The sequence below is a fragment of the Pseudoalteromonas sp. C2R02 genome, from assembly GCF_018860845.1.
Classification (GTDB): Bacteria; Pseudomonadota; Gammaproteobacteria; order Enterobacterales; family Alteromonadaceae; genus Pseudoalteromonas.
Genome location: NZ_JAHKQC010000013.1, coordinates 346,028 through 396,532, shown reverse-complemented (window position 1 = coordinate 396,532; position 50,505 = coordinate 346,028). Strand labels below are relative to the sequence as shown.

Here is a 50,505-nt window from a genome sequence, read left to right as displayed (position 1 = left end):
TCGCCAGGCTCCTAATTAGTAGAAAGCCGATACAGAAATGTATCGGCTTTTTTACTTTTCTGAGTTTAATATTATTAAGATTAACTTGCGATAACAGCAGTCTCCACTCCCATAATCAGAAGAAGAGCCCGATACAGAAAAGTATCTTTTTTATTTTAAGAATTGTCATTTTAATCATCATATACTCTGAGCTTTCCTAAAGCTTTTAGCGTTTGCTGTCCCTTCAAAGCATTGCCTTTAAAAATACTTTTGATTTGTTTGATTGATTGCTTTAGGATCTAGTTGCCTTTGAATTAAAACTTTGATTTCTGTGTATAAAACTCTACTAATTATATTCCTATTATTTTTTGCTGCTTTTTCTAAAGGGGTAGAAGTAAAAGATCTGTATCAATATAAAATCTTAGTTAATGACAAAACAAGAACATCTCGTTTAGCTGCAAGTAAAGATGCTTTAGGCAAGGTACTTTTAAAGGTCAGTGGTCAAAATATTGATATGACAAGCAATTCAATTAGAAAAGCAAAGCGAAATATACCATCCTATATGCTTAAGTATGAGTATTTTGACGGAAATAATGATCAACAATTTTTGGTTGTGCAATTTGAAGCGAGCAAGGTAGATAGACTGCTAGAATCTGAAGAGTTACCAATCTGGGGTAATCGAAGACCTTTAGTTGCATTGTGGCTCGCTACAGAAGACGAATATCGACGTGAATTAGTTACGCAGGATAGCTATCCGCAATTAGAACAACTACTTACTGATAAAGCGTCCAGAAGGGGACTTCCTATTGTCATACCATTACTTGATTTGGAAGACAGACAACTGGTCTCAGTAACAGATGTTTGGGCAAACTTCTCCGCTCCTATTATTAAAGCATCAGAAAAATATAATTCAGAAAGAATTGTAACAGCAAGACTATATCAAGATGTTAATAATAATTTATGGAAACTCGACTGGCGTTTTAGTGATGAGTCCCAGTTTTCCTTAAATGAACTTGTAGGTGACAAACAACAAATCGTTGGTCAAATGATTGATGATGTTTCAGACAAACTCGCAATTCAATATGCAGTAGAAGCTTTAAAATTTAATGAAAACGGTCTTTTTGATATAACACTTACAGGGCTAAAGAATTTTACAAATGTTGAATTAGCTAAGAGACAACTATTAAGCTTTTCTGTGGTTGACTCGGTATTACTTAAAGTTGTAAAAAATAACAAGTTCCACTTGCAACTCAGACTCTCTGGTAGCCCACTTGATTTAGCAAAAGCACTTGAACTAGATAGCTCATTTGTTAAATTATTTGACCCTTTGGCTTCTGTTAAAGAGAACCCAAAAAATTCCTATCGCTGGGTTGGTTTAAATTAATGACTATTGAACCAATGCAAATGGCTTTACCCGTTACTTTACCCGATGATGAAACTTTCTCGAGTTACTTTGGGGGTGAAAACTCACAGGTAGTCATGCATTTAGAATCTGTTCTTGAAAAATCAAAGCAAGATAATAAATTTGAATTTACTTATTTATGCGGCTTAGCTGAATCAGGTAAATCCCATTTATTGTATGCGAGTTGTGTTAAAGCGCAGGAACTTGGTTTATCAACTATTTTACTGACAATGAGTGATATAATCGATCTATCGCCAGACCTGCTTTTTGGTCTAGAATCTATGGATGTCTTATGTATCGATGACTTACAGCTTGTTGCACAAAACCCAAAATGGGAAAAAGCACTTTTTAATTTTTATAATCGTTTTAATGAAAGTGGCAAAGTTTTAATCTTTGCTGCAGACTTACTGCCAGATATGCTAAATATTGCATTGCCTGATTTAGAGTCTCGTCTAAAATGGGGCACCACATTTCAAATTCGATCTATGAGTGATGATGATAAAGCTGAAGCCCTTGTTAAAAGAGCCAAAATGCGTGGACTTGAATTATCGTTAGAATGTGCGCGATTTTTATTAACAAGGTTAAGTAGGGATATGCGTGCTTTGGTAGACGTTTTAAATAAATTAGATCACGCGTCAATCGTTCAACAACGCAAAATTACCATTCCTTTCATAAAAACAACACTTAACTTATAGTTTTTACGCTCTAAACTAGCATCTTCTTGCTAATATCAGTTATCATATTGCCCTGAAAAAATATCTGCCTCTTTAAAGAGATCAAAGTCTAATGAATTTAGAAAATATCTTATCTCAAGCGCTGAGTGCGGTTGAGAATGCAAGTGAAATCGCCCATTTAGAAGATGCGCGCGTAAATTACCTAGGTAAAAAAGGTGAAATCACCAGTTTACTTAAAAGTTTAGGTAAAATGGACCCTGCTGAACGTAAAAATGCTGGTCAAGTTATTAACCAAGCAAAACAAGAAGTTCAGGCAAAAATTAATGAAAAACGTGAGCAATTAGTTTCAGCTGCTTTAGAAGCTAAACTAGCTGCTGAAACGATTGATGTGACGCTACCTGGTAGATCTATGCCTACAGCAGGTCTGCATCCAGTAACACGTACAATACAGCGTATTGAAAGCTTTTTTGGTGAGCTTGGTTTTGAAGTGAAATCAGGCCCTGAAATTGAAGATGATTTTCATAACTTTGATGCTTTGAATATTCCAGAACACCATCCAGCGCGTGCTGATCATGATACTTTTTACTTTAATCCTAAATTAGTATTACGTACTCAAACAAGTGGTGTTCAGATCCGTACTATGGAAAATGAAAAACCGCCTTTACGTATTATTTCACCAGGTAAAGTTTATCGAAATGATTACGATCAAACACATACTCCTATGTTCCATCAAGTTGAAGGTTTGATGGTTGATACTGATGTGAGTTTTACTGAATTAAAAGGTATTTTACATGACTTCTTAAGAAACTTTTTCGAAGAAGACATGGAAATTCGTTTTAGACCGTCTTACTTCCCATTTACTGAACCATCAGCTGAAGTTGATGTGATGGGAAAAAATGGTAAATGGCTAGAAGTATTGGGTTGTGGCATGGTTCACCCTAATGTTCTACGTTCAGTTGGTATCGATCCAGAAAAATACACAGGTTTTGCTTTTGGCATGGGTGTTGAGCGTTTAACTATGCTGCGTTATGGCGTAAATGATTTACGTGCATTCTTTGAAAACGATTTAAAATTCTTAAATCAATTCCGTTAGAATTTCTTAACCAAACAGAGAGAAAATAGATGAAATTTAGTGAAAAGTGGTTAAGAGAATGGGTTAATCCAAATATGGATACCAATGCTCTATCGGAACAACTATCAATGGCTGGACTAGAAGTTGATGGTATTGATCCTGTTGCGGGTGATTTCACAGGTGTTGTTATCGGTGAAGTGATTTCTGCTGAGCAACATCCAGATGCTGATAAGTTACAAGTTACAAAAGTAAATGTTGGTGAAGCCGAGCCACTAGATATCGTATGTGGTGCAGCAAACTGTCGTGTTGGTCTTAAAGTAGCAGTTGCCAAAGTAGGTGCAATCCTTCCAGGTAACTTTAAAATCAAAAAAGCGAAACTACGCGGTCAGCCTTCAATGGGCATGTTATGTGCTTTTGAAGAATTAGGTATGAGCGAAAGTTCTGACGGTATTCTGGAATTACCACAAAATGTAACTATTGGCCAAGATATCCGTGAATACTTCGACCTTGAAGATAAAATCATTGATGTTGACTTAACGGCTAACAGAAGTGATTGTCTAGGGCTTAAAGGTATTGCCCGTGAAGTAGGCGTATTAAATAGCCTTGACGTTCAAGAATTAGTTATCGAAGCGGTTGTACCAACAATAGACGATAAAATTGATATTGAACTTGTAAACTCTGATGCTTGTCCACGTTATTTAGGTCGTGTGATTAAGAATGTTAATCTAGATGCGCAAACACCATTATGGATGGTTGAAAAATTACGTAGAAGTGGCATTCGTTCAATTGATGCAATCGTAGATGTAACAAATTACGTATTGCTAGAACTTGGTCATCCTATGCACGCGTTTGACTTAGCATCAATTAAAGGCGGTATCAAAGTTCGCAGTGCTGAGCAAAACGAAGAACTATTATTACTGGATGGTAATACCGTTAAGTTAGATGCATCTACTTTAGTAATCGCTGATCACGAAAAATCATTAGCTATGGCTGGCATTTTTGGTGGCGAAAAATCTGGTGTAACAACAGAAACTAAAGATATCTTATTAGAAAGTGCTTTTTTCAGCCCGCTTGCAATAGCTGGTCAAGCACGTAAGTACGGTTTGCACACTGATGCATCACATCGCTACGAACGTGGTGTTGATCATCAATTGCAGCATGACGCTATGGAACGCGCTACTGCGCTTTTATTAACTGTTGTTGGTGGTGCGGCAGGGCCAGTTGTTGAAGCTGTTGCAAATGAAAAACTACCAAAGTCAAAAACAGTAACTTTACGTCAATCACGTTTAAATAAAGTAATTGGTCATGTTATTTCTCAAGAGCAAGTAACTGATATCCTAACTCGCTTAGGTTTAACTGTGTCATTTGATAATGAACAGTGGCAAGCGGATATTCCGAGTTACAGATTCGATATAAGCATAGAAGAAGACTTAATAGAAGAAGTTGCACGTGTTTACGGATATAATAATATCCCAAATGTTGCACCAAAAGCAGCATTAAAAATGACACGTCATAATGAAGCTGATTTAAGTACGAATAAAGTAAGAAATACTTTAGTAACATTAGGCTATCAAGAAGCAATCACATATAGCTTTGTAGATCCTAAGGTACAAAGTATCCTACACCCAAGTGCAAATCCGCTTGTATTACCACATCCAATTTCAATCGAAATGTCAGTGATGCGTGTCAGTATGCTTCCAGGCTTACTATCATCTCAAGTTTATAACCAAAATCGTCAACAAGCGCGTATCCGTTTGTTTGAACATGGCTTAAAATTTATAAAAGATGAAAGTGCCGAAAATGGCGTATTACAAACGCCAGTGATCAGCGGTGCCATCTCAGGTTCAACAGTTGGTGAACATTGGGATGTTGCTACACGTTCAGTTGACTTTTTTGACCTTAAAGGTGATGTTGAATCACTATTAGCATTAACAGCGGATAAATCATCGTTTGAGATCAAAGCTGAGCAAGTTGAAGGCCTACATCCAGGTCAATCTGCAGCGATTTACAGAAATAATAAAAAAATTGGATTTTTAGGTGCTCTGCATCCACAAATTCAAACTAAACTAGATATCAATAACCAAACTTTTGTTTTTGAAATCGAAATGTTAGGGTTAGAAACACGTAAATTACCATTGGCTCAAGACATCTCAAAGTTCCCTGCGAACCGCCGAGATATCGCAATTGTAGTCAAAGAAGAGGTAAATTCAGGTGATATTCTAACAATGATAGAAAATGTTGGCGGAAATCAACTGGTTGAGCTAAACTTGTTCGATGTGTACAAGGGGAAAGGAATTGACTCTGGTTATAAGAGTCTTGCAATTGCCCTAACACTACAAAATGTTGAGCGGACTCTTGAAGAGAAAGATATCAACTTAGTGGTTGACCAAGTGGTGGCCTCATTGGCCGAAAAATTTAATGCTTCCTTGAGGGACTAAATATGGCGCTTACAAAAGCCGACATAGCAGAACACCTTTTTGTAAAATTGGGGATCAATAAAAAAGATGCCAAAGAAATAGTTGAAACTTTTTTTGAGAAAATTCGCTCTGCTCTAGAGAATGGTGAACAAATTAAGCTTTCAGGTTTCGGCAACTTTGATCTTCGTGATAAAAGTGAACGACCGGGTAGAAACCCTAAAACGGGTGAAGATATTCCTATCGCGGCTCGTCGTGTTGTAACCTTCCGCCCTGGGCAAAAGCTCAAAACAAGGGTAGAAGTTGGAACTAGCAATAAATAATTGTGTGTTTCAAAAGTAAAAAAGGTAGCTATCAGCTACCTTTTTTATTGCTTTGAACTCTAAAAGTTAAAAATCCCTTGGGGAGAAAAAAGTACCATTTTCAATTTGTTCTTGTGTCTTATTGGCTAGTTCCTCTAAATTATTTAAAGATTTACCTTGGGTCTCCAACATATGTTCTAACGGTGTGATTTCAATATTTTCAATACCAGATTCTTTTGCAATTAAGGCCCAAATATAAGCATGTTTATACTTCTTTTGTTTATAAAAGATATTTACTAAGGTTTTATATATTTCATTGTTCGGTGTGCCATCTTCGGGATTTAGTTCTAAAGCACGATATAATAAATTTACGGTTTTTTCTAAATCAAATTTAATATAATACGTCGCCAATAAAAATTGCATTTGGGTATTTTTCATTGACTCAGCGTTTTCTAAACTCAAAAACTTATTTAAAGCGGCTTCATCATTTGTATGAGACCATTGGTAGTAAAGTATGCCCGGATGGGAGGTATCTTTTGTTTCAGCAATAAGGCGCTTTATTTCTCTTAAGCTGGTCATATAGCCTTTTATACGTGAGTTTTTCTTTTCTTTGAGCTTTATGTGCTCTATTTGAGATGCTAGATGTATACAGCTGGAGTACTCTTCAAAATCTAGTAACAAATTATATTTGTTTTCATCTGATGGGTCTTGTTTTTCTAAATGGCGTTTAACAATGACTTCAGAGCGAATTGCATTACAGTGTCCATCAGTATTTAAGTCACTACAAAAGCTTTCGTTTAAATCACATACTTCACGCACTGATATTTGCCTTTCGCAACCAATTAGAAATAACGGTGCAAAAATTAATGCGTATTTGATCTTCATCCTAATTATAATTCCCTTATTCGTTTTATGTATTTAGTTTAGCGTAATCAAATCAATGATGACAGGGCTAGAGAAAAAATGAATTTTCAATTATAATATGCGCGCCCATAGGGGCTATCCGTTCAAAATTTGTTTATATTAGGCAGAAAAAATGACTTCATCTCACGAACAAGATTATCAGAATAGTTGGCAGGAACGCCAAGATTACGCTGAAAGCATGCAGCCAATCATAGGTAAACTTTACCGTAAATCAGGCATAGAAATTGCCGTATATGGTCGTCCACTAGTTAGCGCTAGTACAATTGACGTGATTAAAGCACATAAAACAGTTGCTCAGTTTGAAGAAAATAAGCTTCGTTTACGTGAAAGCTTTCCATTCCTAGAAGCTATCAGCAAAATGGATTTAGCATCAGCTAGAATCGATATCGGTAAATTAGCTTACGCATACATTTATAAAAATGTAGCGGCAGGTCGCTCTATTGAGCAATACCTAACTGACGAATTAACTGAAATCAATGAAACTTCTCACAACGAAAAACCACGTGACGTTGTACTTTATGGTTTTGGCCGTATTGGTCGCTTATTAGCGCGTTTATTAATTGAGCAAGGTGGTCCACACGCTAACTTAAACTTACGTGCAATTGTTGTACGTGGTGGCCGTAAAGGTGATTTAGAAAAACGTGCAAGTTTATTGCGTCGTGATTCAATCCACGGTCCTTTTAATGGTTCAATAACTGTTGATGAAGAATTAAAAGTAATCAAAGCTAACGGCGCTTACATTCAGGTAATTTATGCAAATTCACCTGATGAAGTGGATTACACTGCATACGGTATTGAAAACGCATTAGTTGTTGATAATACAGGTATCTGGAAAGATGAAGATGGCCTAGGTCTACACCTTAAATCTAAAGGTACTTCAAAAGTATTATTAACAGCTCCTGCTAAAGGCGCTATTAAAAATGTTGTTTACGGCGTAAATAACAAAGATATCTTAAATGAAGATAAAATAGTATCAGCAGCAAGCTGTACAACAAATGCTATCACTCCAACTTTAAAAGCATTAAATGACAAGTTTGGTATTGAAAACGGTCATGTTGAAACGGTTCACTCTTACACAAATGATCAAAACCTAATTGATAACTATCATTCAGCTGAGCGTCGCGGACGTGCCGCTGCATTAAATATGGTAATTACATCTACGGGTGCTGCAAAAGCAGTATCAAAAGCTTTACCTGAATTAGAAGGTAAATTAACGGGTAATGCTATTCGTGTACCTACACCTAATGTTTCAATGGCTATTTTAAACATCAACCTTAAAAATGAAACAACGGTTGAAGAGCTAAATGAATATTTACGTGAAACAGCACTTTACTCTGACTTACGTGATCAGATTGATTACACTGCATCAACTGAAATCGTTTCTACAGATTTAGTTGGCAGCCGTTACGCAGGAGTTGTAGATTCACAAGCAACAATTGTTGATGGTAAACGTGTAGTACTTTACGTTTGGTATGATAATGAGTTTGGTTATAGCTGTCAGGTAGTACGTGTAATGCGTGATATGGCTGAAGTTACTCACCCAAGCTTACCAAGATAGATAGTAAATAAGATATAAATGCTGTTCAATTAATTGAACAGCATTTTTTTTATCCAAATTTTAATTCATCTCATTTATCAGAGATGTCACCTCGTTTATTGATCACACCTTACTGGGTGTGATACTTTACCCGCAATTAACATAATTATAATAAAAACGGAGTATACAAGTGCAAGAAATAGTCACTTTTTTAAATAGTATTATCTGGAGCCCGGTTTTAATTTATCTATGCCTAGGCACTGGTTTATTTTTCTCTGTTATGACACGTTTTGTGCAATTGAGATTATTCAAAGAAATGTTCCGTTTGTTATTGTCTGGTAAAAGTTCAGAAAAGGGGATCTCTTCCTTTCAAGCTTTAGCGGTCTCATTATCTGGCCGTGTTGGAACGGGTAACATTGCAGGTGTTGCAGCAGCAATTGGTTTTGGTGGCCCGGGTGCCGTATTTTGGATGTGGGTGGTTGCTTTTTTAGGTTCTGCTACTGCATACATCGAATCAACACTTGCCCAAATTTATAAAGAAGAAACAGACGGTCAATACCGTGGTGGTCCAGCTTATTATATTGAAAAAGCAATGGGGCAAAAATGGTATGCTTGGTTCTTTGCAATCGCAACTATTATAGCAACTGGATTGCTTTTGCCTATGGTACAGTCTAATGGTATTGGTGAAGCTGTTGTTCAAGTCTTTGGTCAAGGTAGCACAATAGACACAGCGCTAGGTACAGTGAGCATGGTAAAAGTATATGTCGCTACTGGTATTGTAATGTTACTTGGTTTTATCATTTTTGGTGGTGTTAAACGTATTGCAAACTTTACACAAGTAGTTGTGCCATTTATGGCTTTGGCTTACATCATTATTTCAGTTGTAATTATTGTATTAAATATAGACCGAGTTCCAGAAATCTTTATGTTAATAATTGGAGATGCATTTACGCCTATGGCTGGTGTTGGTGCTGCGATTGGTTGGGGTGTAAAACGCGGTGTTTACTCTAATGAAGCAGGTCAGGGGACAGGCCCTCACGCAGCTGCTGCCGCAGAAGTAGAGCACCCAGCACAACAAGGTTTAGTTCAAGCTTTCTCTGTATATATAGATACAATTTTTGTCTGTTCAGCGACTGCATTTATGATCCTTATCACAGGTATGTATAATGTGCATGTGCCAGGCGCTGAAGAAACATTTATTATTCAAAATGTAGCAGCGGATGTTGCTGCAAATAGCCCCGCTTATACACAAATAGCCGTTGAAAGTGTCTTTACAGGTGTGGGTAAGCCATTTATCGCACTAGCGCTTTTCTTCTTTGCTTTCACTACAATACTGGCTTATTACTTTATTGCAGAAAACAATGTTTATTATATTAAACGCACTTTAAAACTTCCGGGCTTAACATTTGCTCTAAAAGTTTTAATTATGCTTGCTACTTTCTATGGTACGGTTAAAGCAGCTGATTTAGCTTGGGCACTAGGCGATATCGGCGTAGGTATGATGGCATGGTTAAATATAATCGGTATTCTAATTATCTTCTTTATGGCAAAGCCTGCAATTAAAGCGCTTAAAGATTATGAATCACAAAGAAAAGCAGGTGTAGAAACTTATACATTCGATCCTAAAGCTTTAGGAATAGAAAAAGCAGATTTCTGGGAAGAACGAATTAAAAATAAACAGAACGAGCAATAACTCTTTTAAAAGCCATCGTAAGATGGCTTTTTTATTTCCTATTTATGCTAAGATCGATTTTCACACATTATAAAAGAACAGTTAAAGGTTATTTAAAATGAAAATATCAAGTCAATTTGATAGTGGTAACATTGTTGTTAAAGCGGCCCAGAATCCGTTAGATATTCAATTAGAGATACAAAAAGACCATGAGTCAGATTTTTTTCAATGGTTTCATTTTCGTTTAGAGACACAACAAGACCAACTTCATAAAATAAATATCAGTAACCTAGAAAACTCCGCTTACCCAGAGGGTTGGGATAACTACCAAGCAGTTGCGTCATACGATCGTCAAACCTGGTTTAGATTACCGACTTCATATGAAAACGGCACATTAACAATTGAATGTGAGCCAGAATGTTCTCATTTATATATTGCTTATTTTGCACCTTACAGCTACGAGCGCCATTTAGATCTTGTTTATTGGGCACAAGGGCATGAGATTTGTGAGATAGAAACACTGGGTCAAACATTAGATAATCGCGATATGACAGTTTTACGTATTGGTGAGCCAGCTGAAGATAAAAAGAACATTTGGATCACTGCACGTCAACATCCAGGTGAGACGATGGCTGAATGGTTCGCAGAAGGGTTATTACATAAATTATTAGATGATGAAGATAGCCACGCTGCTGCACTGTTATCTAAAGCTGTGTTTTATATAGTACCAAATATGAACCCTGATGGCAGTGTTCGTGGTCATTTACGTACTAATGCCAAAGGTGTTAACTTAAACCGTGAATGGCAAACACCTACGATGGAAAACAGCCCAGAAGTATTTTTAGTACGTGAAAAAATGTTTTCTACGGGCGTGGATATGTTCTTAGATATTCATGGTGATGAAGCATTACCATATAATTTCGTAGCTGGCTCTGAAGGGATCCCAAGTTATGATGATAAAATGAAGTCATTAGAAGAGTCATTTAAGTCTGCATTGCTTACAATTACCCCAGAATTTCAGGATGAGTTTGGTTACGATAAAGACGAGCCTGGTAAAGCAAATTTAACTGTGGGTTCTTGTTGGGTTGCAGAAGAATTTAAATGTTTATCTTACACAATTGAGATGCCTTTTAAAGATAATATCAATTTACCAGATGCAGATTACGGTTGGTCTGATAGACGCTCATATTCGTTTGGTCAAGATACATTAGCTGCAATCGTAAATGTTGTTGATGAGCTAAGATAAAGACCTTGCATTTAAATGCACTAGTTTAAAAGACAAAGGCGACTAAGCCTGATAGAATAAACAGCGCTCAATAGAGCGCTTTTTTATTCTTTTTATTTTATTCAAGTGCTGATATGCATATAAAGGAGCTTTATAGATGGCAATTATCGCCTGCCCAAGTTGTGCTAAGCAAATTTCAGATAAACATCAGCAGTGCCCACATTGTGAAATTAATATAAATAACTTAGATAACGAAGAGAAAAAAAGAATTGCTTCAGAAGTTAAACTTAAGAAAAAACAGCAAATTATGAATCATTCTTTTCTTGCTTTGATTATCTTTTTATCAGGTTTTTTAGTTTTATATACGCGTGCCCCAGAGCAAGATTCAGTAGAGTTATTGATCAGTCAATCAGCCATCGCAATTGGTTTTATTTGGTATTTGATTAATCGCATTCGCCTTTTATTTGTAAAGAAGACTAAATAAATGAATTTAGAACACCTGATTAGTAATATCACCCCAGAATTATTCGAGCGTTTAAAATATGGTGCTGCAACAGGGCGTTGGCCTGATGGTGTTGCTTTATCCGATGCACAAAAAGAACAAACAGTGCAGTTAGTCATGCTTTATCAAGCAAAAGTAGAACAATCAAACGAACAGTTTACTATTTCAAGTGATGGTGAAATGGTTATGAAATCAAAACGCGAACTAAAGTCACAATTTGCAGAACAAAAAGAGATAGCAAGGTTTAATGAAAATGATATTTAAGCAGTTATTCACCCCTAAATGGAAACACCCTAAACTTTCAGTGAGATTAGGTGCTGTAGATAAATTAAATATTAGCGATGAAAAAGACGCAAAAATATTAGATACGCTCGCATTTTCTGATGAAGCTGTAGAAGTAAGAAAAGAAGCGCTAAATAAACTTAATGATATCAGCATTTGGTACAAAGCATTTAAAAAAGATCAGTCAAATGGCATAAAAGATTTGGCTGAGCAGCATGTTTCTAAAGCTGTATTAAAAAGTGATGAAAGTTTACCATCACAAATAAAGTCAGAATATATAGATACTTGTAATAAGAATTCTTTATTAGAGAAACTGGCATTAGATGATAAATGCCAGAGTTTAAGGATTAAATTGCTAAAACGTTTAGCAAAAGCAAATTTAATAGAAACTGCATTTAAACAAGGTGATGAATCATTTCAGTTGGCGATCCTTGATTTAGTTGAACAATATAAGTTATTAAAAATTTGTCAAAGCAAAGCTCTAGGTGAAGTAACAACTAAAATTGCAGCTATCTTAGCACAGCAAAAACTAGCTAAAGAAATGCCGATAGTTGTAGAAAAAGAAGTAAAACTTATTTTAGCTAAGCTTAATGCACTGCGTGAAAAAACAGATTATGCACTTGTTAAATCTCAATCAGAAGCATTATCTAAAAGTTGGCAAGCCCTAGAGCTAAAATGGTTATCGGAAGAACAATTAAATACAGCAAGCGTAAAATACTTGGCATTAGAAACAAAACTAGAAACTGCTTTAGCGAAACTTGAGTATGAGCATAATGAAAAGTTAGCTATAAGAGCTTCACAAGAAAAAGCAAAAGCTGCTTTGGCACATTTTAATGATTTAATAAATAAAATTGACGAACAACTGGCGGTCAGTTTATTAACACCATCATCAGAGAGTACAGCTGAGTTAACAGCTCAAGTAAATAACGCTCAAAAAGAAATTAATGATCATACACCAAAACTAGCTGAGCATGGCAGCTTACAAAAATCATTAGATAACTTCTCAAAACAAATTAATACTTTACCAGAGTTAATTCGTTGCACAGAAGCATTTAATGAAGTCCTTGCTCGCTTTAGTACTCTGACTATTCCTACAGAGATAGCGCAATTTGACGACGCTTTATCTACTTTTACTGTTTGGAAAAAAGACATCAAAGCATTACTCCCTAAAATGCCAGCTTCTGTTAAACAAGCCAATACCAATGCATTTCATGAGTTAGTAACGCAGTGGCAAGATGCAACTAAAGAGTTAAAAAACACACTAGAAAATGCACGTAAGCAGTCTCAAAAGAAATTGAGAGATTTAAAAAGGCTGCTTGATCAAGGTCGATATAATATCGCATTTGGTGTATTTAAAGGTATGGATGAAATCTACCAAACTTTAAGTGAAAACTATAAGGTAAGTTTAGTTAATGATTATGATCAAATTGAAAAAGCATTAGCAAAAGCACAAGAGTGGCAGCAATATGTCGCTGAACCAAAACGTGATGAAATTATCACTGAATTAAAAGAATTGATTGCTCAAGAGTGTGATGATGCAAAATCGCGCTCAACTTTGGTTAAATTATTCAGAAAACGTTGGAATGAGTTAGGCCGTGTAAATAGTGAAGATGCTAAGTTAAAAGCGAATGAATTTGACTTATTACTTGAACAAGCTTTTAGCCCTTGTAGAGCATTTTTTGCAGAACAAGAAGCACAAAGAAAAACACATTTGATCGAACGTGAACAAATAATCGAAAAAATGATCGCATTAAATTCTTTACCTACTGACAGTATTATTGAATTTAAAGCGCTTGAAACTGAGTATAACAAATTATCTAAATCTTGGCGTCAAGCTGGATCAGTTGATTCTCAAGTTTATCAAGGGCTACTGAGCAATTACAAAAATGCTGAAAAATCGATAGTATCTCAAATCAGATCAAAACATAAATCTAATGCTGAACTTAAAACCGCTTTATTAGAGCAAGCAACTGAACTTACTTCTAGTGAGGATATTGTTCAAGCATGTGATCAATTAAAGCAGTTGCAAGATCAGTGGAGACAAATTGGTTTTGCCGGAAATAAAGCAGAAAATGATTTATGGCAAGCCTTTAGAAAGTGCAATGATGATGTTTTTTCTCAAAGAGAAACTGTTAAACAGCAGCAAGAAAAGCAAATGAATGCACAGAGTATCGCACTTGAAGAGACTTTATCACTACTAACATCACAGGTACCTCAAGCAGTTAATGCACAAGCTATAAATGCTTTATTAAAAGAAGTTAATACTTTTGCACTATCAATACCACATTCATTAAAAGAGATTAAATCTCAAACGAATGAATTAATAAGTAATATTGTCTCTAAATTATCACAACTGGAAAGTGATGCTAAAATCGCGCAATATACTTCATTATTTGATTCTTTAATAAATGATTATACTGTGCCTGAGAATTGGCTTAAAACAGTTAAAGATATTAAGTTAACAAGAGCACAGCTAACGGTTCGTATGGAAATTTTAGCTCAAGTCGAAACACCTGCTTGTGATGCTAAGTTAAAAATGGATGAACAAATAGCGATGTTAAGTGAAAAAATGTTAGGTGAGCAGAATCAATTGAATGACTTACTCGCACAGTGGTTAAATGTATCTGAGTTTACTGAAAATGATGTTACGTTTATCGCGCGTATTAAGCCAATATTCACAGCTTAATTAATACCATCTTTATAGATAAAAGCCAGCTGATAATACAGCTGGCTTTTTTATTTGAACGTTTAGCTTGAATATACTTTTTAAATTAGTCAACTTGTGCTGAAAATAATCTGTTATGTACTTTATAAGCATATTCATCTGACATACCAGCAATATAATCACATATTACTCTATTACCACAGCCAGTAGATTCGTATAATTCCTGCCATCTAACTTGGGTATTTTCAGGTAATAATCTCATAGGATCACTCGCAAAGGCACCAAACATTTCTATAATAAGCTTTTGACCTTTAAATTCAATTTGCTGCATTTGTGATTGACGTATTAAAAGTTTATTTATGAATCGTTTGAGCACTTGTAAAATCTCCTTATATTCTTCAGGTAAATACAAACTGTAAGATAATAATGGAGATGAAAAACCATGGTTATTTTTTGCTATCTTATTTTCGGTAATAAATAAATTAACGAACTCACCAATCGCGTCTTTACGGTCACAGTGGTGTTTAGAAAATAACTTTTGTGTGATCCTTGAGATATTCTTTTTGATCCAAGGGCTCGATATTTTATTCAATTCATTTAATGCCACATCTTGCCATTGAGACAAACTAATAATACCTGTCGCAATAGCATCTTCTAAATCATGAACTGCATAAGCAATATCATCTGCAAGTTCCATGATAGAAGCATCTAAAGACTTGTGAATTGTTTTATTACGAAATTCATCTAGTGACTTATATTGTCTAATTAAGGCTTGGTCAGAATTATTAAAAGGCGCTAAAATCCAATCAAAAACAGCTGTATCATCTGTATATAACCCTTTCGCAGGCTTCCATAAATCGGCTTTAATATAAGGTAAGTTTGGATCAATTTCAGGCTGCTTAATCCATAATTTATCAATGAACTCAGGATATTTAATAAATCCTAATAAAGTTCTTCTGGTCAAGTTCATGCCAAAATCTTGGGTATAAGGCTCAAGTTTAGAAACAATTCTAAGTGTTTGGGCATTGCCCTCAAAACCGCCACTGTCTCTCATCATGTAGTTTAACGCAATTTCTCCTCCATGGCCGAAGGGTGGATGACCAATATCATGCGCTAAACATAATGTTTCTATTTGACTACGGCATGGTAGAAAATCTGTGTTTTGAAGTGTACTTCTAAGTTGTCCTAAGATGCCACTACCAATTTGAGCGACTTCTAAAGAGTGGGTGAGTCTTGTGCGATAAAAATCATCAACTCCTATTCCCATTATTTGAGTTTTAGCCTGCAAGCGCCTAAATGCAGCAGCATGAATGATCCTTGACCTATCTTTTTGAAAAGCAGTTCGATGATCATTTGGTCTATTTTTATCTTCTGTACTACGTCTTTGAAACCAAGAGTTCATCACAATATTCCATATTTATTTGTAACAATTAACATTTTACGTTTTCAAGATTTATATCATAAACTTAGTGTATGCAAATCATAAGGAGGTAACAATGCCTTTACCTATATTTATAATTGGAGCCAGTATCGTAGGTGGATTACTGATAAATGATCAACATAAAAAATATCTGAAAAAACAAGATAGTGATAGGTTAGGATACAAAAGTAAAAATAACATAATAGCCAGATCGCCTTCAGATTTACTACCAAGTAGTAAAAGCCAAAAAATGACCCCTGGTACTATTGTCTGTTGCCATGTTTATGGCGGTTTTGAACATACAGGTATCGTTATTGATGATAACTTAATTATTGAGTTACATGGTTCAGGTTTGGTAAAAGCGGTATCAGCCAAACGATTTTTATTTAGCAGAAGCGGTGAAACTATTTTTATAGCGTGTAACAAAGTAGGGGAAGCATTTATATTTTATGATGCGATAGAAAGAGCGCAGCAAGAGGCCTATAAATATTATGATTATCACTTATTTGAATGTAATTGTTATACCCATACTTTGTCGTGCATTATAGGTCGAATAGTAAAACTAAACAGTTTTGAAGATTTTAACACTCAATTATATCAATTAACGCAAGAGTCAATATATTGGGATAGAGCGACGCTTTAACCGCTTAATTCGCGTTTTTATACAGTTCAGGTATAATATCGCGAAATTTGGTGGGGTTGTGTGATAAAAGGACTTTTTATTTAAGCACGTCTTTATGATTTTTACATCATAAAGCATAAATAACAACCCTGTATTCGTATCATTTTTAACTTGGTACAAACAAAGAGGAATTTTTAATGCTTAAAAACACATTACGTCTTATCGTGATTAGTTTAACCTTGTACGGGATTGTATATCCATTTTTAATTAACCCGCCTGAAAAAACAGAAATAGTAACAGTCACACCGGTTAAAGAAATAAAAATTGTAAAAGTTAAAGTTGAGCAACCTTTACATTCAGTAAAATTACCTGATTTTGCTGTAATAAGGGATATTAAATTAAAAAAGAAAACATTTTTTAATTACATTAAGCCACATGTTAAAGCGGCAAATAAACAAATTCTACAGCAACGCGCACAATTAGAAATTGCATTAATGATGCTGCAATTTGATGATGCTTTAGAAGATAAACAGTTAAATCAAATGATTGCTATTTTTAAGCAGTACAAAGTTAAACATATTGTTGATGCTGCGGGTATTCGTTTAGCGCTTGAACGTGTTGATATTGTGCCAAGTGAACTTGCATTAATGCAAGCCGCAAATGAGTCAGCTTGGGGAACGTCACGCTTTGCTCGAATAGGCCTGAACTTCTTTGGTCAATGGTGTTATAAAAAAGGGTGTGGCATGGTACCTAAAAATAGAAATACAGGTGCAAACCATGAAGTTGCGGCTTATAAATCTGTTCGTGCAGCAGTAAATGCATATTTTTATAATATCAATACCAATCGTGCTTATAAATCACTTCGTGATATTAGAGCGCATCAAAGACAGCTTCAACAAACGCCTTCTGCAGAAGGTTTAGCACAAGGTTTACTTGCTTACTCTGAGCGTGGAGAGGCTTATGTTGATGAAATTAGCCATATGATACGTTTAAACCAGGAATATTTTAGTGAATAATCGTTTTTCTACATTCGCATTGAGTGTTGCATTAGTTAGTACCAGTTTTATCACAACAGCTAAAGAGTTTGTTGCATCTTACGATGGTTTTTATGATCGTATGAAAGTTGTAAATAAAGGTGAATTTACCCAAGCAAAGGTAGGCTTTTACTTAAAGGAATTTTCTAGCGGTGAAAGCTGTATCTTATCTAAAGGGCATATCATTACTGAAAAACAAGAGTTTCCTTTGAATTTCTCCCAGAATATGGAATTGTTACTACCATTTGATGAGAAATTAGATAAAGACAAAGCGATGGTTATCGCTTATCCAAAAAATCCTGAACATGAATGTCAATTAGTGATGCAGATCGAAGCACTAGCCAACCATCAAACACGCTTTACTAAGTCAGAGCTGTATACGAGCTACACTGAATTAGATGATCTAATTGATGATTTATCTGGCTTTGTCTTAAGCACTGTTTTTGGTTTTTTAATGCCTGATATGGTTGGTGTCACTTTAGTATTTGATCAGCGCGTTAATTTGTTATCTCAAAGTAATAACGCAGTAAAATGTAGTGATATGAGATGTACAATTACAATGAATTCTGACTGGAAAGACAATTCTGATGAATTGAACTTCTCTATTGCACCTACTAAAATTATTCCTTATATAGAAAAGTAATATTGATATTGGCGACAAATTAGTGTCGCCAATAATAGCTGGTCCTATTTATCCTAGACATATCTTATATTCTGCAAACTCTATTATCCCAACTATAATTTACATAACTTAATTAATATCTAGATAAGTATGTTAAATAAAACATCACTATTAACTATGGAATCTTTCTTAACGAGTTCACTGTGCACAAGCCAATTAACACTTAACCAAATGCTAGGTGCCATGACAAGTTTTATTTCTTGTCCTGAATATATAGAAGAAGCAAACTTAGAAGAATTAATTGTTGGCAATACAGATGAAGGGTTTATTAAAGTGATTGAGCCTGGACCTGTGCATCATGCGTGGATTGATATTTTTAATCAAATTGATTCTGCATTAGAGCATGAGCATTTTTCTTTAACTCGCCATTATCAGATAACTGATTGTATGAATCAGCCTCCTGAGCAATTGTCTCAATGGTGTGAAGGTTATTTAAAAGGTTCACAGCTTACTCAGAGTATCTGGCAAGAAGATTTTAATTTATTAGATACCATTCCTGATTTCAAAAAAGGACACAATTTAATTTTAGAATGTGATGCGTGTTTAAACTTAATTTCGATGTTTGCAGATTGGGATAGAGCATTAAAGGTCAATAATGACCCAGAACTTGTAAAGTCACAGGTATTAAATATTTGTAACTCGATAGAGCAGGGGGTTGCTTTATTTTATCAGTTAGGGATTTCATTTAATGAAATTAAAATTGATGCAAGAGATTTGGAAGATATTAATTCTATATTGTAATATGATAGACTGTTAGTTTTGTAGCTAAATGGTATATAATGTTAAAAAACTAATGTTTCAGGTTGTATTTGTTAAATTTAATTTCAAAATCATTACTAAATTCAATTTTATCGGTTTTTTTTGGTTTTTTGTTCAGTGTTATTATTGCAAGAGTTTTAGGGGCTGAAGACAGAGGGATTTTGGGGGTTCTTCTGTTTGTATCTTCGATTGTTTCAAGTATTTCACAGTTAGGTTTGTCTTCAGGATACATTTACTCAAGTAGATACCTTGAAAAGTCATCTCGAGTCTTAATTTTAAAAACAATTTTGATAATTGTATTCTTTAGTTTAATTATATTTATAATTGGAATTAATAGAATATCAAATGCTGACCTTCATTTTTTTTCATATTATCTAATTATTACATCAGTTACTACAACTGTTCATATGTATTTACTTCAATCATCTCAAGTGGATGAGCGGCTACTCCAATATAATTTAGCTAAATTTTCATTCCCACTGTTTAACTCCATAGGTATTTGTCTACTTTGGTTCTGTATAGAAAAAATCAACATAATCCATATTATAACTTTAAATGTTTTCTCAATGTCAGTATGCTGCTTAATTTTATTAAAAGGGATATATAATTATGAGAAACTTAGAATAAATAAAGACCCACTTTTTGTAAAAGATATTTTTAATTATAGTCTTAAAATGTATGCTACTAATATTACTGGTGTGTTTTTAAACTCCATTGATAAGTTTATTTTAATGAAAATAGGTTCTTTTAGTGATGTAGGCATTTATTTAGTTGCATTTAGCACTTCAAGACTTATTGGTATTATACCTGAAACAATATCAACAATTATTTTTTCAAAATATGCTGGTAAAAATCAAGGTGATTCTCCGGTTATCATCTCATATGCTTTTACATGTCTTCTATGTCCCCTTCTTTTATTTGGGTGTGTGATTTACGGAGTTGGTTACTTTATGGTGCCAATTATTTTTGGAATCAGTTATAGTGGTGCAATACATCCATTTGGAATCTTAGTGCTGGAGTGCATTTTATCAAGTACTGGTTGGATTTTGGCTCAAAGATTTAATGTTTCAGGAAAACCGGGCTTAGTTTTTTTTAGGCAAATAATTTCTATATTACCGCTACTTTTGTTATTTTTAATACCGACTGAAGGAGAGATAGTTATTTATATAAGTATAGCATTACTTTTTTGTTCATTATTTAGATTATTTATAACCTTATTCCAATATAAATTCATTTTAAATGAACCTGTTCCATCATTGATACCTAAAAAACACCATTATAGTTTTTTATGGTCTGTCATTAACAAACAATGAAACTGCAATCAAATATGAAGAAAATGTTACCATTGAAGTTCAAACAATATATAAAAAGTTATTTTTTAAAAAATAACATAAATCATTATAAAAATAATAAACTTCAAAGAAAAATATTTATTGTGCTCGCAGCTGATTACGGTAATTTAGGAGACGTTGCAATTAGCTATGCACAATATAACTTCTTACGCGACAGCTTTCCTTCAGATCAAATAATTGACGTACCTATAAGTCGTAATCTTCCTAATATACGTTTTATAAAAAGTATAATTCAACCTAATGATATTATTACAATCGTTGGAGGCGGAAATTTCACAAATAAATATCAAGAGATTGAAAACTTTCGATTAAAATGGGTTACCTCTTTTCCTAATAATAAAATTATTTCTTTTCCAATTACGATTGATTTCACAGCATGTCAAGTTGGTGAACTTAGTTTTAAGAGATCAAAAAATATTTATGAAGCACACAAAGACTTTCATTTATTTACTCGGGAAAGTAATTCTCTTTCATACGCTAAAAAAAATATATCATGTCCTGTAGATTTGACTCCTGATATTGTCCTTTCCCTAAATAAGTCACAATCTAAATTTACTCGTGAAGGCATTTTAACATGTATACGCCATGATGAGGAATCTCAATTTTCATCAATTGAGCGAGAAAACTTATTAAAATTGATTAATAATGTTTCAGACGGAAAGGTTAATCATTCTGATACTCACATTAACAAAAACGGCTTATCCTGGAGCGAACGAATCAATGAATTAGAGCTTATATGGGATAAATTTAAAAAAGCCAATGTACTTATAACAGATCGATTACATGGAATGATTTTTGCCGTCATTACCAAAACACCTTGCTTAGTTTTACTAAATAATAATCATAAAATTATTCAAACATATAAAGATTGGCTACTTGATTGTGAATATATTATTTTACTGAAAAATCATGATAATAACGATATTTGTCGAAATATTAAAATTTTAAAATCCATGAATACAAATAATATGAATATGCCAAATTTAACCCCAGAGTTTAATGCCTTGAAAAAGAAGATCACTGATTTATGAGTCAAGATATTAAAATCGCTTTTCTATGTTTAGCTCATAATAATTTTTTATATTTATCTTCTTTATCAAAATATTGCTGTAGTGATGGAGATGGTTTTTTTATTCATTTAGATCGTAAAGTGAAAGGTGAAAAACTGGTTAGCTTAGATGATAGAACTATCCTAGTTGAGGATGATTATAGATTCAGAACTCGATGGGGGACATTAGGCATAGTTAATGCCACTTTAAAACTTCTCGAGTTGTCTTTACAGAAAAATAAATATGATAGATTTATTTTGATAAGCGGATCTGATTTACCTTTATTAACCAAATCTGAGTTAAAAAAGAAGTTAGATAATTCCAGTGAATATATTTCCGTTTGGGATGAAGTCGAAATTAACAGAAGTAAAGGAGATTTAGCAAGAGAGTTTTTTAAAGCTCACTTTTATAATACCAGAATAACTAATCCTGGAGAGGCTTATTTAACTCAAAATAGATTTAGAATTCATCTATCCAGATATTTGAATTTTTTCCTCCAATACCTCCCTATAAGAAGAAAATTTACATTTTCAAAATATTATAAGGGATCTCAATGGTGGTGTATTTCGGCTGAATTAGCTGCTTATTTTATTAAAGAAACAGAGACCAGTTGTTTATTAAGTCAATTCAAGCACATGCATGCACCAGATGAAAAATTTTTTCAGACACTAGCAATGAACTCTGTATTTAAAAATAATTTAATTTCTAAAAATTCACAAGAAGACCTTATTCATGGAATACATTATATTAATTGGGGGGTAAATAGTAAAACTACAGGTATGACTGCTTTTACTTTAGAAAAACTCAGAGATGCAAAAAAGCACAATGCAATGTTTGCTAGAAAAATTAATAATGATAAAACTCCATATATAAAATATATCAAATATTTGAACAACCATGAAAACTAAAGTTTTAATTTTCATCCCTAGTATTGTTAACTGTGGGCCAACTAATGTTGTCTTAGCTTTGATTGAAAATCTAGAACTAGATAATTTCGATGTTCATTTAGTTTATCTTTGGGGGGAAAATAATATATATCTGGACTTACTCAAACGTAAGTGCTCAAAAATATATAAGCTCCAAGGCATTTCTGTAAAATCACTAATTTCTTTATTTAAATTAGTGATTCAATTACAGCCTGCATTAATTCATTCCCATTGTTTGATCCCAGATATATTTACTTACTTTTTAAAGTTAACTTCAGATGTAAAAGTGATGTCTACAGTCCACTGTAATTTAAAGGAAGACTATAAAAGAGAATACGGTAAGTTAAAAAGTAATCTTTTTTTCTTTATACATAAAAATATACTGAAAAGATTCCATAAAGTTATTACGGTATCAGAGTCAGCAAGCCGCTGTTTAGAATTTAAAAATGAGACTATTTATAATGGGGTTAACAAAAATACTATAAAAAAAGTAAGAGGGTTAAAAGGTGAATGCAATCTAGTTTTTGTAGGGCGTTTAATTAATAGAAAAAATTTAAAGTTTTTAATTAATGCACTATTTAATATCAACCAAAAATATGGCTCTAATATAAAGGTATATGTCTATGGTGATGGGCCAGAGCTTTCAAACTTAAAAAACATGGCTAATGTAAATGTGTTTTTTTTGGGGTTTAGAGCTAATCCTTTTAATGAAATAAGCTCAAATTCTATACTCGTAAATCCATCTTTATCTGAAGGTATGCCAATGTCAGTCATAGAGGCTATTTCATATGGGATACCGGCTTTATTATCTAGTATTCATTCACACCAAGAAATAAAAAAACATGTTGACTCTGGGGTTGAATTATTTCAATTTAATTATGATTCTTTTGAAAAAGCACTTTTAAGCTTATTACCAGATTTGATGGAGATGAACTTCAACCAGACTGAAATGATATCTCAATTTAACTCTACTTTTACTTCCTCGGTGATGTCTCTAAAATATCAAGTTCATTATATCGAGATTCAAAAATAGGATTTTTTATTGGTAGTTTATTTTACGTTTATATTTGCATCATTATTTTTTTTATTTTTGAGTAGAACGACTCTTTGTTTAAAAAGTAGAAGCATTTCAATTATAATATCATGTATATCTGCATCTTTTTTGATATTTCTTTCAACTTTTAGGAGTGTCGGAGTCGGAACGGATAGCCATAACTATGTATCGATTTTTAACAATATTCAAGATTTTGATAATGTAATTTTTTATACACTTGCTCAAGGTGAATTTGGTTTTTGGTACCTAAACTATATAGGTCATTTTTTTAGTGATGATTACTTTATAATCTTTTTTTTGATTTCTATTATTATTGTTTATTCATACTATTCCACTATTTTTAAGCTATCACCATATAAAGTGAGTTCTTTATTGGTACTATTACTTATGGGTCCGTATTTGTTTCATTTTAATGGTGCAAGACAAGGTATTGCCATCGCTATATTTTTTGTTTCAATTCAGTTCCTGATAGATAAATCCTTTGCTAGATATACTATTTGCATCCTTGTTGGTTTTTTATTTCACAAGAGTATTATTATTTGCATACCTTTATATTTTTTATTTGTCAAAAAATTAGATTTTAAGCAGTTTGCTTTATTTTCATTCTTATTTATTATCTGTTTTTTAATGTTCAATGAAGTTGTAAGCTTGGTATCTGAAGTTGATAGTCGATATAGTGGGTATTCTCAAAAACAGAATAGCTCAGGTGGTGTCGTAACCAATGCTTTTAATATAATATTATTTTTTTGGTTTTATGTTTGCAAAAAAATCAACTCAATTGATTCTAAACTTTATGATTTAGGGTTTACTTTATTCTTTTTTGGCACTCTAATTAATATTATTTCACTATTATTACAAGTTAACCCTTCTGGTTTCTTAAGGTTTAGTTTGTATTTTAGCCAAGTATCTGTTTTCATTTTACCTATATCAATATATAGCTTTAAAAATAATAAAATTAAATTTCTGATATTATTATATGGCGCAACTTTTATGACGTTATATTTTTATTTTACAACAAGTACATTTAGTAATTTAGTACCTTATTATTTTAATCCTTTAATATCTGAGTATTTATGAAAGTAACAATAGGCATTCCATTCTTTAACCCTGGTTTTTTTTTCCGAGGAAGCATCAACTCGATTTTAAATCAGACTTTTCTAGATTTTGAATTGATTCTTTTAGATGATGGTTCTACAGATGGATCCTTAGAGGTAGCAAAATCTTTTTCGGATAATAGAATTCGTATTATATCGGATGGAGTAAATTTAGGATTACCAAGTAGGCTAAATCAATTAACTGATTTAGCTAAAGGGGAATATATTGCCCGAATGGATGCCGATGACTTAGTTGCTTCAGATAGAATTATTAAACAAGTCGAATACTTAAATAAAAATAAAGATATTAATTTAGTGTCAACTGGAATTTGCTCAATTTCTAATACTGATGATCTAATTTCTTTCCGATTACCGACTCAAGATAAGAGATTAAATACATCAATTAACACAGCCGTTTATGGGAAAACAGAAGTTGCTCATGCATCTATCATGGCTAGAAAGGATTGGTATGTCAGAAATAGATATAATGAAACTGCTAAATTGATGGAAGACTATCAATTATGGCTAGATGCGACTATTAAAAATGACTTTAAAGTTGGTTTTATTAAGGAACCATTATATTTCTATAGAGAAGAAAGTAGCACTGATTACAACAAAATAATAAACTCTTATAAAAATCAATTAAATATTATTAAATTCAATTATAAAGATATTATACCTATTAAAACTCAATTAACATTTACTGTGATTATCAATTTTAAGATCTTTATTACAATGATACTTCATAGATTGGGTTTTATTAATAAACTAATAAATATCAGAAACCGCAAAACACCTCAGGTAAGCGAATGGCGGGACTTTATAGTTAAAGAGTTAAGTAATATTCCTAACTTAAAGGCCAAATAATGAAAAAAATTGTATTTATCGTTTCTTCACCTCTAACTATCAAAGCATTCTTATCGCCATTTATTAAAGCTTTAGCTATTGAAAATGAAGTGCATATAATAGCCAATTTTTCTGAGAGAGAAATTTATGATTTTATTCCAAAAAGAGTTACTCTGCATGCTGTTTCTTTAGAAAGAAACCCAAATATATTAGTTGATATGTTTGCTTTGTTTTCGATATGCAAACTAATTAGAAAACATAAATTTAATATAGTCCATACTTTTACACCTAAAGCAGGTTTAATAGGGCAGGTTTCTGCATTTTTAACTGGGGTAAGATTCAGGTTCCATACATTTACAGGCCAAGTTTGGGCTACAAAAAAAGGGCCTTTTCGCTTTGTATTAAGACTATTTGATAAATTAATAGGGGTATTAGCTTCATTCAGTTTAGTTGATAGCCCTTCTCAAAGAGAATTTTTAATAAAAAATAATGTACTTTCATCTGAGAAGAGCGCTGTATTAGGTAAAGGCTCTATTTCTGGTATAAACCTAGAAAAGTTTAAGTATTCTGAAGACCGAGCCTTAAATATTAGGGCTAAATTAAATTTAAAAAATAATGAATTCGTATATCTATATGCAGGAAGGCTTAAAGTAGATAAAGGTATACCTGAGTTGTTTACAGCTTTCGATTTAGTATCTAAAAATACTAATAGCGTATTAGTTATAGTGGGAGTAGATGAAGACAATTTACTACAATATATTAATAATTCACAAATTATATTCTGTGGCTTTGCTAACGATATTACATCATTTTTTTCAATGGCTGATTTACTATGCTTACCAAGTCATAGGGAAGGCTTTGGGAATGTTATATTAGAAGCTGCTGCATGTGGATTGCCTTCATTAGCCACTAACATTTACGGTTTGACGGATGCTATTATAGATGGTGAAACAGGGATGCTTCATGAAGTGAATGATGTAAGCTCCTTAGCAAGTCATATGAATAAATTACAAGATAATAAAGAAGAACTCCACAGATTAGGTAATAACGCACGTGCTAGAGTCCGCGCTGATTTTTCTGAAGAGTTTATATTGGGTTCATTTTTAGATTTTTATAAATCTAACACATTGTAATAATTAACTTTATATTTAGGAGTTCCTTTGATTAAACGTTCTTTTGATATTTTCGTCGCATTTTTTGCTCTTGTTCTTTTATCTCCTGTGATTTTAGTTGTAGTTATATTAGTATTAAATAAGCTCGGCTCCCCAATTTTATTTAGGCAAAAAAGACCAGGCCTTAATTCTGAAATTTTTGAAATTATAAAGTTTAGAAGTATGAAAGATGTTAAAGATAATTCAGGAAATTTATTAAAGGATGAAGACCGATTAACCAGTTTTGGTAAAAAACTACGATCATCTAGTCTTGATGAATTACCCGGGCTTTGGAATGTTTTTAAAGGGGATATGAGCTTAGTTGGTCCAAGGCCTTTATTGGTAGAATACTTACCATTATATACATTCGAGCAATCAAAACGTCAGAAGGTACGTCCTGGTATTACTGGTTGGGCTCAAATCAATGGACGAAATGCAATTAGTTGGGAGCAAAAGTTTGAATTAGATATTTGGTATGTAAAAAACCAAAGCTTTTTACTAGATTTGAAAATATTACTTTTAACAGTGAGGAAAGTACTTCTTAGGGAAGGCATTTCATCTGAAGGCGAAGCTACAATGGCAAAGTTTAAAGGTACTAGTAGCCGGAGGAGTGATAGGTGTGACTAAATTGGCAATCTTAGGAGCAAGTTGTCATGGCAAAGTTGTAGCTGATGCCGCTTTTGAGTCAGGAGCTTGGGATGAAATTGTCTTTTTTGATGATGCTTATCCAGATAAAAAAAAATTAGAATGTTGGACTGTTATCGGTAGTACTTTGGATTTAATCATTGATTTAAATAACTATCATGTCATTGTCGCAATCGGTGATAATAAAACTAGATTTAAGAAACAAGCTGTCCTGGAAGCTAATGGTGCTGTAATTGCTACTGTCATTCATCCCAAATCTACCGTGAGTTCATTTAGTACTATTGAGCAAGGCTCTGTCGTTATGGCTGGCGCGATTGTAAATGCGTTTAGCTATATAAGTAAGTCTTGTATAGTTAATAGTAATTCTGTGATTGAACATGATTGCTTTCTTGGTTGTGGTGTACATATCAGTCCAAATGCATCTTTAGCTGGTGGTGTTAAAATTGGTAACATGTCATGGGTAGGAATTGCTAGTTGTGTAAGGGAGTTAATATCTATTGGTGAAAGCATCATAATAGGCGCGGGATCTGTTGTAGTTAAAAATGTATTCATAAAAGGTGTTTATGTAGGTAACCCTTTAAGACAAATTGAATGACCTTTTTATGAGTATTAATTAAGAGTTTATATATGTTAAATACAAATTTATCTCCGTGGCCGAATTTTACTAAAGAAGAAGCAGCTAAAGTCTCTTCTGTTTTGCTATCAAATAAAGTTAATTATTGGACGGGTGAAGAAGGGCGTAAGTTCGAAAATGAGTTCGCTTTGTTTAGTGACTGTAAATATGCCGTAGCTGTCGCTAATGGTACATTAGCTTTAGATTTAGCACTTAAAAGTTTGGATATTGGATTTGGTGATGAGGTTATAGTTACTTCAAGGACATTTATAGCTTCAGTCAGCAGTATTATTAACTGCGGTGCCACGCCAATTTTTGCAGATGTAAATCTAGAATCTCAAAATATTTGTACGGAAAGTATTTCTGAAGTACTGACAAAAAATACTAAAGCGATAATTTGTGTCCATTTAGCTGGTTGGCCATGTGAAATGGATGAAATAATGGAGTTAGCAAATCAAAAAAATATTTTTGTTATTGAAGATTGTGCTCAAGCACATGGAGCTAAATTTAAAGGAAAATCGGTCGGAAGCTTTGGACATATAGGGGCTTGGTCTTTTTGCCAAGACAAAATTATGTCTACAGGAGGAGAGGGAGGAATGCTAACGACTAATTCAGAAGAATTATGGCGGAAATCCTGGGCTTTTAAAGATCATGGAAAATCTTATAAAGCAGTTTACGAAACTGAGCATCCTCCTGGCTATAGGTGGTTACATGATTCTTTTGGTACAAATTGGCGCTTAACAGAAATGCAATCAGCAATAGGGCGGATCCAACTAAATCGAATGAAAGATTGGAATATTAATAGAACTGAAAATAGCAATAAAATTTTTGAAATTTGTAGAAAGTATTCTTTTCTTAGAGTGCCAGCTCAACCTAAGTATATACAACATGCATTTTATAAGTGTTACGTTTTTATTGAAAATAAAAATCCTGAAAGTCAGCTTACTCGAGATTATATTTTAAAAAAGTTAAATTCAGTAGGAGTTCCATGTTTTTCTGGCAGTTGTTCTGAGGTTTATAAAGAAAAAGCTTTTGAAAATACGGGCTTCGCTCCGAAATTTCCTCTACCAAATGCTCACCTATTAGGGAATACTAGTTTAATGTTTTTAGTACACCCTAATATAACAAATCACCAAATGTTACATGTTTGTCAGAAATTAACCGAAACATTCAATGAGATACAAAGTAATGTCAACAAAATAGCTACATAGTTGGTGACATTGTAACTAAATGTTGCAATAATACTTTATTATTAAAATTTACTTAAAAGGATTTAAGGATAATAAAGTAAGGTTGTTTTAAATGATTAGACGTATAGATCTTATTCCAAGCCCCATCAAGTTACTACTGGCATTATGCTATGATTTAACAGCCATTATAATTTCGTTTTTATTAGCTTATTTTATTCGCATGAATATTTCTAATGTGGAGTTTTCGTGGCCGGAGCTAGCTGTATTACTCACTGTATCTATTACATCACTTGTTATATTTTATGTCTTTGGCATATATCGAACAGTAATCAGGTATTTTGACGCTAAATCTGCAATGAATATTTTAACTTTATTATGTATATCAAGCTTGATATTTTATTTAAGTAGCTTCACATTTTCAGCATTTGTCCCTCGATCAGTTCCTATTATATTTTTTGTATTTTCTAGTATTTTAATTTGCGGTGCAAGAGCTATAGTTGGATTTATCGTAGAAAAACATTGGTTTGATCAAAAAGAAGGGGTTGTGATATATGGGGCCTCCAGTACAGGAGTAGAACTCGCTAGAGTGCTTTCATCTGGTAATAAGTACCAACCACTAGCATTCATCGATGAAAAGAAACGTTATCAAGGTAGATCCGTATCAGGTGTAAAAGTTTTACCATTGGACCATATTCAAAAATTAATAAATAAATATGGGCAGTTCAAAGTATTAATTGCCGTTTCTAAAGTTGATCCTATTCGTATGAAACAAATTGTTGAACTTTTAGAGCCCCATGCTTTAGAACTTTTAACTATACCAAGTTTCTCGGATATTGTTTCTGGAAAACGAACAATTGATGAACTTAGAGAAATTTCTATTGATGAACTATTAGGAAGAAAAGCAGTTTTACCTATTCCTGAATTGTTGAACGCTAATATTTTAAACCAAACGGTCATGGTCACAGGTGCAGGAGGCTCTATTGGAAAAGAACTTTGTAGGCAGATCTTAGTCTTAAATCCATTAAAGTTAATTATAGTTGATATTAGCGAGGCATCGCTTTATGAAATTGATCAAGAATTGAATAAAATGAAAAAAGGAGCTCGACTTGATATAGAGATTTTACCTGTTATTGGTAATGTTCAAAATGCTCAATTAATGTCTAAAATAATAAGTGATAATAGGGTCAATACGATTTACCATGCAGCAGCATATAAGCATGTTCCTTTAGTCGAAAATAATATATTTGCTGGTATATCGAATAATGTAATGGGTACTTATGAACTAGCCTTGGCTTCGGTAATGTGTGAAGTAGAAACTTTTATACTAATTTCAACTGATAAAGCTGTGCGTCCAACAAATATCATGGGTGCTACAAAAAGGTTAGCTGAATTAGTTTTACAAGGCTTAGCAAAAACAGAACATAAAACTCGTTTTGCAATGGTTCGATTCGGCAACGTATTAGGGTCTTCCGGCTCTGTAGTTCCTTTATTTAAAGAGCAAATAAAGAACTCTGGTCCAATTACGCTAACTCATCCTGATATAATCAGATATTTTATGACTATTCCTGAAGCGGCTCAACTTGTGTTACAAGCAGGCTCTATGGGTAAAGGTGGAGATGTTTTTGTGTTAGATATGGGGAAGCCTGTAAAAATTATTGATCTTGCATATAAAATGACTCATTTAATGGGATTGACGATTAAGGATCAAATTAACCCTAACGGAGATATTTCAATTGAATGTACTGGCTTACGTCCTGGTGAAAAGTTGTATGAAGAGCTATTAATAGGCGAAAACGTACAAAAGACAAAGCATAAATTAATTTTAAGTGCTTATGAGAAAAGCCTTTCATGGGTCGAAATCAAAAAGGTTATTAATGATTTAAATAATGCTATATCTGAGCTCAATAAAGAGAAAGTCATTAAAATATTGATTGATGCGCCAATTGATTACATGCCGAAAGGATGTGAACCTAATGCTAAGAACGTTGATAAAGAAAAGTACAAAGCAGTTATATCCAAGTTAGAAGTTAACTCGAAGTTAAACCGGTTAAAAAGAGCATAAATAGTTTATGATTAATATATAATAAGAAAGTGGGCCATAATGAAAATTAGAAATGGTGCTCGCTACTGGACTTGAACCAGTGACCTACGCCATGTCATGGCGGCACTCTACCAACTGAGTTAAGCGAGCATATAATGCATTTGATGAAAATACTTAGTATAAATATAAAAATGGTGCTCGCTACTGGACTTGAACCAGTGACCTACGCCATGTCATGGCGGCACTCTACCAACTGAGTTAAGCGAGCAATATATTTTAAGGCAGTAACCTCTCAACAAGCCGCTAATATATAGCGACTTTTAGTTGGGATCAAGTAACATTTGAGTTTAATAGTTTGTTTGCTGTTTTTTTATTCGTTACATATACGAACCAGTTAATATTTAAACAAATATTAGTTTTTATATTATTTCAGCTATTTTTATTAAATGGAGCAATCGAAAGACGCTTTTTTACTGTATACAACATCAAAAGTGAAGCGACAGTTAACCCAATTATGATCCCGAGCCAAAAACCCTGAGCGCCCATCGCTTGAACAATATAATCCGTTTTAGCTAATACATAACCAATACTAAAACCGATTAACCAATATGAAATAAAAGTGATATATGAAATCGGGGCTGTGTGCTTTAAGCCTCTTAATACACCATTTGCGGCTACCTGTAGTGCGTCAGGTAATTGATAAAAACAAGCCAGAACTAAAATAGCAGATGCTAAAGCAATAACCTCTGGTACATCAGAATACAAATCGCTGATCCAATTTCTGCCAATAAAAGTAATTGAAGCAACAATGCAGGCAATACCAATAGCTAATAAGAAACTGGTTAAAATCGTACTTCTCAATTTTTCATATTGTGCTTGTCCATATAAATTACCAACACGGATACAAATTGCCATTGAAAGGCTCAAAGGCATCATAAATAGGACCGTAGAGACACTCGCCGCCACCTGATGGCCCGATACGACAACTGCACCTAAATTAGCAATAAATAATGGGATGCAGGCAAATAGTGTCACTTCAAAAAAGGTTGCTAGCGAAATTGGAATGCCCATTTTAAAAATACTGTATATTTGTGAAAATTGAGGAGGACTAAATTGGCTGAGCAAAAATTTACCATTGAGTTTTTTACTACAATAAGTGTAGATAACTTGGCTAACTGCCATGCACCAAAATACAATGGCTGTGGCGATACCACAGCCTGCACCACCTAAGGCTGGCATACCAAATTCACCATGTATAAATATATAGTTCGCGGGAATATTAACTGCCAAACCTATAATACTGATATAGAGTGCCGGCTTAGTAAGCGTCATGCCTTCAGATACATTTCTAAAAGTACAATAAATTAAAAATGCAGGTAAGCCCCATTTTACGAAATTCAAATAGTCAAGTGTCAGTTTTGATACTTGAGGCTCCATTTTTATATAATTAACAGCATAATGGAGTTGGTTGATCAAAAATAATCCGACTACAGATAAAATAAGCGCTAAATAGCATGCTTGATGTAACTGGGTTCTGATTTCAGTGGTTTTTTTTGCGCCATAATGATGTGCAACAATGCCTGTAAGTGCGAGTAGGATCCCTTGTAAACTGAGCAGAATTGGGTTCCATAATCCAGATGCAATAGATAATGCCGCTAAATCAAACTGGCTAATTTGACCTGCCATTATAGTATCAACAACGCCCATCAGAACGAGTATTACTTGTGCAAAAAAAACGGGAATAGCGAGTCGAAGCAAATATTTTGCTTCCCACGGACAAAACTTCATGCTTGCCTATCGGGTAAAAAATAAGGAGAATCGGATTATATTCTAATTTTATATGTATTAGGGAAATAAAATGTTTACGGGTATTGTTCAAACACAAGCAACTGTCATTTCAGTCAGTGAAGTAGAAGGTATAAAAAGGCTTGTGCTATCAGTTCCGGGTCAATACCTTCAACGATTAGACTTAGGAGCAAGTATATCTATTAATGGCTGTTGCCTTACTGTTGTTCATTTTGAATTGGGAATACGGGATGTCGTTGGGCAAGTTTACTTTGATGTGATTGATGAAACCTTACGATTAACTAATTTAGGTGATTTAGTTCAAGGTAAGAAAGTAAACTTTGAACGTTCAGTTTGTTTTGGTACTGAGCTAGGCGGGCATATTGTTTCAGGTCATATTCATACAACAGCGGTATTAAGTGATATAGATTTCAATGGCGATAATTGCAGCTTTAAATTTAATTTAGCGCCTAAGTGGTTAAAATATGTCATGCATAAAGGGTTCATTAGTATTAACGGCGCTAGTTTAACCGTAGGTGACGTAGATGATTCGGGCTTTTATGTACATTTAATCCCTGAAACCTTAAAAATTACAAACTTAGGGGTGTCAAAAATTAACGACTTAATAAACATAGAAGTTGATCAGCAAACTTATACAATAATAGATACGGTTGAACGTTATATGAAAAATAATACTTAACTAAATAGATGACAATGAATAACCTCTATTCATTGTCATTATCTATATGTAACTCTACTTTGTTATATGCGCGATCAATATGCATGTTTAAGTGAATAGGGTTACAACATGCAGCACAATCTTCATAATAGTCCTGATCGCCACTAGTCGTATCAACTTCAACCAAAACATGATGACCACAATGTGGGCAACTGATCCTCTGCATTTTATGGTCTTTCATAACTTACTCACTTAGTTGCTTTTAACGCAATAATTAAAGTGTAGTTTGCTATTGCAGATAAATAAAATAAACATAATTATTTTTGATTACTGATTTATCCTAGATCAAAAATAGATTCTATACGTTCCTTAACATCAATAAGATAGCGGCCTTGGAATAAATTTGCATGATTGAGTAAATGATAAAGCTGATAGATATCTTTTCTTAAATGGTAGTCTTTTTGTAATGGATAATGGGATTCATAGGCAGTATAGAAGGCTTCAGGAAATTGACCAAAAAGTTCGGTAAATGCGATATCTGTTTCACGATCACCATAATAACAAGCAGGATCAAAAATAGCGGGTTGATTATTCACAAATCCAATATTGCCACGCCAAAGATCGCCATGTAATAAACTCGGTAGTACAGTATTATGTCGATGCAGTTTGGTTTTGACCAAAGCTATCACTTCTTCAATATTACAAAAGTTAAAGCCTTTTTCTTGTAATAACTGCAATTGCCAACCAATTCTTTGCTCTGAAAAAAAATAACACCAATTTTTGTGCCATTGATTTGGTTGTATTGTATGGCCAATAAAGTTGTCATGTTGCCAGCCAAACATAGCTTGATCATGCTTTTTATGCATCTTTGCAAGTAAATCACCTAGCTTAGACCAATCGTTTGTTACATCTGTGTGTAAATCTAACCATTCTAATACAATATAGCTATGGGATAAGGTTTTACCTGAGCAGATACAATCAGGTATGAAAAACACACTTTCGTTCGTAAGCTCTTTTAAATTATACGCTTCGCAATCGAAATTCTCTTCATTTGATAGAGGCGCTAATTTAACTAAATAATGGTGGGTGCCGTCACTGATCTTAAAATTGGGGTAGTTGATATTTGAACTAATTTGTTGTTTGTTTTGAATTACAAAATTGAAATGTAATTTTTCACTAATATGCTTTGATATTGCGTGCCACATTATTCGCTCACTTTATCAGTTAAAGTTTAAAGTCAGGTCATTTCTTATATGAGTATGGCAAATAAATATTAATTAAGCATAGTTTTTAAAAATAACAAATTGATAGCTTGTGACATGCTAAGCATATGATTAAAATCACACAAAAGATTTTATATTTTGGAGCGTGATCTTGAATAAGAGTGTAGTAACTAATTCGTTAGCATTAATTTTAGCATTAGTGGGATTCTTCTCAGGGCAAGCAATTATTTTGTCTGTTGGATTATTTGCATTGTCCGGTGCGTTCACTAATTGGTTAGCTGTACATATGCTTTTTGAAAAAGTACCACTTTTATATGGTTCAGGTGTGATCCCTGCTAATTTTGAACAATTTAAATCAGCAATTAAAGTGATGATGATGGAGCAGTTTTTCACTAAAGAAAATATTGATAACTTTATGTCAGAGCAAGACGGTAAAGCGCATCAATTCAAACTATCGCCTATTATCGAAAAAGTTGATTTAGCGCCTGCATTTGATACTTTGGTTGATGTTGTAGAAAAATCGTCTTTTGGCAGTATGCTTGCTATGTTTGGTGGTACTGAAGCATTAATGCCTTTAAAAGACCCTTTTATTGAAAAAATGAAAGGGTCTATGATAGATATCACAGAATCTGAAGCGTTTAGTGAGTTATTACGAGAACAATTAGAGCAACCTAGTGTAATCGCTGATATGCAAGACAAAGTATCTGAAATTATAGATATTCGATTAGCAGAATTAACACCTAAAATGGTTAAAGAGATTATCCAAACCATGATCAAAAAGCATTTAGGCTGGCTAGTTGTATGGGGCGGGGTATTTGGTGGTTTATTTGGTTTAGCCGCAGCGCTTATTTAAGCTGTTTTTGATGTAAACCCTATAATTTATTTATAGGGTTTTATAATGGCTTTAATAGAGAGTAGGCTTTCTATTCAACCTGAGGTTACTTACCAATCAACTCCTTTTAATACTTTAACGCCAGAATCAAAAGCATGTTTTACATTTTTTACTTCTGATACCGTATCAGCTAACTCAATTAACGCACGGTGTGCTGCACGACCTGTGATCACAACACTCTGCATTTTTGGTCTATTTTCAATTGCTTCTATTACTTCATCCAATTCAATGTAGTTATACGACACCATATAAGTAATTTCATCCAATAAAACAACATCTATAGCGTCATCTTTAAGCATGCGCTTACATTCTTGCCAAATAATTTGGGCAGCTGCGGTATCAGTCTCTTTGTTTTGAGTTTCCCAAGTAAAACCCGTTTTCATTACTTGAAATTCAACATTATGTTGCTCTAAAAGGTTACGTTCTCCACAGTCCCATGTCCCTTTAATAAACTGAGCAACGGCACACTTTAAACCATGCCCTACAGCGCGTGCCACGGTACCAAAACCCGCAGTCGATTTACCCTTACCATTGCCTGTAATAACTAATACTAACCCTTTTACTGTTTGTGCATTAGCGATTTTAGTATCGACGGTTTCTTTTAATTTTTGTTGTCTTTCACTATGACGTTCATTTTTATCTGTCATGTTTATCCCTTTTTTATAAAGCAAGTAGCGTAGCTGATAGTGTGATGTAACCCATAATCTCTGTCGTTTGCTGAGCAAAACCTAAACAGTCACCTGTATAACCTCTTAAATGTTTATAAAACCATTTAATAAGTATGAGACGTGTTAAAGCCAATATAATCATTAATGTAACTGTAGTTTTAAAACTAATATAAAAGATACCGAAGCCAAATAGTATTAAAACACTGAAACTTACGATAAATATTAAATCTTTTAAGTTTAAATGCTCGGCTAAAGGTTTAGTTTTTGTGACCGCATCAGCGGTTGCATAATTTAAACTGTAGATAATGCTGGTGGCGACTGCTCTGCTCAGTGTATGCATTAAAATCATCGCATATATAGGCTCATTTAGTGCTGATAATAATGAAAACTTTAATAGTAAAACACTAAATAGGCCCAAACCACCAAAAGTGCCAATAGATGAATCTTTCATTATTGATAGTTTTTTGTGTATTTGATTATCACCGACACTAGCACCGCCAAAACCATCACAGACATCGGCAAGCCCATCTTCATGAAATCCACCTGTGACATAAAATCCAAATATCATGCTTAAAATTATTGCGATATCTTTAGAGAGAAACTGAATCGTAATAAAATACACTAGTGCGCATAAGCAACCAACAAGCATGCCGACTGCAGGAAAGTATCTGGCAGCTTTATTCAATCTACTTTTTGTAAAATTGACATGGGCTATGGGAATACGCGTTAAAAAACCAATAGCGATAATAAATATAATAAATTGCTCGCGCAGGAAACTCATATTTCTATGCCTAAATCACTTAAGCTTGCCATATCGTTATAAAAACTGACAGATGATTGTAGTAAAGGTAATGCTAATGCTGCGCCACTACCTTCACCTAATCTTAAATTAAGATCTAATAAAGCTGTCACATTAAGGTATTCGAGGACTTTTTTATGGGCTTGCTCTTGTGAGCAATGTGCAAATACCAGAAATTGTTTAACATTTGGATTTATCTTTAAAGCAACTAAAGCCGCTGATGTCACAATAAAACCATCTATGACAATCAGCATTTTGTTTTTTGCAGCAGCTAAAATTGCGCCAACTAATTGCACAATTTCAAATCCACCTAAATTTTGAAGTATTTCAATCACATCTTGGCTGTTAATTCTATCTAATGCCTTTTGGATTAAATTGGACTTTAATATTAATTGTTTATCATTAATGCCTGTACCTGTGCCAACGAGTTCAGATGCTGGCTTTTGAAGTATCGCGGCACAAATCGCAGCGGCAGATGATGTATTGCCTATTCCCATTTCACCTAAACCAATAGTATTACATCCATCTGAGTGTAATTTATTAATTAAGTTCTCACTATATTTTATTCCAGTTTCAACTTGTTCAAGTGTCATTGCAGGTGAGGTTGAAATATCATGCGTACAATTGCCTAATCGTTGATTTATTAAATCAGGGTGGGAGAGTTTTGTTAAAATACCGCAGTCAATGATATTTAAATGCCAACCTAAAGTTCGACTTAAACAATTAATTGCTGCGCCACCATGTAAAAAATTTTGCACCATTTGAGTAGTCACTTCACTTGGCGCTATGCTAATACCATATTTGGCAATACCGTGATCACCAGCGAAAATAAGCATGCTTGCTTTATTTATTGATATTTTGTCTGTCTGTTGTACTAATGCGATTTGTTTGGCAAGTGATTCAAGTTGTCCTAAAGCGCCAATTGGTTTGGTTTTTAGGTCAATTTTGTTCTGGATTTGTTCATCGGTAAAAAGCATAAAGTCGCAACTGATAAATAATTTTTGCTTATAGTAGTGATAATTTAAATTATCTCAAGTGATCAATTTTAAAGTCCTTTAATTATTTGCTAGGCTACACTTCATTGATATTAATAAAAATAGTATATGAAACAATTAATTTTGGGTGGTGTGCGTTCTGGAAAAAGTTCCCATGCCGAAAAAGTAGCAAATCAATTGTCAAAAAATGTGATTTACGTTGCAACGGCACAGGCATTTGACGATGAAATGAAAAATCGAATTTTACGTCATCAAAATGATCGCCCCGGTCATTGGCAATTGGTAGAAGAGCCTTTAGATTTGGAGAGAATCTTATTAACACACAATCAAATACACCATACTTTATTAATTGATTGTTTAACTTTATGGTTAAATAATTGTTTGCATTATAAAGCGAATGAATGGCAACAGTTTAAAACTGACTTTTTGCATGCTTTATCTCAATCTAAAGCCACTATTATTTTAGTAAGTAACGAAGTTGGCTTTTCAATCACCCCTGATAATGCCCTAGCAAGAGTATTTTGTGATGAGCAAGGTTGGTTAAATCAAGATATTGCGAAAGTATGTGATAGGGTAACCTTAACGGTCGCAGGTATTGCTTTAGAGCTTAAAAATGAATAGTCAATTGTACTTAATGAGACACGGTTTACCTGAAGGAGGTCAAAAGCTCAGAGGTAAAACCGATGACCCTTTATGCTCTGAGGGCAAGTTACAGATGCAAAAAAGTGCAAGTGAGCTAGATGTTGATATTGTGTTCTCTTCACCATTAAAACGTTGTGCTGAATTTGCATTAGAATTCTCCCAAAGCAAAAAAATTCAATTTATATCTAATGATAAGGTAGCAGAAATCGACTTTGGTGATTGGGATGGAAAACCCTATTCTGAACTTTTTAAGCACAGAAATTCGCAGGCTGAGCAGTATTTAAGTGACCCTTGGAATAATTCAATTCCTAATGGAGAATCTCTTAAAGATTTTTCAAACAGAGTAAATACGGCATTGATTGATATTTTATCAAAACATAAGGGTAAAAAAATACTCATAGTGACGCATAGTGGCGTGATCAGGCAAATGATAGCCAATGTTTTAAATATAAAAAGTCCTAATGCTAACTGCCAGCAAAAGATCAAAATTAATTACGCGAGCATTGTGAAATTTTCTATTTTTACTGATACTACAAATACACATTTCATCAATTTAGAATTATGACAGTTATCGTTATTTCATGTCGAATTACCGCTTAACAGTTACATTGTGAAACACATTTAGATAAAGTATTGCAAAATCAATCGGAGAATAACAAAAATGCAAAGATTTGCTCCTTCAATATTAGTGCTAGCTGTGACTGCTGCATTAGTCGGATGTCAAGATTCAGGTCCTCAAGATGCTAAAGTATCTTTTAATAAAAACCCTTACCCAAGCTCATACCAAGCAATGCCATCAGAAAAAACACTGATTAAAAACGCAACTGTACTTACGGGGACAGGCGAGCGTTTAGATGGAGCCGATGTATTATTGGTTGATGGCAAAATTGAAGCAATTGGTAAAAATTTATCAGCATCAGGCGTAAAAACAATTGATGCAAATGGTAAGTGGGTAACACCAGGGATCATTGATGTACATTCACATCTAGGTGCTTATCCAAGCCCATCTGTTGAATCACATCAAGATGGTAATGAAATGACTAACCCTGTGACTGCAGAAGTTTGGGTTGAGCATTCAGTTTGGCCACAAGACCCAGGTTTTAATGCTGCACGTGCTGGTGGTATTACTTCTTTACAAATTTTACCTGGTTCAGGTAATTTAATTGGTGGCCGCGGAGTGACGCTTAAAAATGTACCTTCTCCAACAATGCAAGGTATGAAATATCCAGAAGCACCGTATGGTCTAAAAATGGCATGTGGTGAAAATCCGAAACGCGTTTACGGTAGCCGCAAGGTAACGCCTTCTACACGTATGGGTAATATGGCTGGTTACAGAAATGCTTGGATTGAAGCAACAGAATATAAGCGCGCTTGGGAAAAATACGAATCTGAGTATGCACAAGGTAAAAACCCTGCTGCACCAGAGCGTGATTTAACGCTTGATACCCTAAAAGGTGTATTAGATGGTGATATTAAAATTCACAATCACTGTTATAAAGCTGAAGAAATGGCAATGATGATAGATTTAGGTAAAGAGTTTAACTACGACTCAGGTACCTTCCATCATGCAATTGAAGCATATAAAATTTCTGATTTATTAGCACAAAATGGTAACTGTGCTGCTATGTGGCCAGATTGGTGGGGCTTCAAAATGGAAGCGTATGACATGATCCAAGAGAATGTTGCTGTTGTAAATGCAGTTAAAAACTCTTGTGCTGTTGTGCATTCTGATTCAGATACAACGATTCAGCGCTTAAACCAAGAAGCAGGCAAGGTTATGTATCGTGCTAATGAAAATGGTTTTGAGCTAAAAGAAGAAGATGCCATCGTTTGGATCACTCAAAATGCTGCAAAATCTTTAGGTATTGAAGATAAAACAGGTTCATTAGTAAAAGGTAAACAAGCTGATGTGGTTATTTGGAATCAAAGCCCATTTAGTGTTTATGCTAAAGCTGAACAAGTATTTATCGATGGTGCAAAAGTTTACGACCGTTTTGATGAAAAATATCAAGCAAAAAGTGACTTTATGTTAGGCCAGCCAACAGCAGTTAAAACCCATTAAGAGGAGAATATAATGAAAAGATTTAATAAATCAGTACTTAAAAAATCACTTCTAGCGATTGCGTTAACAAGTTGTTCTTCTGCGTGGGCTGCGTCAACTGCAATTACCAATGCAACAATTTATACAGCAACAGAGCAGGGCGTTTTAGAGAACGCTACGGTTGTTTTTGAAGGCGGTAAAATTACCGCTATCAACCCAAACACTGTAAACGCTGATAACCGTATTGATGCAAAAGGTAAAATTTTAACACCAGGTTTTATTGGTTCTATGAATCAATTAGGTTTAGTTGAAGTTGGTGCTGTTTCTCGGTCTCGTGATGCAGGCCACAAAAAAGCAGATATTACTTTTGATCCTAGTCTTGCATTTAATCCAAAATCATCACTTATACCATATGCGCGTAAAGGTGGTATCACCCGAGATGTAATCGTACCAAGTGGTGGTGATAGCATTTTTGCAGGTCTTGCTTCTGTTGTTGATTTGAGCGGTGAATTTAATAGTGTTCAAACAAGCAAAGTGGCTGTTCTAGTTAACTTAGGCTCTGAAAGTAAAGGCTCTCGTGCGCATACTTTGACGCAACTAATAGATAAACTTGAAGGTCAGAAAAAGAAATTAGTAAAAGCAAAGTCGGCTAAAAAAGCAGATAAAAAAGATCCATCTAAAGAAGAAAAGATATTAACTGCCTTATTAAAAGGTGAAAAACCGTTAATTATACGTGCTTCACGTGCGCAAGAGTTATTACAGCTTATTAAGCTTAAAAAGCAATTCTCTTTAAACTTAATCATTGCTGATGCTGGCGATGCGGTAGCTGTTAAAGCGCAACTTGCACAAGCGAAAGTACCTGTAATCATTAGTGCTATGGATAACTTGCCTGGAAGTTTTGATTCTTTAAATGCATCACTTGAAAATGCGGGCATTTTAGAAAAAGCAGGCGTGACAGTTGGTTTAACCATTTCTGGTGATAGCAGCCATAACTTATATCAACTTCGTTTTGATGCAGGTAATGCAGTATCAAATGGTATGAGTAAATCAGGTGCTGTTAAAGCGGTATCTGCAAATATCGCGAATATGTTTGGCATTAATGCAGGTGAAATTGCAGTTGGTAAAGCCGCTGATTTATCTTTATGGAGTGCAGATCCATTTGAGTTAAGTTCAAATGTACAAACACTTTGGATTGGTGGTGAAGAAGTGACTACTGATTCGCGCCAAGATAAACTTCGTGAACGTTATATGAAAAAGTCAGATATGCCAAAAGCATACTCTAAATAATTTCATTTAGACATAAAAAAGCAGTGATTTAAATCACTGCTTTTTTTGTTTTAAAACTAACGATATTTAAAAAAAATTTATGCTTCGTCTTTGTGGTAAGTTTTAATTGTTAAGTCAATATATGCACTAATGAAAGCAGGTTCTTGGAATTTTTTCAAACCCGTTTCTTCAAATTCGATAGGCATAGGATTACGCTTAAGTTGTTCTTTGATTTCAGTTGGGTTTAAAAGGTTTACTTCTAAATCTTGGATCAGCTGGATTGCAGTTTCTAGTTTAAAACCAACAGCACCGCCTGCAAATTTACCCTTATGTGGTCTTTGTTTAATAGCAACGGTATCAACTTGATAATCATGCATTAATTTTGCGAAATCAAACTGAAATTTGCGTACTTCTTCAGTATCATTTGCATTGCTTAATACAAAGCGTGTTTGGCGTACATCTCTGATATCAAAAACGTCATTATCTTTACTTAATAAACATAAAAGGACTTCACTTCCTTTTATTTCAACACCGCATGTTCTCATTGTCGACCCTAATTAATAAATTTCGAGCGCTATTATAAGCTAAAATTATCTGGTCGCACAGTTTTAGCCATCATTTACTGAAAATTGAATATAAATAAATGCATGATCGCTATTTGTTTTATGTTTATCTAGAGGTGTCGTTTGAATGTGTTGATTTAACGTGTGATAACTTAATTCATTGATTTTACAATCTTTAATAGCAGGGTTAAATTCATTTGATACTAAGATATAATCTAATACTTTGCCATTGCCTTCATAAAATAACGTAAAAGGTTTTTCTGATGTATCAGGGTTACTTGAAATATTAAACGCATCATTGAAATTTAAATGTGTTGTTTTAGGGTTGTCTTCAGAACTATCAAAAATAACAGATAAGGCGCTGGTATGAAGCTCATCATTAAAGTCACCTAAGATAATACTTGGTAAGGGGTTATTAGCTTGCTCATGAAGCGCATCATGAAAAATTAACATGCCTTCTAAGCACCTTTGCTCTTGTGATACAAAGCGGCCAACAGTATCAGTTAGGGCTTCGCCGTAAAAATTATTTTCAGGTATTTTGTTATTTGCGAAATCAGTTAAATTAGTAGCACGTTTGGATTTTAAATGTAAAACATAGATGCGAATACAACCCAAGTTAGGCAGCTTTATCAACGCCTTGATTGGTTTACGACTAAAAGAAAAGTCTTCAGGTAAACCTAAATGTTTTAATAACGTAATATCTGGTGAAACAGCCTCAACTTGGATAATGGGATACTTAGATGCCAATGCAACAACAGGTGCGATATAAGTAAACTCACAATTTTTTGCTTTTGTAGCATCATCTACTTTACAAATATGCTGATAACCTAATGAGGCAGTAAACTCAGTTAATGCATCGAAACTAAAAACTTCCTGAAATGCGATAACATCAGCAGATATATGTAATAACTGTGCTTTTAACCAAGCATTTTTAGTTTGCCATTGAGTGGCTGAGTAGTTTTCATCTAACTGATAATAACTATAAGGAGGGCACGCATAGTTAAGTAAGTTAAGCGTTGCAATTTTAAATTGCTTTAATGGATCAGCTTGTTTTTGCGTTGGCATTTGATTCCAATATAGCTTGGTTTTATTCAAGTATGGGACTAAATGATAGCTTGTCAAAAAATGTTCTATTATAGCAATGAAATAATCAAGCTTAATTAACCCATAAATACATTAATTAAGCTATAAAACTTAGGCTTGTTTTGTTTCGTTATTTTTTAGTTTTAATTTTTTTAGCAGCTTATCTGATGCATTACCCGTAATAGAAAAAATAATGAGCGCAAACCAAATTAACATTGAAAATCCAGCAGGAACATTAGCTATCGCAATTATTTTAAGATTTTGCTTATTGAAGAAATAAGCCAAAATTGTTGGAATAAAATATATGATCAAAAATAACGGTATAAATGTCGCGTATTGAATAAAAGTTAAGTTTTGCAATGTTGTTAGAAATTGTTCCATTTTGAATATCCCCTTAATTGAAGTGGACAAATAATAGATGCATTCTTAATTTTCAAAGTAATAATGTGTTGAACGGTGAAATAAAATGATCAAAGGTGGCAGGATTTATTAAAAATAAGCATTACTTATCTTAAACCTATGGCATTTGACTACCATAGGTTAAGTAATAAGCGATATATGATCTGAAATTAACGTCTTTGATGTTGTTTGTTTTTTTTGTTTTGTGATTTAAGTTCAAAGTCTAATTCGTCAGGAAATACAACTAAGCCGTCTTCTTCGATGTTTGGAAATACAACAATCGCTAAATCATCATCTTCTAAACCATGAGTCCAACGTGCATGCCATGTTTTTAAATCAATTTCTTTTGCTTTACACTCATCCCAATCGCCTGTTGCCCATGCTTGTGCAAATGCTTGATTTGGCCATACTGGTACACAGTCTTCATCGTCAGTATTTAACATCACACAGCCATGTTCATCAGTTAAAATCCAAATAGATTGGTTTTTAACGACTTCTTTGATCAGATATTTATAACGTTTCTCAATATCATATTGACTGATAGTGGTAATCATTTCAGGTGTTAAAGCTGTGCTCATAGGGGATCCGTGGTTAACTTTATAAAAACGTTGCAATGATAACACGATATATAGGGGTTTCAGGCAGTTTTTTTAACTTGAATGAGTATAAGTATTTACATAGATAATGACATTGAATAAGCTTGAGTCGAAATTAATATTTCCAATCATAATCGACGTAAAGGAATTAAAATGAAAAAGCTTAAAAATGAAACAGCTCTGTTAAAACAAGCGATTATTATTGGTGAAGTATATGCAAATAATCGTGGGTATAAAAAGTTCTCAGGTACTAATTCAGCTAAAGAAAAAATTGAAAGCCTATATCGCTTATTAGTGAGTGATAAGTTAATACAGCCGCTTAAAGAAGAAGATGAAAATCAACTTAATATGAAGCATAGACTTGCAGTTTGGATATCTAAACAGCTGCCTAAAGATCATGAACTATTAAAATAGCGTCAGATAAGCAAGGTAAACTATTGTATTTTTGTCTCAGGTTTAAGACAATACGACTCCTGTGAATTTCACAGGCAAATAATAAATAACATAACATTACTTTAATAATGATCTTCATCGTAAGAAAGTTTCACTATTTGAGTTATAAAACCTATTAAAAGTAAAAATTACATGTGACGCATTGTAGGTGTCACCACTGTAATAAAGGATATAAAATGCCAGTAATTACACTTCCAGATGGTAGTCAAAGAGCTTTTGAAAACCCAGTTTCAGTTTTAGATGTTGCAAATGATATAGGTCCAGGCCTAGCTAAAGCAACCATCGCAGGTCGTATTGATGGCGAGCGTGTTGACGCTTGTGAAGTTATGACCCAAGATAGCCGTTTGGAAATTATCACCGCTAAAGATGATGATGGTTTAGAAATTATTCGTCACTCATGTGCGCATTTACTTGGACATGCTATTAAGCAAATGTTCCCAGATGTAAAAATGGCGATTGGTCCAACTATTGATAATGGTTTTTACTACGATATCGATCTTGAGCATTCAATTACACAAGACGATTTAGATGAATTACAAAAACGCATGACTAAGCTTGCTAAAACGGGCTACCAAGTAGTTAAGAAAACAGGCACTTGGCAAGATGCGTATGATGCATTTTCAGAGCGTGGCGAAAGTTATAAACTTGAGATCTTAGATGAGAATATCTCTAAAGAAGATACGCCAGCACTTTATCATCATGAAGAATATATCGATATGTGTCGTGGTCCTCACGTACCAAACATGAAATTCTGTCAGCACTTTAAAATAATGAAAGTTGCAGGCGCATATTGGCGTGGCGATTCAGATAACAAAATGCTACAACGTGTTTACGGCACAGCATGGGCTGATAAAAAACAATTAAAAGCATATATCCAGCGTTTAGAAGAAGCTGAAAAGCGTGATCACCGTAAAATTGGTAAAGCACTTGATTTATGGCATTGGCAAGAAGAAGCGCCGGGCATGGTATTTTGGCATAACGATGGTTGGAATCTTTACTTAGAGCTTGAAAACTTTGTTCGAGAAAAACTACGTCATTATGATTACGAAGAAGTAAAAGGTCCATTAATGATGGATCGCTCTCTTTGGGAAAAATCAGGTCACTGGGATAAATACTCAGATGCAATGTTTACAACGACATCTGAAAAACGCGAATATGCGATTAAACCTATGAACTGCCCAGGTCATGTTCAGATATTTAACCAAGGTTTAAAATCTTACCGTGATTTACCATTACGTATGGCTGAGTTTGGTTGTTGTCACCGTAATGAACCATCAGGTGCATTACATGGCTTAATGCGCGTACGTGGTTTTACACAAGATGATGCACATATCTTCTGTACTGAAGATCAAGTAATGGACGAAGTATCTGCATGTATTAAAATGGTTTACGATACATACGAAACTTTTGGTTTTGATAACATAGTTGTTAAATTATCAACTCGTCCTGAAAAGCGTATAGGTGATGATGAAACTTGGGATAAATCTGAAAAAGCTCTTGCTGATGCGTTAAAAGCTAATGATATTGAATTTGAATACCTACCAGGTGAAGGCGCTTTCTACGGCCCTAAAATTGAATTCACATTATATGACTGTTTAGGTCGTGCTTGGCAATGTGGTACAGTGCAATTAGATTTTGCATTACCAGGTCGTTTAGGCGCAACTTACGTAGATGAAAATAATGAACGCCAAACACCAGTAATGATCCACAGAGCAATTTTAGGTTCATTAGAGCGTTTTATCGGTATTTTAACGGAAGAGTATTCTGGTAAATTCCCAACTTGGTTAGCACCAAAACAAGTTGTTGTTATGAATATAACCGATAAACAAGCCGATTTTGTACAAGAAACAGTAAATAAATTGAATAAAATGGGCTTTAGAGCAAAATCGGACTTGAGAAATGAGAAGATAGGCTTTAAAATCCGCGAGCACACTTTAAAACGTATTCCTTACCTGCTTGTTGTTGGTAACAAAGAAGTAGAAGAAAACGAAGTTGCTGTAAGAACTCGTTCAGGTGAAGACTTAGGTAAATTTAAAGTTGACGAATTTATTAATAAATTAAGCGAAGAAGTTAAAAATCGCGCTTAATGCAGTATAATTAAAAAAGTGATGCGGTATCAAAAATAAACATACCGCATTTATTTATATATTTTTTGGAGGAAGGTCCCATTAGAGGCGGCAAAAAAAATCAACAAGCAGCTCAAAAGCATAAGCTAAACGATGATATCACAGCTAGAGAAGTTCGATTAATCGGTTTAGATAACGAGAAAATTGGCATTGTAACGCTTGCAGAAGCATTTGCAAAAGCAGATGAAAGCGGCGTTGATTTAGTTGAAATTAGCCCTAATGCCGAACCACCAGTATGTAGGGTGATGGATTACGGCAAATTCTTGTTCGAAGAGAGCAAAGCTCAAAAAGAACAAAAGAAAAAGCAAAAACAAGTCCAAATAAAAGAAATCAAATTCCGTCCAGGTACTGACGAAGGCGATTACCAGATAAAACTACGTAACTTAACTAAGTTCCTAGAAGCTGGTGATAAAGCTAAAATTACAATTCGTTTCCGTGGACGTGAAATGGCTCACCAAGACATTGGTATCACTTTATTAAATCGTATTAAAGACGATTTACAAGAGATAGCACAAGTTGAATCATTCCCAAGACGTGCCGAAGGCCGTCAAATGGTTATGATGATGTCTCCAGTAGCTAAAAAGTAATTTTAAATGCGCAAGCATTTAAACCTAAATTTAAATTAGGTATACAAGTTAAGGTACATTTTTAATGTACCTTCACCTGATTTAACCGGCCAATAAAAGTAATATTGTATCTAGCTTGCTAGATAAATATTCGCCGGAATTCGTAGTAAGTTTGGCCATACAAGTGATGATCTTTGCATTATCCGCCTGCTTACTTTATATAACGCAATACATTTGGAGTTATTGCAATGGGCTATAAGCTTAAAAGCCACAGTGGCGCTGCTAAGCGTTTTAAAAAGACTGCTTCTGGCGGTTTTAAACGTAAACAATCGCATCTTCGTCATATTTTGACTAAGAAATCTTCTAAGCGTAAGGCTCACTTACGTCCTAAGACAATGGTTCATAAAAATGACCATGGTCTTGTTTCACGTATGTTACCATTCGCTTAATAGAGGTTTTTTAAAATGGCAAGAGTTAAACGCGGTGTTATCGCACGTCAACGTCACAAAAAAGTATTAAAACAAGCTAAAGGTTATTACGGAGCACGTTCACGTGTTTACCGCGTAGCTTTTCAGGCAGTAACTAAAGCGGGTCAATACGCTTACCGCGATCGTCGCGCTAAGAAACGTACTTTCCGTCGTCTTTGGATTGCACGTATCAATGCTGCTGCACGTCAAAATGGTCTTTCTTACAGCCGTTTCATCAACGGTCTTAAGAAAACTTCTGTAGAAATCGATCGTAAGATCCTTGCAGATATCGCTGTTTATGACCAAGTTGCTTTCACTGCTTTAGTAAATAAAGCAAAAGAAGGTTTAGCTGCTTAATCTTTTTTGATTAAAAGCTGTTAAAAGGGAGCCTTGGCTCCCTTTTTGTTTTTTATAATTTGATAGCACCTAGCACCTAGCACCTAGCACCTAGCACCTAGCACCTAGCACCTAGCACCTTATTTACTCTTATATAACAATTTATCTAGCATGTTGGTTGAAATGAATCGTTTTAAATAACCAAATAAATATGTTGGGAATGTCACATAATATCTGGGTTTTGCCTTTTTACGCTCAATTGCATGATATAAACATTTGTAAACCGCTTCAGGTTCTAAGGTAAAAGCACTGGTCTTAGTCTGTTTTTCTAATCTTTGTTGCTGTAATAAATAATTGTCTCTGTGATAGCTATTGGCTACGTCTATATGTTCATTGAATGCTTTTAACGCATTGACTCTAAATTGAGATTTTATTGGGCCAGGCTCTATTAAACTAATTTGTATATTAGTTTCTTTCAGCTCCATTCTTAATGTATCGGTTAAGCCTTCTAATGCGAATTTACTGGCATTATAAGCGCCGCGATAGGGCAGAGCGATTAAACCTAATACGGATGAGTTTTGAATAATGCGACCAGAGTTTGATTGCCTCATATGTTTAAGCGCTAATAATGTTAATTCGTGCCAGCCAAATAAGTTTGTTTCAAACTGTTGCCTTAGTACATCAGTTGGTAAGTCCTCAACAGCACCAGGTTGTCCGTATGCACCGTTGTTAAATAATATGTCTAGTTTACCGTTAAGCAGGCTTAAAGCATGTTTGAAACCTTGATTGATACTCTCACTATTGGCCAAATCTAATTGGATACAGGTTAAACCTAGGCTTTTTAACTTATCAACATCACTTTGTTTTCTGCAGCTAGCAATTACATTATAGCCTTGCTCATGGAGTTTTTGAGCACAATATAGACCAATACCCGAAGAGCAGCCTGTAATTAAAATAGATTTTTTCATATGAGCCTTATATTAAAATCAAAATACATCTTTAAACATGAACGAGTATACTCAAAATAAAAAACAAATTCGTATTCATTCTTAATTTGGGTATAGTGAGTTTATTCAGAGCATTAGGTTGTTTATATGTTTAAAAATTTATTATATATTTTTTTACTTTCATCTTTGTCTATTTCAATGAAAGTGCATGCTAAAGATAAGATTACTTTAAGTGTTGATAATTATCCGCCTTATATAGATGGGCGCAAAAATAACAAAGGAAAATTAGCTAAAATAGTCACTGATATATTTAAGATGCAAGGGTATCAAGTAAAGTATCAATTTATGAGTTGGCCAGAGACTGAGCTTGCTATCACGCAAGGTAATAGTTTTTCATTTATGTGGTATAAAACAGAGCAACGGACAAAGAACTGGATATTTTCCGATCCCATTACCTCACTCAATACCAGTTTCTTGTATCGTAAAAATACAAAACTTAAACTAGAGCGTATAGATCAACTTCGTCGCTATTCAATTGGTATAACAAAAGGGTACAGCTACGGCGACTATTTTGATGATTACAAATCGCAATTAAAATTAGTTTCGAGTATTTCTGATTATGAAGGGATAAAAAAACTATTAGCGGGAGAAACTGATCTCTTATTAATTGAGCCACTAGTCGCGAAAAGTTTGCTTGAAGACTGGTTTTCTGATGAAGTTGATAATACAAAATTAAGTTATGTTAATTATTTATCGAATCAACCAATCTATTTGGTTTGTAGTCAACAATATGTATCTTGTGGCCATTTAATGCAAAAATTCAATTTTGCGTTGAGAGAATTAAAAGCCAG

At 34.0% G+C, this 50,505-nt stretch carries 51 protein-coding genes and 2 tRNA genes (1 of these 53 running past the window's edge); 38 read left to right on the top strand and 15 right to left on the bottom strand.

Annotation, left to right across the window (positions count from 1 at the left end; all coding sequences use genetic code 11):
• The first annotated feature begins 310 nt into the window (after positions 1-310).
• The 5 genes from KO527_RS04610 to ihfA all read left to right on the top strand — a co-directional run bounded on the left by KO527_RS04610 (position 311) and on the right by ihfA (position 5,864).
• Positions 311-1,363, top strand: a complete 1,053-nt coding sequence (locus KO527_RS04610; RefSeq protein ID WP_216039182.1) for a DUF2066 domain-containing protein — start codon at positions 311-313, stop codon at positions 1,361-1,363.
• The gene (gene hda, locus KO527_RS04605) at positions 1,363-2,076 is read left to right on the top strand and encodes a DnaA regulatory inactivator Hda (RefSeq protein ID WP_216039181.1); all 714 of its coding nucleotides are present in this window, start codon (positions 1,363-1,365) and stop codon (positions 2,074-2,076) included. Before KO527_RS04610 ends, hda begins: the two co-directional genes overlap by 1 nt.
• 91 nt (positions 2,077-2,167) lie before the next feature.
• The gene (gene pheS / locus KO527_RS04600) at positions 2,168-3,148 is read left to right on the top strand and encodes a phenylalanine--tRNA ligase subunit alpha (protein WP_216039180.1); all 981 of its coding nucleotides are present in this window, start codon (positions 2,168-2,170) and stop codon (positions 3,146-3,148) included.
• A gap of 29 nt (positions 3,149-3,177) precedes the next feature.
• Complete coding sequence (pheT, locus tag KO527_RS04595) at positions 3,178-5,565, top strand: phenylalanine--tRNA ligase subunit beta (protein WP_216039179.1); 2,388 nt, start codon at positions 3,178-3,180, stop codon at positions 5,563-5,565.
• 2 nt (positions 5,566-5,567) lie between these two features.
• Positions 5,568-5,864 (top strand): integration host factor subunit alpha, encoded by a 297-nt coding sequence (ihfA, locus tag KO527_RS04590; protein ID WP_042151020.1) that lies wholly within the window; start codon positions 5,568-5,570, stop codon positions 5,862-5,864.
• A 66-nt stretch (positions 5,865-5,930) separates the two neighbouring features.
• On the opposite strand, the gene KO527_RS04585 is transcribed toward ihfA, so the two are convergent.
• Positions 5,931-6,728 (bottom strand): DUF2989 domain-containing protein, encoded by a 798-nt coding sequence (locus tag KO527_RS04585; RefSeq protein ID WP_216039178.1) that lies wholly within the window; start codon positions 6,726-6,728, stop codon positions 5,931-5,933.
• A gap of 151 nt (positions 6,729-6,879) precedes the next feature.
• Here KO527_RS04585 and KO527_RS04580 point away from each other — a divergent pair, with 151 nt between their 5' ends.
• The 6 genes from KO527_RS04580 to KO527_RS04555 all read left to right on the top strand — a co-directional run bounded on the left by KO527_RS04580 (position 6,880) and on the right by KO527_RS04555 (position 14,671).
• Positions 6,880-8,325 carry a glyceraldehyde-3-phosphate dehydrogenase gene (locus KO527_RS04580; RefSeq protein WP_216039177.1) on the top strand — a complete coding sequence of 482 codons (1,446 nt, stop codon included), beginning with the start codon at positions 6,880-6,882 and terminating at the stop codon, positions 8,323-8,325.
• Positions 8,326-8,494: 169 nt separating this feature from the next.
• Entirely contained in the window at positions 8,495-9,997 is a 1,503-nt protein-coding gene (locus KO527_RS04575; RefSeq protein WP_216039176.1) for an alanine/glycine:cation symporter family protein, read from the top strand.
• 97 nt (positions 9,998-10,094) lie between these two features.
• A complete protein-coding gene (locus tag KO527_RS04570; protein ID WP_216039175.1) occupies positions 10,095-11,222 on the top strand; it encodes a M14-type cytosolic carboxypeptidase in 1,128 nt (375 codons plus the stop codon).
• A 136-nt stretch (positions 11,223-11,358) separates the two neighbouring features.
• Positions 11,359-11,685: a hypothetical protein gene (locus KO527_RS04565; RefSeq protein ID WP_042151006.1), complete on the top strand. Its 327-nt coding sequence runs from the start codon at positions 11,359-11,361 to the stop codon at positions 11,683-11,685.
• A complete protein-coding gene (locus KO527_RS04560; protein ID WP_042151004.1) occupies positions 11,686-11,967 on the top strand; it encodes a DUF1315 family protein in 282 nt (93 codons plus the stop codon). It begins immediately after the preceding gene.
• A complete protein-coding gene (locus KO527_RS04555) occupies positions 11,951-14,671 on the top strand; it encodes a DUF349 domain-containing protein (protein WP_216039174.1) in 2,721 nt (906 codons plus the stop codon). The genes KO527_RS04560 and KO527_RS04555 overlap by 17 nt, the downstream gene beginning before the upstream one ends.
• Before the next feature lie 85 nt (positions 14,672-14,756).
• Here KO527_RS04555 and KO527_RS04550 read toward each other — a convergent pair whose 3' ends face one another.
• Positions 14,757-16,052 carry an anti-phage deoxyguanosine triphosphatase gene (locus tag KO527_RS04550; RefSeq protein WP_216039173.1) on the bottom strand — a complete coding sequence of 432 codons (1,296 nt, stop codon included), beginning with the start codon at positions 16,050-16,052 and terminating at the stop codon, positions 14,757-14,759.
• Positions 16,053-16,146: 94 nt separating this feature from the next.
• Here KO527_RS04550 and KO527_RS04545 point away from each other — a divergent pair, with 94 nt between their 5' ends.
• The 15 genes from KO527_RS04545 (at position 16,147) to KO527_RS04475 (ending at position 31,149) form a co-directional block, all read left to right on the top strand.
• Positions 16,147-16,713 (top strand): hypothetical protein, encoded by a 567-nt coding sequence (locus KO527_RS04545; RefSeq protein ID WP_216039172.1) that lies wholly within the window; start codon positions 16,147-16,149, stop codon positions 16,711-16,713.
• A gap of 176 nt (positions 16,714-16,889) precedes the next feature.
• Complete coding sequence (locus tag KO527_RS04540) at positions 16,890-17,708, top strand: glucosaminidase domain-containing protein (RefSeq protein WP_216039171.1); 819 nt, start codon at positions 16,890-16,892, stop codon at positions 17,706-17,708.
• On the top strand, positions 17,701-18,369 hold the full coding sequence (locus tag KO527_RS04535) for a DUF2987 domain-containing protein (RefSeq protein WP_216039170.1): 669 nt from the start codon (positions 17,701-17,703) through the stop codon (positions 18,367-18,369). Before KO527_RS04540 ends, KO527_RS04535 begins: the two co-directional genes overlap by 8 nt.
• 129 nt (positions 18,370-18,498) lie before the next feature.
• Positions 18,499-19,149 (top strand): UPF0149 family protein, encoded by a 651-nt coding sequence (locus KO527_RS04530; RefSeq protein ID WP_216039169.1) that lies wholly within the window; start codon positions 18,499-18,501, stop codon positions 19,147-19,149.
• 68 nt (positions 19,150-19,217) lie between these two features.
• Positions 19,218-20,480 (top strand): oligosaccharide flippase family protein, encoded by a 1,263-nt coding sequence (locus KO527_RS04525; RefSeq protein ID WP_216039168.1) that lies wholly within the window; start codon positions 19,218-19,220, stop codon positions 20,478-20,480.
• 14 nt (positions 20,481-20,494) lie between these two features.
• Positions 20,495-21,550, top strand: a complete 1,056-nt coding sequence (locus KO527_RS04520; protein WP_216039167.1) for a polysaccharide pyruvyl transferase family protein — start codon at positions 20,495-20,497, stop codon at positions 21,548-21,550.
• On the top strand, positions 21,547-22,476 hold the full coding sequence (locus tag KO527_RS04515; protein WP_216039166.1) for a beta-1,6-N-acetylglucosaminyltransferase: 930 nt from the start codon (positions 21,547-21,549) through the stop codon (positions 22,474-22,476). Before KO527_RS04520 ends, KO527_RS04515 begins: the two co-directional genes overlap by 4 nt.
• Complete coding sequence (locus KO527_RS04510; RefSeq protein ID WP_216039165.1) at positions 22,466-23,527, top strand: glycosyltransferase; 1,062 nt, start codon at positions 22,466-22,468, stop codon at positions 23,525-23,527. The genes KO527_RS04515 and KO527_RS04510 overlap by 11 nt, the downstream gene beginning before the upstream one ends.
• Before the next feature lie 9 nt (positions 23,528-23,536).
• Positions 23,537-24,625, top strand: a complete 1,089-nt coding sequence (locus KO527_RS04505) for an EpsG family protein (protein WP_216039164.1) — start codon at positions 23,537-23,539, stop codon at positions 24,623-24,625.
• Positions 24,622-25,509, top strand: a complete 888-nt coding sequence (locus tag KO527_RS04500) for a glycosyltransferase family 2 protein (RefSeq protein WP_216039163.1) — start codon at positions 24,622-24,624, stop codon at positions 25,507-25,509. The genes KO527_RS04505 and KO527_RS04500 overlap by 4 nt, the downstream gene beginning before the upstream one ends.
• Positions 25,509-26,621 carry a glycosyltransferase family 4 protein gene (locus tag KO527_RS04495; RefSeq protein WP_216039162.1) on the top strand — a complete coding sequence of 371 codons (1,113 nt, stop codon included), beginning with the start codon at positions 25,509-25,511 and terminating at the stop codon, positions 26,619-26,621. The genes KO527_RS04500 and KO527_RS04495 overlap by 1 nt, the downstream gene beginning before the upstream one ends.
• A 30-nt stretch (positions 26,622-26,651) precedes the next feature.
• A complete protein-coding gene (locus tag KO527_RS04490) occupies positions 26,652-27,266 on the top strand; it encodes a sugar transferase (RefSeq protein ID WP_354668603.1) in 615 nt (204 codons plus the stop codon).
• Positions 27,259-27,879 carry an acetyltransferase gene (locus tag KO527_RS04485; RefSeq protein ID WP_354668599.1) on the top strand — a complete coding sequence of 207 codons (621 nt, stop codon included), beginning with the start codon at positions 27,259-27,261 and terminating at the stop codon, positions 27,877-27,879. The genes KO527_RS04490 and KO527_RS04485 overlap by 8 nt, the downstream gene beginning before the upstream one ends.
• A 32-nt stretch (positions 27,880-27,911) precedes the next feature.
• A complete protein-coding gene (locus tag KO527_RS04480) occupies positions 27,912-29,108 on the top strand; it encodes a DegT/DnrJ/EryC1/StrS aminotransferase family protein (protein WP_216039160.1) in 1,197 nt (398 codons plus the stop codon).
• Positions 29,109-29,199: 91 nt separating this feature from the next.
• Positions 29,200-31,149: a nucleoside-diphosphate sugar epimerase/dehydratase gene (locus KO527_RS04475; protein ID WP_216039159.1), complete on the top strand. Its 1,950-nt coding sequence runs from the start codon at positions 29,200-29,202 to the stop codon at positions 31,147-31,149.
• A gap of 53 nt (positions 31,150-31,202) precedes the next feature.
• Here the strand turns inward: KO527_RS04475 and KO527_RS04470 are convergent.
• The 3 genes from KO527_RS04470 to KO527_RS04460 all read right to left on the bottom strand — a co-directional run bounded on the left by KO527_RS04470 (position 31,203) and on the right by KO527_RS04460 (position 32,916).
• Positions 31,203-31,278: transfer RNA gene (locus KO527_RS04470), tRNA-Val, on the bottom strand.
• Positions 31,279-31,320: 42 nt separating this feature from the next.
• Positions 31,321-31,396, bottom strand: a tRNA-Val gene (locus KO527_RS04465).
• A gap of 161 nt (positions 31,397-31,557) precedes the next feature.
• Positions 31,558-32,916: an MATE family efflux transporter gene (locus KO527_RS04460; protein ID WP_216039158.1), complete on the bottom strand. Its 1,359-nt coding sequence runs from the start codon at positions 32,914-32,916 to the stop codon at positions 31,558-31,560.
• Positions 32,917-32,986: 70 nt separating this feature from the next.
• On the opposite strand from KO527_RS04460, the gene KO527_RS04455 reads away from it, so the two are divergent.
• Positions 32,987-33,613: a riboflavin synthase subunit alpha gene (locus tag KO527_RS04455; RefSeq protein WP_216039157.1), complete on the top strand. Its 627-nt coding sequence runs from the start codon at positions 32,987-32,989 to the stop codon at positions 33,611-33,613.
• Positions 33,614-33,638: 25 nt separating this feature from the next.
• On the opposite strand, the gene KO527_RS04450 is transcribed toward KO527_RS04455, so the two are convergent.
• A complete protein-coding gene (locus KO527_RS04450) occupies positions 33,639-33,833 on the bottom strand; it encodes a CPXCG motif-containing cysteine-rich protein (RefSeq protein WP_095367746.1) in 195 nt (64 codons plus the stop codon).
• A 94-nt stretch (positions 33,834-33,927) separates the two neighbouring features.
• A complete protein-coding gene (locus KO527_RS04445; protein ID WP_216039156.1) occupies positions 33,928-34,797 on the bottom strand; it encodes a fructosamine kinase family protein in 870 nt (289 codons plus the stop codon).
• A 169-nt stretch (positions 34,798-34,966) separates the two neighbouring features.
• Between KO527_RS04445 and KO527_RS04440 the strand changes: the two genes are divergently transcribed.
• Positions 34,967-35,668: a DUF445 family protein gene (locus KO527_RS04440; RefSeq protein WP_216039155.1), complete on the top strand. Its 702-nt coding sequence runs from the start codon at positions 34,967-34,969 to the stop codon at positions 35,666-35,668.
• 89 nt (positions 35,669-35,757) lie between these two features.
• Here KO527_RS04440 and cobO read toward each other — a convergent pair whose 3' ends face one another.
• Genes cobO through cobT form a run of 3 tightly spaced genes read right to left on the bottom strand, consistent with a single transcriptional unit; the run spans position 35,758 to position 38,151 of the window.
• Positions 35,758-36,354, bottom strand: a complete 597-nt coding sequence (cobO, locus tag KO527_RS04435; protein WP_216039154.1) for a cob(I)yrinic acid a,c-diamide adenosyltransferase — start codon at positions 36,352-36,354, stop codon at positions 35,758-35,760.
• Positions 36,355-36,367: 13 nt separating this feature from the next.
• Positions 36,368-37,156, bottom strand: coding sequence for an adenosylcobinamide-GDP ribazoletransferase (locus tag KO527_RS04430; protein WP_216039153.1), 789 nt, complete (start codon positions 37,154-37,156; stop codon positions 36,368-36,370).
• Positions 37,153-38,151: a nicotinate-nucleotide--dimethylbenzimidazole phosphoribosyltransferase gene (gene cobT / locus KO527_RS04425; protein WP_216039152.1), complete on the bottom strand. Its 999-nt coding sequence runs from the start codon at positions 38,149-38,151 to the stop codon at positions 37,153-37,155. The genes KO527_RS04430 and cobT overlap by 4 nt, the downstream gene beginning before the upstream one ends.
• 126 nt (positions 38,152-38,277) lie before the next feature.
• Here cobT and cobU point away from each other — a divergent pair, with 126 nt between their 5' ends.
• The 4 genes from cobU to KO527_RS04405 all read left to right on the top strand — a co-directional run bounded on the left by cobU (position 38,278) and on the right by KO527_RS04405 (position 42,139).
• Positions 38,278-38,790: a bifunctional adenosylcobinamide kinase/adenosylcobinamide-phosphate guanylyltransferase gene (gene cobU / locus KO527_RS04420; RefSeq protein WP_216039151.1), complete on the top strand. Its 513-nt coding sequence runs from the start codon at positions 38,278-38,280 to the stop codon at positions 38,788-38,790.
• Positions 38,783-39,376: a histidine phosphatase family protein gene (locus tag KO527_RS04415; protein ID WP_216039150.1), complete on the top strand. Its 594-nt coding sequence runs from the start codon at positions 38,783-38,785 to the stop codon at positions 39,374-39,376. The genes cobU and KO527_RS04415 overlap by 8 nt, the downstream gene beginning before the upstream one ends.
• A 96-nt stretch (positions 39,377-39,472) precedes the next feature.
• On the top strand, positions 39,473-40,873 hold the full coding sequence (locus KO527_RS04410) for an amidohydrolase (protein WP_216039149.1): 1,401 nt from the start codon (positions 39,473-39,475) through the stop codon (positions 40,871-40,873).
• Between the two features lie 12 nt (positions 40,874-40,885).
• The gene (locus KO527_RS04405) at positions 40,886-42,139 is read left to right on the top strand and encodes an amidohydrolase family protein (protein ID WP_216039148.1); all 1,254 of its coding nucleotides are present in this window, start codon (positions 40,886-40,888) and stop codon (positions 42,137-42,139) included.
• 77 nt (positions 42,140-42,216) lie between these two features.
• On the opposite strand, the gene KO527_RS04400 is transcribed toward KO527_RS04405, so the two are convergent.
• From KO527_RS04400 to KO527_RS04385, 4 genes are all read right to left on the bottom strand, one after another.
• Entirely contained in the window at positions 42,217-42,663 is a 447-nt protein-coding gene (locus KO527_RS04400) for a DUF3010 family protein (protein WP_216039147.1), read from the bottom strand.
• A gap of 63 nt (positions 42,664-42,726) precedes the next feature.
• On the bottom strand, positions 42,727-43,746 hold the full coding sequence (locus KO527_RS04395; protein WP_216039146.1) for an endonuclease/exonuclease/phosphatase family protein: 1,020 nt from the start codon (positions 43,744-43,746) through the stop codon (positions 42,727-42,729).
• Positions 43,747-43,875: 129 nt separating this feature from the next.
• Positions 43,876-44,145, bottom strand: coding sequence for a superinfection immunity protein (locus KO527_RS04390; protein WP_216039145.1), 270 nt, complete (start codon positions 44,143-44,145; stop codon positions 43,876-43,878).
• Between the two features lie 188 nt (positions 44,146-44,333).
• On the bottom strand, positions 44,334-44,741 hold the full coding sequence (locus tag KO527_RS04385; protein WP_216039144.1) for a DUF2750 domain-containing protein: 408 nt from the start codon (positions 44,739-44,741) through the stop codon (positions 44,334-44,336).
• Positions 44,742-44,912: 171 nt separating this feature from the next.
• On the opposite strand from KO527_RS04385, the gene KO527_RS04380 reads away from it, so the two are divergent.
• The 5 genes from KO527_RS04380 to rplT all read left to right on the top strand — a co-directional run bounded on the left by KO527_RS04380 (position 44,913) and on the right by rplT (position 48,728).
• The gene (locus KO527_RS04380; RefSeq protein ID WP_216039143.1) at positions 44,913-45,173 is read left to right on the top strand and encodes a DUF5062 family protein; all 261 of its coding nucleotides are present in this window, start codon (positions 44,913-44,915) and stop codon (positions 45,171-45,173) included.
• Positions 45,174-45,388: 215 nt separating this feature from the next.
• Positions 45,389-47,299 (top strand): threonine--tRNA ligase, encoded by a 1,911-nt coding sequence (gene thrS / locus KO527_RS04375; protein WP_216039142.1) that lies wholly within the window; start codon positions 45,389-45,391, stop codon positions 47,297-47,299.
• 65 nt (positions 47,300-47,364) lie between these two features.
• Complete coding sequence (infC, locus tag KO527_RS04370; RefSeq protein WP_082305722.1) at positions 47,365-47,925, top strand: translation initiation factor IF-3; 561 nt, start codon at positions 47,365-47,367, stop codon at positions 47,923-47,925.
• A gap of 227 nt (positions 47,926-48,152) precedes the next feature.
• On the top strand, positions 48,153-48,353 hold the full coding sequence (rpmI, locus tag KO527_RS04365) for a 50S ribosomal protein L35 (RefSeq protein ID WP_042144088.1): 201 nt from the start codon (positions 48,153-48,155) through the stop codon (positions 48,351-48,353).
• 15 nt (positions 48,354-48,368) lie between these two features.
• The gene (rplT, locus tag KO527_RS04360) at positions 48,369-48,728 is read left to right on the top strand and encodes a 50S ribosomal protein L20 (RefSeq protein WP_042144090.1); all 360 of its coding nucleotides are present in this window, start codon (positions 48,369-48,371) and stop codon (positions 48,726-48,728) included.
• Positions 48,729-48,847: 119 nt separating this feature from the next.
• On the opposite strand, the gene KO527_RS04355 is transcribed toward rplT, so the two are convergent.
• Complete coding sequence (locus KO527_RS04355; RefSeq protein WP_216039141.1) at positions 48,848-49,675, bottom strand: SDR family oxidoreductase; 828 nt, start codon at positions 49,673-49,675, stop codon at positions 48,848-48,850.
• A gap of 126 nt (positions 49,676-49,801) precedes the next feature.
• On the opposite strand from KO527_RS04355, the gene KO527_RS04350 reads away from it, so the two are divergent.
• Positions 49,802-50,505 carry the 5' portion of a transporter substrate-binding domain-containing protein gene (locus tag KO527_RS04350; RefSeq protein WP_216039140.1) on the top strand. The gene runs 22 nt beyond the window's last position, so the window shows 704 of its 726 coding nt (coding positions 1-704); the start codon lies at positions 49,802-49,804; its stop codon lies beyond the right edge, outside the window.

What these genes read in the sequence shown, in the direction of transcription:
- hda (WP_216039181.1), top strand. Translation starts at nt 1,363, where the DNA reads ATGACTATTGAACCAATGCAAATGGCTTTACCCGTTACTTTACCCGAT.
- pheS (WP_216039180.1), top strand. Translation starts at nt 2,168, where the DNA reads ATGAATTTAGAAAATATCTTATCTCAAGCGCTGAGTGCGGTTGAGAAT.
- pheT (WP_216039179.1), top strand. Translation starts at nt 3,178, where the DNA reads ATGAAATTTAGTGAAAAGTGGTTAAGAGAATGGGTTAATCCAAATATG.
- ihfA (WP_042151020.1), top strand. Translation starts at nt 5,568, where the DNA reads ATGGCGCTTACAAAAGCCGACATAGCAGAACACCTTTTTGTAAAATTG.
- KO527_RS04585 (WP_216039178.1), bottom strand. Translation starts at nt 6,728, where the DNA reads ATGAAGATCAAATACGCATTAATTTTTGCACCGTTATTTCTAATTGGT.
- KO527_RS04580 (WP_216039177.1), top strand. Translation starts at nt 6,880, where the DNA reads ATGACTTCATCTCACGAACAAGATTATCAGAATAGTTGGCAGGAACGC.
- KO527_RS04570 (WP_216039175.1), top strand. Translation starts at nt 10,095, where the DNA reads ATGAAAATATCAAGTCAATTTGATAGTGGTAACATTGTTGTTAAAGCG.
- KO527_RS04565 (WP_042151006.1), top strand. Translation starts at nt 11,359, where the DNA reads ATGGCAATTATCGCCTGCCCAAGTTGTGCTAAGCAAATTTCAGATAAA.
- KO527_RS04560 (WP_042151004.1), top strand. Translation starts at nt 11,686, where the DNA reads ATGAATTTAGAACACCTGATTAGTAATATCACCCCAGAATTATTCGAG.
- KO527_RS04555 (WP_216039174.1), top strand. Translation starts at nt 11,951, where the DNA reads ATGAAAATGATATTTAAGCAGTTATTCACCCCTAAATGGAAACACCCT.
- KO527_RS04550 (WP_216039173.1), bottom strand. Translation starts at nt 16,052, where the DNA reads ATGAACTCTTGGTTTCAAAGACGTAGTACAGAAGATAAAAATAGACCA.
- KO527_RS04545 (WP_216039172.1), top strand. Translation starts at nt 16,147, where the DNA reads ATGCCTTTACCTATATTTATAATTGGAGCCAGTATCGTAGGTGGATTA.
- KO527_RS04540 (WP_216039171.1), top strand. Translation starts at nt 16,890, where the DNA reads ATGCTTAAAAACACATTACGTCTTATCGTGATTAGTTTAACCTTGTAC.
- KO527_RS04530 (WP_216039169.1), top strand. Translation starts at nt 18,499, where the DNA reads ATGTTAAATAAAACATCACTATTAACTATGGAATCTTTCTTAACGAGT.
- KO527_RS04520 (WP_216039167.1), top strand. Translation starts at nt 20,495, where the DNA reads ATGAAGAAAATGTTACCATTGAAGTTCAAACAATATATAAAAAGTTAT.
- KO527_RS04515 (WP_216039166.1), top strand. Translation starts at nt 21,547, where the DNA reads ATGAGTCAAGATATTAAAATCGCTTTTCTATGTTTAGCTCATAATAAT.
- KO527_RS04510 (WP_216039165.1), top strand. Translation starts at nt 22,466, where the DNA reads ATGAAAACTAAAGTTTTAATTTTCATCCCTAGTATTGTTAACTGTGGG.
- KO527_RS04500 (WP_216039163.1), top strand. Translation starts at nt 24,622, where the DNA reads ATGAAAGTAACAATAGGCATTCCATTCTTTAACCCTGGTTTTTTTTTC.
- KO527_RS04495 (WP_216039162.1), top strand. Translation starts at nt 25,509, where the DNA reads ATGAAAAAAATTGTATTTATCGTTTCTTCACCTCTAACTATCAAAGCA.
- KO527_RS04480 (WP_216039160.1), top strand. Translation starts at nt 27,912, where the DNA reads ATGTTAAATACAAATTTATCTCCGTGGCCGAATTTTACTAAAGAAGAA.
- KO527_RS04475 (WP_216039159.1), top strand. Translation starts at nt 29,200, where the DNA reads ATGATTAGACGTATAGATCTTATTCCAAGCCCCATCAAGTTACTACTG.
- KO527_RS04460 (WP_216039158.1), bottom strand. Translation starts at nt 32,916, where the DNA reads ATGAAGTTTTGTCCGTGGGAAGCAAAATATTTGCTTCGACTCGCTATT.
- KO527_RS04455 (WP_216039157.1), top strand. Translation starts at nt 32,987, where the DNA reads ATGTTTACGGGTATTGTTCAAACACAAGCAACTGTCATTTCAGTCAGT.
- KO527_RS04450 (WP_095367746.1), bottom strand. Translation starts at nt 33,833, where the DNA reads ATGAAAGACCATAAAATGCAGAGGATCAGTTGCCCACATTGTGGTCAT.
- KO527_RS04445 (WP_216039156.1), bottom strand. Translation starts at nt 34,797, where the DNA reads ATGTGGCACGCAATATCAAAGCATATTAGTGAAAAATTACATTTCAAT.
- cobO (WP_216039154.1), bottom strand. Translation starts at nt 36,354, where the DNA reads ATGACAGATAAAAATGAACGTCATAGTGAAAGACAACAAAAATTAAAA.
- KO527_RS04430 (WP_216039153.1), bottom strand. Translation starts at nt 37,156, where the DNA reads ATGAGTTTCCTGCGCGAGCAATTTATTATATTTATTATCGCTATTGGT.
- cobT (WP_216039152.1), bottom strand. Translation starts at nt 38,151, where the DNA reads ATGCTTTTTACCGATGAACAAATCCAGAACAAAATTGACCTAAAAACC.
- cobU (WP_216039151.1), top strand. Translation starts at nt 38,278, where the DNA reads ATGAAACAATTAATTTTGGGTGGTGTGCGTTCTGGAAAAAGTTCCCAT.
- KO527_RS04415 (WP_216039150.1), top strand. Translation starts at nt 38,783, where the DNA reads ATGAATAGTCAATTGTACTTAATGAGACACGGTTTACCTGAAGGAGGT.
- KO527_RS04410 (WP_216039149.1), top strand. Translation starts at nt 39,473, where the DNA reads ATGCAAAGATTTGCTCCTTCAATATTAGTGCTAGCTGTGACTGCTGCA.
- KO527_RS04405 (WP_216039148.1), top strand. Translation starts at nt 40,886, where the DNA reads ATGAAAAGATTTAATAAATCAGTACTTAAAAAATCACTTCTAGCGATT.
- KO527_RS04400 (WP_216039147.1), bottom strand. Translation starts at nt 42,663, where the DNA reads ATGAGAACATGCGGTGTTGAAATAAAAGGAAGTGAAGTCCTTTTATGT.
- KO527_RS04395 (WP_216039146.1), bottom strand. Translation starts at nt 43,746, where the DNA reads ATGCCAACGCAAAAACAAGCTGATCCATTAAAGCAATTTAAAATTGCA.
- KO527_RS04390 (WP_216039145.1), bottom strand. Translation starts at nt 44,145, where the DNA reads ATGGAACAATTTCTAACAACATTGCAAAACTTAACTTTTATTCAATAC.
- KO527_RS04385 (WP_216039144.1), bottom strand. Translation starts at nt 44,741, where the DNA reads ATGAGCACAGCTTTAACACCTGAAATGATTACCACTATCAGTCAATAT.
- KO527_RS04380 (WP_216039143.1), top strand. Translation starts at nt 44,913, where the DNA reads ATGAAAAAGCTTAAAAATGAAACAGCTCTGTTAAAACAAGCGATTATT.
- thrS (WP_216039142.1), top strand. Translation starts at nt 45,389, where the DNA reads ATGCCAGTAATTACACTTCCAGATGGTAGTCAAAGAGCTTTTGAAAAC.
- rpmI (WP_042144088.1), top strand. Translation starts at nt 48,153, where the DNA reads ATGGGCTATAAGCTTAAAAGCCACAGTGGCGCTGCTAAGCGTTTTAAA.
- rplT (WP_042144090.1), top strand. Translation starts at nt 48,369, where the DNA reads ATGGCAAGAGTTAAACGCGGTGTTATCGCACGTCAACGTCACAAAAAA.
- KO527_RS04355 (WP_216039141.1), bottom strand. Translation starts at nt 49,675, where the DNA reads ATGAAAAAATCTATTTTAATTACAGGCTGCTCTTCGGGTATTGGTCTA.